The 57,671-nt window shown below is 35.0% G+C and carries 55 protein-coding genes, 1 pseudogene and 1 other annotated feature (2 of these 57 running past the window's edge); of the genes and pseudogenes, 4 read left to right on the forward strand and 52 right to left on the reverse strand.

What is annotated here, in order from left to right:
• The 35 genes and pseudogenes from SPD89_RS01135 to SPD89_RS01305 form a co-directional block, all read right to left on the reverse strand.
• Nucleotides 1-824, reverse strand: the 5' portion of a protein-coding gene (locus SPD89_RS01135; RefSeq protein ID WP_336260107.1) for a carbamoyl phosphate synthase small subunit. 280 nt of this gene lie to the left of the window's left edge; the window shows 824 of its 1,104 coding nt (coding positions 1-824); it begins with the start codon at nt 822-824; the stop codon falls past the left edge of the window.
• Nucleotides 811-2,100, reverse strand: coding sequence for a dihydroorotase (locus tag SPD89_RS01140; RefSeq protein WP_336260108.1), 1,290 nt, complete (start codon nt 2,098-2,100; stop codon nt 811-813). The genes SPD89_RS01135 and SPD89_RS01140 overlap by 14 nt, the downstream gene beginning before the upstream one ends.
• Nucleotides 2,027-2,983 (reverse strand): aspartate carbamoyltransferase catalytic subunit, encoded by a 957-nt coding sequence (locus SPD89_RS01145; protein ID WP_336260228.1) that lies wholly within the window; start codon nt 2,981-2,983, stop codon nt 2,027-2,029. Before SPD89_RS01145 ends, SPD89_RS01140 begins: the two co-directional genes overlap by 74 nt.
• 188 nt (nt 2,984-3,171) lie before the next feature.
• On the reverse strand, nt 3,172-3,711 hold the full coding sequence (gene pyrR / locus SPD89_RS01150) for a bifunctional pyr operon transcriptional regulator/uracil phosphoribosyltransferase PyrR (RefSeq protein WP_336260109.1): 540 nt from the start codon (nt 3,709-3,711) through the stop codon (nt 3,172-3,174).
• A 792-nt stretch (nt 3,712-4,503) separates the two neighbouring features.
• On the reverse strand, nt 4,504-5,412 hold the full coding sequence (locus SPD89_RS01155; protein ID WP_336260110.1) for an RluA family pseudouridine synthase: 909 nt from the start codon (nt 5,410-5,412) through the stop codon (nt 4,504-4,506).
• Nucleotides 5,409-5,885, reverse strand: coding sequence for a signal peptidase II (lspA, locus tag SPD89_RS01160; protein ID WP_336260111.1), 477 nt, complete (start codon nt 5,883-5,885; stop codon nt 5,409-5,411). Before lspA ends, SPD89_RS01155 begins: the two co-directional genes overlap by 4 nt.
• 226 nt (nt 5,886-6,111) lie before the next feature.
• Entirely contained in the window at nt 6,112-6,618 is a 507-nt protein-coding gene (locus SPD89_RS01165) for a methylated-DNA--[protein]-cysteine S-methyltransferase (protein WP_336260112.1), read from the reverse strand.
• A 516-nt stretch (nt 6,619-7,134) separates the two neighbouring features.
• Nucleotides 7,135-7,731 (reverse strand): bifunctional transcriptional activator/DNA repair enzyme AdaA, encoded by a 597-nt coding sequence (locus tag SPD89_RS01170; protein ID WP_336260113.1) that lies wholly within the window; start codon nt 7,729-7,731, stop codon nt 7,135-7,137.
• A pseudogene (locus SPD89_RS01175) lies at nt 7,715-8,999 on the reverse strand (APC family permease). Before SPD89_RS01175 ends, SPD89_RS01170 begins: the two are co-directional and overlap by 17 nt.
• Nucleotides 9,000-9,227: 228 nt before the next feature.
• Nucleotides 9,228-11,996 (reverse strand): isoleucine--tRNA ligase, encoded by a 2,769-nt coding sequence (gene ileS / locus SPD89_RS01180; RefSeq protein ID WP_336260114.1) that lies wholly within the window; start codon nt 11,994-11,996, stop codon nt 9,228-9,230.
• A gap of 73 nt (nt 11,997-12,069) precedes the next feature.
• Nucleotides 12,070-12,284, reverse strand: a binding site (T-box leader).
• 105 nt (nt 12,285-12,389) lie between these two features.
• Nucleotides 12,390-12,884 (reverse strand): DivIVA domain-containing protein, encoded by a 495-nt coding sequence (locus SPD89_RS01185; protein WP_336260115.1) that lies wholly within the window; start codon nt 12,882-12,884, stop codon nt 12,390-12,392.
• Nucleotides 12,885-13,039: 155 nt separating this feature from the next.
• Nucleotides 13,040-13,819 (reverse strand): YlmH family RNA-binding protein, encoded by a 780-nt coding sequence (locus SPD89_RS01190; RefSeq protein ID WP_336260116.1) that lies wholly within the window; start codon nt 13,817-13,819, stop codon nt 13,040-13,042.
• 6 nt (nt 13,820-13,825) lie between these two features.
• A complete protein-coding gene (locus tag SPD89_RS01195) occupies nt 13,826-14,092 on the reverse strand; it encodes a YggT family protein (protein ID WP_336260117.1) in 267 nt (88 codons plus the stop codon).
• Between the two features lie 17 nt (nt 14,093-14,109).
• The gene (locus tag SPD89_RS01200) at nt 14,110-14,526 is read right to left on the reverse strand and encodes a cell division protein SepF (RefSeq protein WP_336260118.1); all 417 of its coding nucleotides are present in this window, start codon (nt 14,524-14,526) and stop codon (nt 14,110-14,112) included.
• A gap of 21 nt (nt 14,527-14,547) precedes the next feature.
• On the reverse strand, nt 14,548-15,219 hold the full coding sequence (locus SPD89_RS01205; RefSeq protein ID WP_336260119.1) for a YggS family pyridoxal phosphate-dependent enzyme: 672 nt from the start codon (nt 15,217-15,219) through the stop codon (nt 14,548-14,550).
• Nucleotides 15,220-15,357: 138 nt separating this feature from the next.
• Nucleotides 15,358-15,594, reverse strand: coding sequence for a YlmC/YmxH family sporulation protein (locus SPD89_RS01210; protein ID WP_336260120.1), 237 nt, complete (start codon nt 15,592-15,594; stop codon nt 15,358-15,360).
• A gap of 1,691 nt (nt 15,595-17,285) precedes the next feature.
• Complete coding sequence (gene sigG, locus SPD89_RS01215) at nt 17,286-18,071, reverse strand: RNA polymerase sporulation sigma factor SigG (protein ID WP_336260121.1); 786 nt, start codon at nt 18,069-18,071, stop codon at nt 17,286-17,288.
• A gap of 141 nt (nt 18,072-18,212) precedes the next feature.
• Complete coding sequence (gene sigE, locus SPD89_RS01220) at nt 18,213-18,926, reverse strand: RNA polymerase sporulation sigma factor SigE (RefSeq protein ID WP_336260122.1); 714 nt, start codon at nt 18,924-18,926, stop codon at nt 18,213-18,215.
• A 24-nt stretch (nt 18,927-18,950) separates the two neighbouring features.
• The gene (spoIIGA, locus tag SPD89_RS01225; RefSeq protein ID WP_336260123.1) at nt 18,951-19,874 is read right to left on the reverse strand and encodes a sigma-E processing peptidase SpoIIGA; all 924 of its coding nucleotides are present in this window, start codon (nt 19,872-19,874) and stop codon (nt 18,951-18,953) included.
• A 970-nt stretch (nt 19,875-20,844) separates the two neighbouring features.
• Nucleotides 20,845-21,978: a cell division protein FtsZ gene (gene ftsZ / locus SPD89_RS01230; RefSeq protein ID WP_336260124.1), complete on the reverse strand. Its 1,134-nt coding sequence runs from the start codon at nt 21,976-21,978 to the stop codon at nt 20,845-20,847.
• A gap of 69 nt (nt 21,979-22,047) precedes the next feature.
• Nucleotides 22,048-23,316: a cell division protein FtsA gene (gene ftsA / locus SPD89_RS01235; RefSeq protein WP_336260125.1), complete on the reverse strand. Its 1,269-nt coding sequence runs from the start codon at nt 23,314-23,316 to the stop codon at nt 22,048-22,050.
• Between the two features lie 31 nt (nt 23,317-23,347).
• Complete coding sequence (locus tag SPD89_RS01240) at nt 23,348-24,091, reverse strand: cell division protein FtsQ/DivIB (protein ID WP_336260126.1); 744 nt, start codon at nt 24,089-24,091, stop codon at nt 23,348-23,350.
• A gap of 104 nt (nt 24,092-24,195) precedes the next feature.
• Nucleotides 24,196-25,296, reverse strand: coding sequence for a stage V sporulation protein E (gene spoVE, locus SPD89_RS01245; protein ID WP_336260229.1), 1,101 nt, complete (start codon nt 25,294-25,296; stop codon nt 24,196-24,198).
• A gap of 83 nt (nt 25,297-25,379) precedes the next feature.
• Nucleotides 25,380-26,732, reverse strand: a complete 1,353-nt coding sequence (gene murD, locus SPD89_RS01250) for a UDP-N-acetylmuramoyl-L-alanine--D-glutamate ligase (protein WP_336260127.1) — start codon at nt 26,730-26,732, stop codon at nt 25,380-25,382.
• Entirely contained in the window at nt 26,729-27,718 is a 990-nt protein-coding gene (mraY, locus tag SPD89_RS01255; RefSeq protein ID WP_336260128.1) for a phospho-N-acetylmuramoyl-pentapeptide-transferase, read from the reverse strand. Before mraY ends, murD begins: the two co-directional genes overlap by 4 nt.
• 39 nt (nt 27,719-27,757) lie before the next feature.
• Entirely contained in the window at nt 27,758-29,113 is a 1,356-nt protein-coding gene (locus SPD89_RS01260; protein WP_336260129.1) for a UDP-N-acetylmuramoyl-tripeptide--D-alanyl-D-alanine ligase, read from the reverse strand.
• A complete protein-coding gene (locus tag SPD89_RS01265) occupies nt 29,114-30,583 on the reverse strand; it encodes a UDP-N-acetylmuramoyl-L-alanyl-D-glutamate--2,6-diaminopimelate ligase (RefSeq protein WP_336260130.1) in 1,470 nt (489 codons plus the stop codon).
• Between the two features lie 71 nt (nt 30,584-30,654).
• Nucleotides 30,655-32,583: a stage V sporulation protein D gene (locus tag SPD89_RS01270; protein ID WP_336260131.1), complete on the reverse strand. Its 1,929-nt coding sequence runs from the start codon at nt 32,581-32,583 to the stop codon at nt 30,655-30,657.
• A 189-nt stretch (nt 32,584-32,772) separates the two neighbouring features.
• Complete coding sequence (locus tag SPD89_RS01275; protein WP_336260132.1) at nt 32,773-34,935, reverse strand: penicillin-binding transpeptidase domain-containing protein; 2,163 nt, start codon at nt 34,933-34,935, stop codon at nt 32,773-32,775.
• Nucleotides 34,936-34,966: 31 nt separating this feature from the next.
• On the reverse strand, nt 34,967-35,332 hold the full coding sequence (gene ftsL / locus SPD89_RS01280) for a cell division protein FtsL (RefSeq protein ID WP_336260133.1): 366 nt from the start codon (nt 35,330-35,332) through the stop codon (nt 34,967-34,969).
• Nucleotides 35,333-35,363: 31 nt separating this feature from the next.
• Nucleotides 35,364-36,302 (reverse strand): 16S rRNA (cytosine(1402)-N(4))-methyltransferase RsmH, encoded by a 939-nt coding sequence (gene rsmH / locus SPD89_RS01285; protein WP_336260134.1) that lies wholly within the window; start codon nt 36,300-36,302, stop codon nt 35,364-35,366.
• Nucleotides 36,303-36,317: 15 nt separating this feature from the next.
• Nucleotides 36,318-36,749: a division/cell wall cluster transcriptional repressor MraZ gene (gene mraZ, locus SPD89_RS01290; RefSeq protein WP_336260230.1), complete on the reverse strand. Its 432-nt coding sequence runs from the start codon at nt 36,747-36,749 to the stop codon at nt 36,318-36,320.
• A 143-nt stretch (nt 36,750-36,892) separates the two neighbouring features.
• Complete coding sequence (gene bshC, locus SPD89_RS01295; protein WP_336260135.1) at nt 36,893-38,548, reverse strand: bacillithiol biosynthesis cysteine-adding enzyme BshC; 1,656 nt, start codon at nt 38,546-38,548, stop codon at nt 36,893-36,895.
• A 75-nt stretch (nt 38,549-38,623) separates the two neighbouring features.
• Nucleotides 38,624-39,022 (reverse strand): DUF3397 family protein, encoded by a 399-nt coding sequence (locus tag SPD89_RS01300; RefSeq protein WP_336260136.1) that lies wholly within the window; start codon nt 39,020-39,022, stop codon nt 38,624-38,626.
• Nucleotides 39,022-39,909, reverse strand: a complete 888-nt coding sequence (locus SPD89_RS01305; protein ID WP_336260137.1) for a 2-dehydropantoate 2-reductase — start codon at nt 39,907-39,909, stop codon at nt 39,022-39,024. The genes SPD89_RS01300 and SPD89_RS01305 overlap by 1 nt, the downstream gene beginning before the upstream one ends.
• Before the next feature lie 172 nt (nt 39,910-40,081).
• Between SPD89_RS01305 and SPD89_RS01310 the strand changes: the two genes are divergently transcribed.
• Complete coding sequence (locus SPD89_RS01310; protein ID WP_336260138.1) at nt 40,082-40,615, forward strand: N-acetyltransferase; 534 nt, start codon at nt 40,082-40,084, stop codon at nt 40,613-40,615.
• Nucleotides 40,616-40,646: 31 nt separating this feature from the next.
• On the opposite strand, the gene SPD89_RS01315 is transcribed toward SPD89_RS01310, so the two are convergent.
• From SPD89_RS01315 to SPD89_RS01330, 4 genes are all read right to left on the reverse strand, one after another.
• Nucleotides 40,647-41,120 carry an RsfA family transcriptional regulator gene (locus tag SPD89_RS01315; protein WP_336260139.1) on the reverse strand — a complete coding sequence of 158 codons (474 nt, stop codon included), beginning with the start codon at nt 41,118-41,120 and terminating at the stop codon, nt 40,647-40,649.
• 118 nt (nt 41,121-41,238) lie between these two features.
• A complete protein-coding gene (locus SPD89_RS01320) occupies nt 41,239-41,991 on the reverse strand; it encodes an enoyl-CoA hydratase/isomerase family protein (RefSeq protein WP_336260140.1) in 753 nt (250 codons plus the stop codon).
• 1,106 nt (nt 41,992-43,097) lie between these two features.
• On the reverse strand, nt 43,098-43,271 hold the full coding sequence (gene rpmF, locus SPD89_RS01325; protein ID WP_336260141.1) for a 50S ribosomal protein L32: 174 nt from the start codon (nt 43,269-43,271) through the stop codon (nt 43,098-43,100).
• A gap of 39 nt (nt 43,272-43,310) precedes the next feature.
• Nucleotides 43,311-43,841 (reverse strand): YceD family protein, encoded by a 531-nt coding sequence (locus SPD89_RS01330; protein ID WP_336260142.1) that lies wholly within the window; start codon nt 43,839-43,841, stop codon nt 43,311-43,313.
• Between the two features lie 245 nt (nt 43,842-44,086).
• On the opposite strand from SPD89_RS01330, the gene SPD89_RS01335 reads away from it, so the two are divergent.
• Nucleotides 44,087-45,292, forward strand: a complete 1,206-nt coding sequence (locus SPD89_RS01335; RefSeq protein ID WP_336260143.1) for a nucleotidyltransferase — start codon at nt 44,087-44,089, stop codon at nt 45,290-45,292.
• Here the strand turns inward: SPD89_RS01335 and SPD89_RS01340 are convergent.
• Nucleotides 45,289-46,317, reverse strand: a complete 1,029-nt coding sequence (locus tag SPD89_RS01340; RefSeq protein WP_336260144.1) for a SepM family pheromone-processing serine protease — start codon at nt 46,315-46,317, stop codon at nt 45,289-45,291. The genes SPD89_RS01335 and SPD89_RS01340 overlap by 4 nt on opposite strands.
• 144 nt (nt 46,318-46,461) lie before the next feature.
• On the opposite strand from SPD89_RS01340, the gene ylbJ reads away from it, so the two are divergent.
• Complete coding sequence (gene ylbJ / locus SPD89_RS01345; RefSeq protein WP_336260145.1) at nt 46,462-47,658, forward strand: sporulation integral membrane protein YlbJ; 1,197 nt, start codon at nt 46,462-46,464, stop codon at nt 47,656-47,658.
• A gap of 15 nt (nt 47,659-47,673) precedes the next feature.
• Here ylbJ and coaD read toward each other — a convergent pair whose 3' ends face one another.
• The 5 genes from coaD to SPD89_RS01370 all read right to left on the reverse strand — a co-directional run bounded on the left by coaD (nt 47,674) and on the right by SPD89_RS01370 (nt 50,944).
• Nucleotides 47,674-48,156, reverse strand: coding sequence for a pantetheine-phosphate adenylyltransferase (gene coaD / locus SPD89_RS01350; RefSeq protein WP_336260146.1), 483 nt, complete (start codon nt 48,154-48,156; stop codon nt 47,674-47,676).
• 1 nt (nt 48,157) lies between these two features.
• Nucleotides 48,158-48,724, reverse strand: a complete 567-nt coding sequence (gene rsmD, locus SPD89_RS01355) for a 16S rRNA (guanine(966)-N(2))-methyltransferase RsmD (RefSeq protein WP_336260147.1) — start codon at nt 48,722-48,724, stop codon at nt 48,158-48,160.
• A gap of 330 nt (nt 48,725-49,054) precedes the next feature.
• Complete coding sequence (locus SPD89_RS01360; protein ID WP_336260148.1) at nt 49,055-49,330, reverse strand: YlbG family protein; 276 nt, start codon at nt 49,328-49,330, stop codon at nt 49,055-49,057.
• Between the two features lie 42 nt (nt 49,331-49,372).
• Entirely contained in the window at nt 49,373-49,822 is a 450-nt protein-coding gene (locus tag SPD89_RS01365; RefSeq protein ID WP_336260149.1) for a YlbF family regulator, read from the reverse strand.
• A 63-nt stretch (nt 49,823-49,885) separates the two neighbouring features.
• Nucleotides 49,886-50,944, reverse strand: coding sequence for a CAP domain-containing protein (locus SPD89_RS01370; RefSeq protein ID WP_336260150.1), 1,059 nt, complete (start codon nt 50,942-50,944; stop codon nt 49,886-49,888).
• A gap of 161 nt (nt 50,945-51,105) precedes the next feature.
• On the opposite strand from SPD89_RS01370, the gene SPD89_RS01375 reads away from it, so the two are divergent.
• Entirely contained in the window at nt 51,106-51,471 is a 366-nt protein-coding gene (locus SPD89_RS01375; protein WP_336260151.1) for a YugN family protein, read from the forward strand.
• 174 nt (nt 51,472-51,645) lie between these two features.
• Here SPD89_RS01375 and SPD89_RS01380 read toward each other — a convergent pair whose 3' ends face one another.
• The 7 genes from SPD89_RS01380 to cyoE all read right to left on the reverse strand — a co-directional run.
• Complete coding sequence (locus SPD89_RS01380; protein ID WP_336260152.1) at nt 51,646-52,101, reverse strand: DUF420 domain-containing protein; 456 nt, start codon at nt 52,099-52,101, stop codon at nt 51,646-51,648.
• 32 nt (nt 52,102-52,133) lie between these two features.
• The gene (gene ctaG / locus SPD89_RS01385; RefSeq protein WP_336260153.1) at nt 52,134-53,039 is read right to left on the reverse strand and encodes a cytochrome c oxidase assembly factor CtaG; all 906 of its coding nucleotides are present in this window, start codon (nt 53,037-53,039) and stop codon (nt 52,134-52,136) included.
• A 246-nt stretch (nt 53,040-53,285) separates the two neighbouring features.
• A complete protein-coding gene (ctaF, locus tag SPD89_RS01390; protein WP_336260154.1) occupies nt 53,286-53,615 on the reverse strand; it encodes a cytochrome c oxidase subunit IVB in 330 nt (109 codons plus the stop codon).
• Between the two features lie 3 nt (nt 53,616-53,618).
• The gene (locus SPD89_RS01395; RefSeq protein ID WP_336260155.1) at nt 53,619-54,245 is read right to left on the reverse strand and encodes a cytochrome (ubi)quinol oxidase subunit III; all 627 of its coding nucleotides are present in this window, start codon (nt 54,243-54,245) and stop codon (nt 53,619-53,621) included.
• A gap of 3 nt (nt 54,246-54,248) precedes the next feature.
• Nucleotides 54,249-56,114 (reverse strand): cytochrome c oxidase subunit I, encoded by a 1,866-nt coding sequence (gene ctaD, locus SPD89_RS01400; protein WP_336260156.1) that lies wholly within the window; start codon nt 56,112-56,114, stop codon nt 54,249-54,251.
• A 47-nt stretch (nt 56,115-56,161) separates the two neighbouring features.
• Complete coding sequence (coxB, locus tag SPD89_RS01405; RefSeq protein WP_336260157.1) at nt 56,162-57,235, reverse strand: cytochrome c oxidase subunit II; 1,074 nt, start codon at nt 57,233-57,235, stop codon at nt 56,162-56,164.
• 70 nt (nt 57,236-57,305) lie between these two features.
• On the reverse strand, nt 57,306-57,671 hold the end of the coding sequence (gene cyoE / locus SPD89_RS01410; protein ID WP_336260158.1) for a heme o synthase. 564 nt of this gene lie beyond the right edge of the window; 366 of the gene's 930 nt are visible here — the last part of the coding sequence; its start codon lies beyond the right edge, outside the window; it ends in the stop codon at nt 57,306-57,308.

Raw genomic sequence — 57,671 nt, forward strand, 5'->3', positions numbered from 1 at the left:
GGAAAATTGTTTCCAAAACTCCCTACTGGAAGCCTTTTTGTATTTGCTCCACAAGCTAGAGCTATTATTTGATGTCCTAATCCAATGCCAAGAATAGAAGTTTTTAAGACTAATGATTTAACCGTATGAATAGTAGTCGTAACTGCTTTAGGATTACCAGGGCCATTTGAAATGATAATCCCATCTGGTTTAAACTGCAAAATATCTTCTTCTGAATAATCATAAGGTACAACAGTAACATGGCAGTCACGTTCTGTTAATTCGTGAAGAATTTGATGCTTCATTCCCATATCTATGACAACAATTCTTTTTCCTCTTCCAGGAACGATATACGGTCTTGTTGTCGATACGTTTTGAACAACATCTTTCTCCTTTTCGTTTGTTAATTTAATTATGATTTCTTCACGGTCTACATCTAAATTAGAAATCATTCCTTTAACTGCACCTTTTTCACGTAAAATTCTTGTTAGCATTCTTGTATCGATCCCTGCAATTCCGGGAATATTATGTTTTAACAACAATTGATCAATTGTTTCCTCACTGCGAAAATTAGATGGCTCCGAACAAATCTCTTTTACAATAACTCCACTAACTTTTGCACTTAACGACTCAAAATCATCACGATTTACCCCATACGAACCAATCGACGGATACGTAAACAGTGTAATTAAGTCATAATAACTTGGATCTGAAATGATTTCTTGGTACCCAGTCATGCTCGTATTAAAGATTATTTCTCCACTAACGTTTGCACTTCCTCCAAATGCTTTCCCAATAAATGTTGTCCCATCTGCTAAAATAAGTTGTCGTTTAGTCATGGTCATGTAACCCTTCCTTATATACAATTTTTCCAGTCGCTATGGTAAGTACAGGATTTCCATACACTTGCCAGCCTTGAAAAGGGGTATTTTTTCCTTTTGAATAAAACTTGTTTTTATAAATTGTACATTCATTTTCAAGATCAACCAAAGTGATATCTGCGATTGCGTTTTCTTCCAATAAACCGTACGGTAATGTAAACACTTCTGCTGGTTTTCTCGTAAATGCATTCACTAATTGTTCTAATGTCATTTTATTCGTTTTAACTAGATGTGTATAAAGAAGCGGGAATGCTGTTTCTAAACCAACGATTCCAAAGGGTGCTTCAAGCATCCCTAAAGCTTTTTCTTCATCAGCATGTGGTGCATGGTCTGTTGCGACAAAGTCAATCGTTCCATCTAATAATCCTTCCAATAATGCATCACGGTCTGCTTTACTGCGAAGAGGTGGGTTCATCTTAAAGTCTGCATCATGATCCTTCACATCATCTTCAGTTAATAATAAATGATGTGGTGTTACTTCTGCTGTTACGTTAATTCCTGCTTTTTTCGCATCTCGAATAACTCGGACAGACTCTTTCGTACTAACATGACAGACGTGATAATGGCAATTCGCTTCTTCAGCAAGTAAAACATCGCGAGCAATTTGGACGGATTCGCAAGCACTTACTATACCAGGTAAATTTAACCGTTCACTTACATTTCCTTTATGAACTACTCCTCCATAAAGGATGGAATTATCTTCACAATGAGCAACGATCGCCATATCACTTGCAGCTGCTTCCTTCATTGCTTCAAGCATCTGCCCAGCGGTTTGAATCCCGACACCATCATCTGTAAATGCAAATACTCCTAATTTACTTAACTCTTTTATATTAGTTCTTTCCTCTCCTAGTAACCCTTTTGTTATTGCTGCATAAGGAAGAACTCTAATACGTGCGTCTTTTTTAATCCGGTTTAGAAGTTTTTCCACTTCTTCACTTGAATCTGGAACAGGATTCGTGTTTGGCATTGAGCAAACTGTTGTATACCCGCCACGTGCTGCAGCCATTGTTCCTGTAGCAATCGTTTCTTTATGTTCCCCTCCCGGTTCACGTAAATGAATATGAACATCGATGAATCCGGGTAACACTAATTTACCTTCACAGTCGATTACATTTTCTGCTTCAGTAGTAATTGAAGCTGCTATCTTTTTTATCCGATCCCCTTCAATTAACAGTTCGCACTTTTCTAATGTATTGTCTTTGCTCAAGCGAGTTGCATTTTTCAATTTTATTTTCATCGATAATCCCCCAATTTAATAATTGTTTTGTTAAAACGGCCATTCTAACATACACACCATTTTCCATTTGTTTAAAAATTTTGGATCGATTGCATTCGACAAGAGATGAGTCAATTTCAATTCCACGATTAACTGGTCCAGGATGCAAAATAATTGCATGTTTTTTCATTCGTTTTTCTCTTTCAATTGTTAGACCAAAATTTTCATGGTAATCCAATGTTGCTCCGACAAACTCATTATGTCTTTCATGTTGAATACGTAGTAGCATAAGTACGTCACAATTTTCGACTGCTTCATCAAATGATAAAACCGGGTAGCCAAGTGATTCATCCATAAATTCTGGAGCACCTGAAAAATATACTTGAGCGCCTAATTTACTTAACATTTCTGCATTTGAACGGGCAACTCTACTATGCTTAATATCGCCTGCTATCACAATCTTCAATCCACTAAATCGACCAAATTCTTGATAAATCGTATCTGCATCTAATAGACTTTGCGTTGGGTGATCTTTTTTACCAGCACCTGCATTAATGATTGGAATCGACAGCTTATCAGCTAGCTCTTTATCCCAGTCATCTGCTTCATGTCTGACGACAAGTACGTTTGCCCCGATAGCTTCAAACGTTTTTGCCGTATCATAAAGACTTTCTCCTTTTTTCATGCTTGACGTTTCTGCATGAAAATCTAGAGGTTCAATCCCTAACTTTTTCTCCGCAACAATAAAGCTTATTTTCGTTCTTGTACTAGGTTCAAAAAATAAATTTGCCGCAAATAATTGGGTTGATATTTTGTACTCATCTTCACGGAATCGATTTGCCATATCTAGAAGACAAACGATTTCCTTAGCTGATAAATCTCGAACTGAAATAAAATCATTCATATTGCGCACCCCATCTCCAATTTCTATTATCCCATTTTCCCGCGATTTGATACGATCCGTAATTTTCATAAAAAAACTCTTTGCAAAAAGGTCGCAAAGAGTTATACAAGTACTATACTCGTATGGTTTGTTGAATTCTCAGCTACCTTTTAAATCTCACGGGATTTATTTAAAGGGCCAATCTTTATTCAATTAATTTCATAAATACTTACTTCATCCAAATCATCTTGCTCAGTTACATTGACCACAATTAATTCTTCTTTTGATGTTGGAATATTTTTGCCAACGTAATCTGCTCGAATCGGTAATTCTCGATGTCCTCTATCTGTCAACACTGCTAATTGAATTTGATCAGGGCGCCCGATATCCATGACAGCATCCATTGCCGCTCGAACTGTTCTTCCTGTAAATAGAACATCATCTACTAAAATTACTGTCTTATTCGTAATATCAAGTTCAATTTTCGTCCCTAATATTTCAGGATCTGTAGATTTTTGTTGTAAGTCATCTCGATATAAAGTGATATCGAGTTCTCCTATTGGGACAGTGATATCTTCAATTTGCTCTATTTTTGCTTGGAGTCGTTTCGCTAGTGGAACACCTCTTGTTTTAATACCTACTAAAACGATAGTGTCTCCACCTTTGTTTCGTTCTAAAATCTCGTGAGCTATTCGCGTTAAAGCTCTATTTATTGCTGATTCATCGAGAATCGTTGTTTTCTTCTTCACTCTCCCACCTCCTATAAATATTTATGCATCAGTTCTATTCATAAAATTCATTACTATTAATCGTCACAGTTGAAGTATACTGTTGAGTAGTGAAAATTTGTAAATTAGTAACAGCTTCGTTGATTTTCGCTGCGAAAATGTAGACAAGTTGCAAAGTAAAATACCGCTACGGAAATACACTCCGCTTTCCGTGGGCGGCTGATGAGCCTCCTCGTCGCTACGCTCCTGCGTAGTCTCACCGAGGCCTTTCCTCCCACAGGAGTCTCCGTGTATTTCCTTCGCTGTAATGGTGAAGGTAACATCTACGCAGCTTGATACTGTCACAATAGTTGATTAGGGGCCGGAGGACAGTCGACTCCTAGAAGCAAAAAGCGGTCACGTCCTGGGACTGTAGCTACGTTTTCGTCCCACCATAAAGATTTGTGACCAACGCCGGCACTTGCACGTCCTGTGCAGCGAAGGCTGAAGCATGCACTAAGGATGTGCCACTGCCCAGAGGCGAAAATCAACGGTGCAGCATCTAGGTTGACCGATAAATTATCAACTTAAGTTACTGCTCGGTTTATGGATTTTATCAAGTAACACCTAATGTTTTTCGATATACGAGTGGTTTACAGTTCCAAACTTTTGGCTAACAATCTTGTTACATTAAAAAACCCTTATGCCAGTTATGAAGGCATAAGGATTTGGACATACGTATTCCTATGTTCCGTTTCCTTGTTAGCCTCTCTGGACTATGTTAAAGGATCTCTTATTTGACTATGTTTATTATTTCAAACCTGACCTCTAAAGTCAAGACATATTTTCTAATCTTTGTAACAAATTATTGAAATCCTCTGGCTGTTCGACAGTAAATGTTTTCTTTACACCTGTTTTTGGGTGGATAAAACCTAACTCTTTTGCGTAAAGTGCTTGGCCTTTTATTAGAGAAGATTTTTTACGGCAGTATACCTCGTCCCCGACAATAGGATGATTCATATATTTTAAATGAACTCTTATTTGATGAGTTCTTCCTGTCTTTAATTCGCATTCCACATACGTGTACTGCTGAAATCGTTTTAATACACGGAAATGAGTCTCGGCTTCTCTTCCGTTTTCCACTACAGCCATTTGTGATCTGTTTTTCGGATTACGGCCAATTGGGGCTTTAATAATACCTTTTGAATGAGATAATACCCCAAAGCAAACTGCTTCATAAATTCGAGTAACTGTTTGGTCCTGAAATTGTTTTTTCAAATCTTCATGTGTTTCATTATCTTTTGCAATTAGCAGTGCACCACTCGTATCCTTATCTAAGCGGTGAACAATTCCTGGACGGTCATCTCCACTCAAATTGGACAAATATTCACAATGGTGTAGTAAACCATTTACCAACGTATTTGTCATCACCGATTGTGTCGGATGAACAAGCATCCCTTTCGGTTTATTCACTACAAGTAAATATTCATCTTCATATAAAATATCTAAAGGAATAGGCTCCGCTTTGATCTCCATTGTTTGTGCTATCGGAATATCCCATTTAATTATATCTCCATACTTACATTTATAATTCGCTTTTTGCTTTTCGTTATTAACGGACACATAATCTCCTTTGATCCATTGTTGAATTTGTTGCCGGGAGTATTCCGTATTTATGTTGGTTAAAAGCTTATCAAGTCGAATACCTGCTTCTTCTTCCATTATATGATGGATAAAAGTCATGATAGCTGTTTTCCTTTCTTAGCCTTTTTTTCATCTAGGAAAGTAGCAATTAAAATAAGAAACACACCAATAGTAAGCGCAGAGTCAGCAACATTAAAAATTGGAAAATCATAATTGATAATAATAAAATCTAAAAAATCAACGACTTCTTTGCGAACAAGACGATCAATAAAGTTACCGATTGCGCCTCCCAATAGTAAACTTAATGAAATAGCGAGCAATTTATTATCCTTTGCATGTTTTTGCATATAATAAATAATACCGATAATAACGATAACTGTGATAATATAGAAAAAAGTCATATGTCCTTGCAAAATTCCCCAGGCAGCTCCCTTGTTCCTGTGAGAGGTAAGGTAAAAGAAATTTTCTATAATAGGAATACTTTCGTATAATTCCATTTTTTTATCAACGATCCATTTTGTGCCTTGATCCAAAATAATTACGATTATAGCTAGTATGTAATAACGCCCCATATCCATCCCTCCGAAATCGACCAATAAAACTAAACATATCTAATACAATATCACTATTATACGATTTCTTCACGAGATTTATCTATGTAAACTTAAAAAATTATACCGGACCGTCCAAAGTTTTAAAGAATGGCTCATTTCGTCAGTTTTATTGCCTTTCTCCCCCATAGTTCCATAGTTGATATACACAGCGTCAATAGTTCTATCTATTAATGATTCTCCACTATTATATGCTAATGGCTGCCTCATCAGAGATACTATTACCCTCGATTTCCAGCAACTGTTTCTTCATCTCCACCCCACCTGCATACCCCGTCAGCTTCTTGTTCCTACCAATAACACGATGGCAGGGGATTAAAATTGGCAGGGGATTAACTGCAATTGCTCGCCCTACCGCACGAATGGCATAAGGTCTTTCAATAAAAGCTGCTACATCGGTATAGGTCTTTATCTGTCCATAAGGAATTTGGAGCAAAGCATTCCATACTTGTTTTTGAAAGGGTGTCCCTTTCAGTTTAAATGGAATATCGAATTGACGAATGTTCCCTACAAAATATTGCCGGAATTGCTGGCAAACAGATTTTCCAAGTTCATGACTTCTTTTCGTCGTATGTTTTGCAGTGATAGTATGCCAGTGATCATCAGTTAAAACAATCCGTCTTAATTGATCGTTTTTATCAAAAGTAAATCGTAGATTGCCGATTTTTGTATGGCACGTATCATAAATAATCATATAATTAGTCTCCTTTGGCGTATTTTGAGTACTTTCCTCATATCAAAATTTTTTAGAAAACTTGTCATTCGTTAAAGAAAACATACCCCTTCAAAGTAGGTATGCCGACGTTAGGCGCAAAGCCTATTCTTAGTCTGCCTTCCTAAAGAATCCATAACTGGGGTGACTAGGTGATGTTGTACTTATGCTCTAGAGTGTAAGCCTTTACGGTGAGAGTACGAGTTGCATTTACGAGTGATTGACGTGCTAGTACTGGCGCCCGCAACAATGCTTTACGGTGGGACGAACGAAAGTGCACATTCTACTCGAAGGGACGAGTAAGCGCAGTCCTAGGATTCTCACTCTTAGCCAGTGTGCGAGTCAAGAAAGGATTTATACTTTTGTATGAAAATAAACCTTTTTCATGATAGATGGTGGCTTCCGCAAATGCAGGGCCATGCCGGTTTCTTTTCTGCCAAGAAATACGAGAAGTATAAAGCACCCTTGTTCATTCGTTCTTTTTTTAACGAACGTAAATTAGTCAAATTCTTGGTTGGCGTTATTTCCGTTATGGTAAGTACGAAATTGACTCGGTGAAAGTCCCGTATATCGTTTAAACGCATTATAAAAGCTAGAAACACTTTGATAACCTACTTGATAACCAACCTCCGTGCTATTAAGATTTGTCGTTAAAAGAAGTTCCTTCGCTTCATGCACTCTAATCTTTTCTAAATATATTCGTGGAGTATATCCAGTTCTTTCTTTGAAAATACGATTTAAATGAAAACGACTAACTCCGACCCTTGACGCAATTTCATGTAACGACATATTATGAAAATAATTATTTTTTATCAATCGCTTCGTATCTTCCATAAGGCTTTCGAATGGGTCATACGTTTTTATATTTAGATCTGGTCGGCATCTTTTGCATGGTCGATAGCCTGCATTTTGGGCTTCGTTCGCATTTGGAAAAAAGGAAACATTTTCGCAATTAGGCACCTTAGACTTACAAGAAGGACGGCAGAATATTCCTGTTGTCCTGACTGCGTAAAAAAATTTCCCATCATATGCTGGGTCACATGACACTGTCGCTTTCCACATAGTTTCTTTTGAAAGATTATTTTGATCCTTCATTAGATTTTATCCTCCCTTGTAGGAGAAAGTTTTCTTGCTAATATCATATAAATTGCATATAAAACGACGACAATTATCGGTACAACTATATACATTTGGAAAAATGGAAGAACCAATAAACATAAAATGAAAGAGGTTAACGATGCCCACCATGGCGATGTATTCTTCCTAAATAATTTAACGCCCGCTGCCATTGAAAGAATATAAACTAAAATGCCAAGAGAAGTCGGTATAAACAAAATATCATCAAACGTCAGCGATAAAGACTTCGTCACTAAAACACCTGCTACCGAAAAACAGATAATAAATAATACCATCCGTCTCGGAATTTGAGTGGTTACATGGCGTCTTGAAAAAAATTTTGGAAAAGCATTATCTCTGCTTAATGAATATCCTAATTGCGTTAAGCTAGCTACAAATGCGTTGGATGTTCCTGTACAAATAATGAACGCTAAAACAGCCGTGACTATTTTGGCACCTACGCCTACTGTATCCCCCATTATAACACCAATAGGAGACAGATTGCTTTCTTGACTGCCATACGTCGCCGTTCCAATAGTGACAAAACTTAACGCTAAAAATAATAATCCAATGACTATTGCACTAACAACTGCTCCTTTGACAATATCCTTTTCTGGTCTTTTAAAGTGCTCGGCTAGATTACAAATCGCCTCCCAACCGAAAAAAGACCAAAAGATAACCGTTATAGCGCTCCCGACAGAAAACCACCCATTCGGAACAAAGGGAGTAAAATTCCCCCATTGTATTCTTGGCAGTGACACAAATACTGTTATCAGTAAAAGTATCAATAATAAAGAACTTAAAAACAATGCAACTTTACCACTAACATTTACTCCGTAATAATTAGTAGCACCTGCAATTGCCAAAATAAAAATTGCAAGTACAGTTGTTTCAACATTTGAAAATCCAAATGCCTGACTAACATAATAAGCTCCGGTTAAAGACACAATTGTTTGACCAACTGCTGCTGTTACAAAGTAAAACCACCCAACGATATTGCCAAGATGATAACCAAAAGAATTTCTAACAAAGGTTGCTGCTCCACCAGCATCAGGGTATTTTCTTGCCAAACTAGCAAAAGAATAAGCAAGCGGAAAGCTAATTATTATAACGATAAGCCAAGATACAATAGATGAAGGCCCCGCCATTGAAGCTGTTACCCCCGATAAAAAAAGGACACCTGAGCCTAGAATAGCAGCAATGTATAATGCAATTCCTTGAAATAATCCAATTGATTTATTATTCATGGACTCACCTCCTGTAGCAATTAGTGTACAGAAAAGGGGTGAAAGATTCTTCCTTTTTTTTGCGCTTTCATTCGTTAATAAAGTTAATCAAAAATATTTTTATGAATCGCCCGTTTGCAAAAGACTGATTTTTTAGAACGATCACAAAACAAATTATTTACAAAATCAAAAAAGTAGAGGATGGATTAACCCTCTACTTTAGCGTTTCAATATTTAGATGAAATTCACTTAGTTTACTAAATGACGATAATGCTCTTCAACTACATCCGCACAACGAGTGCATAATTCCGGATGCTTATCGTTTTCGCCAACTGTATTAGATAACATCCAGCAACGTTCACATTTTTCTCCAGGATGCTTTTCAACGTAAATGCGAACATATCGGTAATCTTTTGCATTAGGATGTGATTCATTAATCACTGCTTCAGATACGATCAGTAACTGGTGAATGTTCGGAATCGACTCCAATACGTTTTTCGTTACATCATCTTTCGCTTCAATTGTAATTTTTGCTTCTAAAGGTTTACCGATAATTTTCTCGTTACGTGCTTCTTCAAGCGATTTTAGCACATCTGAACGAACCTTCATGAAGTGATCCCATTTTTCTTGAACTTCTTGATCAAAGCTTTCTACTTCACGTGCTTCCGGCATATCCGTAAGCTGAACGTACTCAGCATCTACCCCGTTAATATATTCCCATACTTCTTCTGTCGTATGAGGAATAATTGGAGTCAATAACTTAACAATAGACACTAAAGTCTCATAATAAACTGTTTGAATACTACGGCGTTTATGATTATTTTCCGCTTCAATATAAAGAATATCTTTAGCAAAGTCTAAATAGAAAGCACTTAAATCAATTGAAATATAATTATGAATATCATGGAAAACATCAGCAAAATCATAATTTTCATAATTATTTTTAGCATTGGATACTAAGGTTTGTAGACGATGTAACATATAGCGATCTACTTCCTCTAAATCCTTTTCTGCTACAGCATCTTTACTGGGATCAAAGTCAGCCAAATTAGCTAACATAAAACGAAATGTATTTCTGATTTTACGATAGTTTTCAGCAACCTGTTTTAAAATTTCTTGTGAAATTCTTACGTCTGCTTGATAATCAACCGAAGAAACCCATAATCTTAAAATATCTGCCCCTAGCTGTTTCAAAATTTTAGCAGGTGGGATGATATTTCCTAATGATTTACTCATTTTCCTTCCTTCACCATCTAAAACAAACCCATGACTTAGTATTCCTTTATATGGTGCTTTTCCTGTAACCGCAACTGCAGTAGAAAGTGAGGAGTTAAACCAACCACGATACTGGTCACTTCCTTCTAGATAAATATCAGCCGGACGCCGTAGTTCTTCCCGCTCTACTAACACAGCTTCATGCGAGGAGCCTGAATCGAACCAAACATCCATAATATCTGTTTCTTTCGTAAACTTGCCATTTGGGCTATGTTCAGAAGTAAATCCTTCAGGTAGTAAGTCTTCTGCTTCCCATTCGAACCAAATATTTGATCCATGTTTACGGAAAAGGTTAGAAATATGCTCAATTGTTTCATCCGTAATAATTGGCGTATTATCTTCTCCATAAAATACAGGAATCGGAACTCCCCATGTACGTTGTCTAGAAATACACCAATCTTCTCGATCACGAACCATATTGTAAAGTCGTGTCTCTCCCCAGTGTGGATGCCATTCTACTTCTTTAATCTCATCTAAAATATTTTGACGAAAATCTTTAATGGAAGCAAACCACTGAGATGTTGCTCTAAAGATCGTCGGTTTTTTTGTCCGCCAATCATGTGGATATGAGTGTGTAATAAACTTTAATGTTAATAAAGCATCTACTTCTTTCAGTTTCTCCGTAATTGCTTTATTAGCATCATCATAAAACATTCCTTCAAATCCAGGGGCTTCCTCTGTAAAATAACCCCGATCATCAACGGGACAAAACGCTTCTACATCATAATTTTTAGATACGTAAAAGTCATCTTCCCCGTGACCCGGTGCAGTATGAACACAACCAGTTCCTGACTCTGTTGTTACATGGGTTCCAAGCATGACAATAATATCTCGATCATAAAATGGATGTTTAGCAATTACTTTTTCCGCCTCGCGACCCATAAAGATTTTAACACGCTTATAGTTTTCCCATTCTAATTCTTCAGCTATTGGTTCCAGTAAGTCATGCGCAACTACATATTTTTCATTATTTACTTGTACAACTTCGTATTCAAGATCAGGATGTAAACTAATTCCTAAACTTGCCGGAATTGTCCATGGTGTTGTCGTCCAAATAATAATTTTTGTTCCTTCTTCTAATAAACCAAGTCCATCTGTCACTTCATACGATACATAAATAGATGGAGAGCGTTTATCTTTATACTCAATTTCTGCTTCAGCAAGAGCAGATTCCGAAGAAGGTGACCAATATACAGGCTTTAATCCTTTATAAATATATCCTTTTTTCGCCATTTCACCGAATACTTTAATTTGAGCAGCCTCATAATCTTTCGTTAATGTAATATATGGATTATCCCAGTCACCTGTAGCACCTAATTGTTTCCGTTGCTCACGCTGGCGATCTACTTGGTCAAGTGCATATTCAGCACATTTTTGACGAAATTCAGCTGTGCTCATCTTTTTACGATCTATTTTTTTGTTTTTAGTTAATGCTGTTTCAATCGGCAATCCGTGTGTATCCCAACCCGGAACATATGGCGCATGAAAACCTGACATCGATTTATACCGTACAATAAAGTCTTTTAAGATTTGGTTTAACGCATGCCCAATATGAAGATCCCCGTTTGCATATGGTGGACCGTCATGAAGCACAAATAACGGTCTTCCTTTTGTTCTATCTTGTACTTTTTCATAGACTTTATTATTATCCCATTCTTCTCTACGAATAGGCTCTTTATTTGGCAAATTACCTCGCATGGGGAATTTTGTTTTTGGCATTCGTAGTGTATCTTTATAGTCCATTAAATTAATCCTCCTTAAGAGATCGTGTCAAAATTCAAATTCATTTTAAATATAAAAAAATCCTCAAAATCCCTAAAGGGACGAGGAAACTCGCGGTACCACCCTTATAAATCTAATAAAATTACATTCACTTATTATTCGTAACGTGAATTTCCGTCCTATTCTACTTAAATTTCAAATGGCTACTCCAGAATGATTTTCTAAAAGAATAACTGTATTAGGCTTTCACCATCCCTAATTCGCTTTTACAGTTATTTTCTTTTATACTATTTCTTTCATCGTATTTAATTATAAGTATGAAATTTTCGTTAACATTTTAAGGTACTATTTATTATAGCACAATCAAACAGTAATCATACAATGATATCTACTACACTTTAATTAGAAGTATAACTATTCTGCAAGGATTTCAGACTCGTCCTCTGCAGTTTCCAAAAACTTTTCCCAATCTTCATTATCCACCATATCAAGTTGTGCTTCGATTAACATTTTAAGTCTAGTGCGAAACACTTTCGCCTGACGTTGTAATTCATCCGTTTCCATGGCAATTTTTCTTGACTTAGTCAAAGCTTCATTAATAATGCGATCGGCATTTTTTTCGGCCTCTTTAATAATTAATTTAGCCTCTTTACGTGCATTCGCTTTTACCTCTTCTGCTGTTTCTTGGGCAACGAGGATCGATTTATTTAACGTTTCCTCAATATTCATAAAATGACCGATCTTCTCATTTAGCTCTTCTACTTCTTGTTCTAAACCTTTCTTATCTCTTATCGTAATTTCATAATCCTTAATAATTTGATCTAAAAATTCATTCACTTCATCTTCATTATATCCACGAAATCCTCGTGTAAACTCTTTATTATGAATATCTAATGGTGAGAGTACCAAAACAACACCTCCAAAAATATTGCTAAATTTTTTCAAAAATACTTTACTAGTCTAGTTTTTAGAGCCAATACCAAATATGTAACATAAAAAACTGTCAATTTCTCTTTTCTATTATAGTACATAATCAGAAATTCAACATCTTTTTTCTATACATTTTAAGTTTTTAATCGTGCAGTTGTTACTCTAATTTTATCTTTTCTCGTTCGTCCATTTATTTCAACGATTTTACTTCTTCCATGACCACGAACAGAAATTAAATCATCTGCAATAACTTGTACAGATGGATCGTCAATATCTGTATGATTTACTTTAACACGATTTCCTTTTATGTAAGATACCGCATCTTTTCTAGAGATTCGATAAATTTCTTTCACCATTATATCGAGTCGTAAAGAAGAAACAGTTTGGCTTGCCGTTATCCACTGATCCAGTTTACGAATCAAGTTAGAAAACTCTCTTTCCTTCAAATCGATACGAGCATTTTTTATTTGTGTCAAATTCATCATGATATAAGAGGATAGTTCAGCAGTAACAATAATTTGAAAACGATCATCGGCTACAAAAATATCACCAACTTTTTTTCGATCGATTCCAAGTGACATAAATGCGCCCAAAATATCACGGTGCTCTAATCGATTAAATTTACTATCGAAAGTTCCTTCTAAAAGCGTTATTTCAAATTGCTTTTCTGTCATTTCTTCATAGTATGATGCAATGATCCCACGACGTCGTTCGGTTTCATCCCCACCTCCGAAGAATATACATTTTATTTCTTCATTAGCAGTGCCAATTATACTACTTACGATTTGTTGTTCTCTCGGATCAAGGAAATCAGACAAATAGGGAGTGTACGTTCTTTCTACTTGCTCTTTCCATGATAATACTTGGTCAACAAATGGGTGCTCATGTTTTCTAAAATGTTGATAAATATTCAAATTTTCTTACCAACCGATCATTCGAAATAATTCAAGAACTCCAATTCTAGCTAAATGTAAAACAAAGATTGCTGCAATTGGAGAAATATCAATCATACCGATTGGAGGAATTATCTTTCTGAATTGTTCCAAATATGGTTCACATATCCGACCAAGAAACATTCCAAATTGAGATTCACGAGCTCCCGGAAACCAAGACATTAAAATATAAACGATTAATGCATAACTGTAAATAGTAATTACTCCATTAATTAAGCCTAAAATTTGCCCCATATACTTACCATCCCTTTTTAAAGTTCATCCTCTTTAAACGCTAACGATGAGATTGTACCTGTTACATCAACGGTATCAGGCGTACATAAAAACGTTGCTATACCCAATTTTTGAATATCACCTTTTATTGCGTAAACGGTGCCACTTAAAAAATCAACAATTCTCTTCGCCTGCGCATGATCAACACGTTGTAAATTGATAACGACCGCACGTCTATTTAATAAATTATCAGCAATTTCTTGGACTTCATTATAAGATTTTGGTTCACACAAGATGACTTTAGAAGTTGGTTGTTGTATTGCCGATAAGCTTACTACATTATTCTCTTTATGCTTAGAATATGAGTTTTTTGGCTCGTCTACTTCAATTTCTTCTATATATTCATATTCATCATCTGTACTGAAAAAATTTCTAAACTTTTCTTTCAAACTCATTTGAAGTCCTCCTTATGGATTTTAAGATCCTACCAATTTTGACCCGATACGAATATGGGTTGCACCTTCTTCAATCGCAATTTCATAATCATTACTCATTCCCATTGATAAAAACTTACATGGTGCATGGGAGAAATTCTGGTTCATGACGTCATCACGTAGATTCCTTAGTTTGCGAAAAACAGTTCTAATTTCTGCTTTATTATCAACATGTGGCGCCATTGTCATAAGTCCAACAACTTTTACTCTATTATATTGTTCTAATTCTTTGATAAAAGACATTACTTCTTTAGGATTTAATCCATGCTTTGATTCTTCTCCACTGACATTAACTTGCACAAAACAATCAACCGGGTCATCTGAACGGTTGTTAATTTGTTTAGCAACTGAAAGACGATCTAAAGAATGAATTGCCGAAACTTTTCCAACCACATCTTTTACTTTTCTTGATTGTAATGTCCCAACAAAATGCCAATTAGCTCTATCTCCAATTTCTCCATATTTATGTAAAAATTCTTCTGTACGATTTTCGCCAAGATTCGTTATTCCAGCCGCAATTAATTCTTCTGTTCGTTCTATTGTAACATATTTTGTCACACCGATAACTGTAATTTCGTCAATTTTTCGATTCGCTTTTTCGCAAGCTTGTTCAATTTTTTCATTAATGTAAGCTAAATTTTCCGAAACACTCATTTTATGACATTCTCTCCTATTTTTTACGATTTTAAAGCGAAATTTCAATCATAAATGAAATTTCTAACCCTATTCTAGCATAATATAAAAAATCTTCATTAAAACCGTCTAATTTTGTCCTAAGGAAGTTGTATTATGCTACTTTTCTTCCGTAACAAGAATAATATCTGAGCCGATTGTAACAATTTGTTCCCAAGAAATCTGTCTTTCTTCTGGTTTATTGAAAAAAGAACCTTTCATTTGTTTATCTAAAATAATAAGTCCCGTAATTAAACCACTTTGTTCGTTGATCTCCAAATCATCAATAAACCCTAATCTTTTACCACTTTGCATTACTATTACTTCTTTCATTTGCAGTTCGGATAATGTAACCAAATTTATTCACCACCTTATTATATATGTATATGAAATTAGATTGAATTCATTATCAATAATTATCATCAAATGTTGTTATATCAATGTTTTAAAAATAACATTTAGTTAAACTGCAAGATAATAAAGTGAAGAAAAAAGAATGTAATTGGGACTAGTTTGCGGTTAAATCGGGGCTAAAAATGATATGTGGATAAATGTCATATAGAGACCGCTAATCACAGTCTTTCAATTGTTATCTTTATTCTTTTTTATACAATGGGCAAACGTTCAAATTAGAAGTAAGAAAATTGAATCATTATGGATATGACAATTAATAAAATCAATTCGTAGAGAAAAAGGTATTACTAAGGAAGGTATAATTCGTAAGATCGGTTTATCTGAAATTAATAAAGCCTGGACATAAAATAGGATAAAAATAAGCCGCATCCTACGATTATTGGGGCACTTTTAAAAAGTTAAGGTTTTTTAGACCTATTTTTAAAAATAATGTGATTTGAAAATTACTTGTTCACATTATTTGAAATAAAAAATCATCCAGAAAAAAATAGGGGGAAATAAAAAATGACGGATCAAGAAGAACCTTGAACCGTCTGATTCGGTGAATGCCGTGAGTCTATTGCTATTAGATGGAGGCTTCATATTTTTGACTGGACAAACAGTCTGATTAAAAAGTTATTTTTACCGGATTAAAATTACCACAAGCTGCCCGTAGCTCAATTATCATGAATATGTCTAAAACCGCTATTCTTTCAGTAGAAAACTAGGCTTATCATCCGAAAATGGCGAAAAACTTATTATATCAACAATGAGTAGAGGCTGAGGCGTAAAAATCGAATGATTGTATTTTAGAATGATACTATTTCTACTGTTTTATCTTAATACGTAGTTGAAGGATACTGTGACGTAACTATTTAATCACCCCTAGGAAAGAATGACTCGATCTCCAAGACGTTAAGTCGAGTCAGTTTCCATGATGTCGAGTCGTTTTCAAAGACGTCGAGTCGTTTTCCAAGATGTCGAGTCAATTTCAAACATGTCGAGTCGTTTTCGAACATGTCGAGTCAGTTTCCATGATGTCGAGTCAATTTCAAACATGTCGAGTCGATTTCGAACATGTCGAGTCAGTTTCCATGATGTCGAGTCAATTTCAAACATGTCGAGTCGATTTCCAAGACGTCGAGTCGTTTTCCAAGATGTCGAGTCAATTTCAAACATGTCGAGTCAGTTTCCATGATGTCGAGTCAATTTCAAACATGTCGAGTCGTTTTCCAAGACGTCGAGTCGATTTGCAAGACGTCGAGTCGTTTTCCAAGACGTCGAGTCGTTTTCCAAGATGTCGAGTCAGTTTCCAAGATGTCGAGTCAATTTCAAACATGTCGAGTCGATTTCCAAGATGTCGAGTCGTTTTCCAAGACGTCGAGTCGTTTTCCAAGACGTCGAGTCGTTTTCCAAGATGTCGAGTCAGTTTCCAAGATGTCGAGTCAATTTCAAACATGTCGAGTCGATTTCGAACATGTCGAGTCGATTCGCAATATATGAGTTCCCCCCTTAGATGTGGAGTTGACTATAACATAACATGTAGACTTTTATGTCGCAGTTTATAGTTAAAATACTATTGTCCCAGCTTCTATCAGCACAAAAGAGGAACGGCTGTTGTAACCTGTTCCTCTTTACAATAATAAATTAAATTATTATTCAAACATTTCCGAGTTCATTTGTTCGATAGCTGCTTTTTCAAGGCGTGAAACTTGTGCTTGGGATATCCCTATTTCTTCCGCAACTTCCATTTGTGTTTTTCCTTGAAAAAATCGCTTGTTTAATATTGATTTTTCCCTTTCATTTAATTGATGCATCCCTTCTTTTAATGATAAGTGATCATCCCATCTTTCATCTGATTCTGTATCATCGCTTATTTGATCCATGACATAGATTGGATCTCCACCATCATTATAAATAGGTTCAAACAAAGATAAAGGATCTTGAATCGCATCTATAGCAAATACAACATCTTCATGAGGAACACCCATTTCTTTGGCAATCTGAACTGGTGTAGGTTCCTCCTGTGTTTTATTAATTAGCTTTTCTCTTACTTGTAAGGCTTTGTAAGCAGTATCACGTAATGATCTTGAAACTCTAATTGGATTGTTATCTCGTAAGTATCGCTTAATTTCACCAATAATCATTGGAACGGCATATGTTGAAAAACGTACATTATGTTTAAGGTCAAAGTTATCAATCGATTTCATTAGCCCGATACATCCTACTTGGAATAAATCATCTACATTCTCCCCTCGGTTATTAAACCGTTTGATCACACTTAGCACTAATCTTAAATTACCATTAACTAGTGTCTCTCTTGCCTTTGCAACATCCTCTTCTCTTTCTATTTGCCTGAAGAGTTTTCGCATCTCTTCATTTTTAAGTACTGGAAGTTTAGATGTATCAACGCCACAAATTTCTACCTTATGTCTTAGCACTCTCTTTACCCTCCCGATATGTCTACTGCTCATCGTAAGTATCTCCGTAAGAGAGTTTTTTTATGCAAGACAAAAGGAGCATATTTTACATAATAATCTCTGAAGCGCTATACATTAAGTGTTTGTTAAAAATAACATAAATTAAACCATTTTTTTAAATTCCTTCTGCAGCCTTTTAATTATTTTCTTTTCCAGTCTGGAAATATAGGATTGCGATATGCCGAGCATATCTGCCACATCTTTTTGTGTTTTTTCTTCTTGACCAATAAGGCCAAATCTTAATTCCATGATCTTCTTTTCACGACCATTTAGCGTAGATAGAGCGTTAACTAATAACTGCTTATCAACTTTCATTTCTAGGTCTTTTGTAATTATGTCTTCTTCTGTTCCTAAAACATCTGATAGCAATAATTCATTTCCATCCCAATCAACATTTAAAGGCTCGTCGAAAGATACTTCTGTTTTTATTCGGTTATTTTTTCTTAAATACATTAAAATTTCATTTTCAATACAACGTGAAGCATATGTAGCGAGCTTGATTTTTTTCTCTGGGTCAAATGTATTAACTGCTTTTATAAGCCCAATTGATCCAATACTGATGAGATCTTCTATATTAATGCCAGTATTTTCAAATTTCCGGGCAATATAAACAACAAGTCGTAAATTATGTTCAATCAATGTTGCACGAGCAACTTTATCTCCCTTTGGTAATCGCTCAAGCAAATCCTTTTCTTCCGATTTTTCTAACGGTGCCGGAAGTGCTGTTTTCCCACCAATATAATAGATCTCATCTTTTTTAATTCCAAGCTTAATTAAAATTCGATTCCACCAAAGACGTAAACGAAATTTCCACACAGTAAATTCTCCCTCTCATAAATATTAGGCACTTCTCACTGTACTAAGATGAATAATTTGTGGATGTAATAAACAATGGTAACTATTATCAGCTGTTAAATTAGCTAATTGAATTCCTATCAGAACATCATTCGTTTCTATAACCTCATTCTCATAATCAATAGTTAGTTTGTCCGGGCGGATTGTGAATAAAAGGTCACTGTTTCCTCCTACCCCTTGATAAGGGACAATGGAAATTTGTTTTTGAATCGATGTTGGAATTTGTTCCATATCATGGTTAATTATTGAAGAACATAATAAATCCCAATCCTTGTCTGTAAAGAAATTTTTTAAAAAAATTTCATCGCAAATTACAACAGGTCGATTAGATAACGGGTCTACTAGATGATTCCCACTGTCAATATACCCAACTGTTTGATGGCTCACTCCATTAATTGTAAAGATACAATTGTACATTTGGTCATATTTAATCTTATCTTTTACATGCCTGTCCATACGTGTTTTCGTGAAAAACCAAATGATAGGAAATCCAATTAAAATAATTATTAGACTCATCTGATCACCATATAAGTTATTGACATAAAGAAGAAATTTATTTGTTTTGTTGCCAAGTGTATCTTGTACAAGAAAATGAAGACCGAATAAACCACCCCCTACTGAAAATGAAATAAAGTAAAAAATACACATATTCTTTATTATGTGAAAAATACTTTTAATTCCAAACGCTGCAATGACAATGAAAATTGAATATATTCCTTTTCCAAGCATAGAATTAAAATATGAATCAGGAAAATAAATAACGATTGGAACAAGTGATGTCGCAATCATTGTTCCAAATAGTAAACGATATATCGTTGTATGAACACGAGCCAAATATTTCGTTAGTGACAAGATCATCAAATTAAAGAGCAGATTGAGAATAATAATGATGTCCAAATATAAAATCATCGACTCTGTCCTTCCAGACTTTCTCTGTTTCTCTTTAGTACCATAAGTATAGTAGATTGGTAAAAAAAACATTGTCATTTCATGTATTAGTTAAAACGTTTTTTACGCCAAGATTTAAGAAAATTTGTCAAAAAAAACAGGATCCTTTCTAAAGCCTTATTGCTCTTAATCTTCGTAGTTGAAGGAAACTGTGGCGTAACGATTTATCAATGTTGGGGAAAAGTGACTCTACCTCTGCTGCGGAATGTGAGTCGATTAACAACATGCTGAGTCTAGATCTAAGATGTCGAGTCGATCTGCAAGACGAGTATGTTTCGATATTAATCGTGACCGTTTTGGGTGGGGATCATGGAAAACGGGCATGTTTTGATATTAATCGTGACCGTTTTGGGTGAGAGTCATGGAAAACGGGCATGTTTTGATCTTAATCGTGACCGTTTTGGGTGAGAGTCATGGAAAACGGGCATGTTTTGATCTTAATCGTGACCATTTTGGATAAGAGTTATGGAAAACGGGCATGTTTTGATATTAATCGTGACCATTTTGGATAAGAGTTATGGAAAACGGGCATGTTTTGATGTTAATCGTGACCGTTTTGGGTGAGAGTCATGGAAAACGGGCATGTTTTGATGTTAATCGTGACCGTTTTGGGTGGGGATCATGGAAAACGGGCATGTTTTGATATTAATCGTGACCGTTTTGGGTAGGGATCATGGAAAACGGCGAGTCTTTTTCCAACATGTCGAGTCCATTTGAAACATATCGAGTCTATTTCCAAGATGTCGAGTCATGTTGAGTCATTCTCCATGATCTCGAGTCGATCCTATCGATTTATTAATAAGCAGAGCCTTATGTCACAGTTTATAGATATTTGGTCATTAGAACAATGGATTTATTCGATAAGAGGGGGCAAGTACGGAGAATATAAAAAAAGCCTAAGCAGATTTTTGTTCTGCTTTAGGCTTTGTCGTTATCTTTTTCTATTTCTATTTCTTAAAAATGTTGGAATATCTAATGTATCTTCATCATTTTGGTATGTCTCTTCTTGTTGCGGTTCTCTTTCACGTTGATCCGGAACTCGTGTTGCTGCAGCATGCTGTTGATATGTTGCAGATGGGCGAGGAGTAGCCTGTTTTCTTTGCTGTTTCTTCGTTTCATCGAATCCTGTTGCAATTACGGTGACAATAACTTCCTCTTTTAAATTTTCGTTTATAACATTACCAAATATAACGTTCACTTCATCATCTGCAGCAGACGTTACCAAATCGGCTGCTTCTTGAACTTCAAATAGACTAAGACTTGGACCACCGGAAATATTCATTAAGACTCCCTGCGCTCCATCAATAGATGTTTCAAGTAAAGGAGAAGAAATTGCTTTTTTAGCGGCTTCCACTGCACGATTCTCTCCTGTAGCAACACCAATTCCCATAAGTGCTGAACCTTTATCATACATAATTGTTTTAACATCAGCAAAGTCAACGTTTATAAGTCCTGGTTTTGCAATTAAATCTGAAATGCCTTGCACACCTTGACGTAATACATTATCAGCTTCTCTAAAAGCTTCCAACATTGGAGTATTTTTATCTACAATTTCAAGTAAGCGATCATTTGGAATTACAATTAAAGTATCCACTGCTTCTTTTAATGAATCGATGCCTGCTTTCGCTTGTTTTTGTCTTCGAATGCCTTCAAAAGAAAATGGACGTGTAACAACACCAACCGTTAATGCACCTAGATCTTTTGCAATTTGAGCAATAACAGGTGCAGCCCCGGTTCCTGTTCCTCCACCTTTTCCTGCAGTTACAAAAATCATATCCGCACCTTGCAGCACTTCTTCAATTTGTTCTTTACTTTCTTCGGCAGCCTTCTTCCCAACTTCAGGGTTAGCACCTGCACCAAGACCTCGTGTTAATTTCTCACCAATTTGTAATTTTATCTCAGCTTTTGATAAATTCAATGCTTGTGCGTCTGTATTTACAGCAATAAACTCTACACCTTCTACCCCATGGTCTATCATTCGATTTACCGCATTGTTTCCACCACCGCCAACACCAATTACTTTTATCGTTGCAAGCTGATCCGTATTCGTATCAAATTCTAACATGGTTTGTCCTCCTATGAAAATCACTAGTTATAGAAGCGATTAGTTTTTATATTCGTTCAGTTGCGAGATTTATTCAAAAAATGATTTAAAGAAATTTGCTACTTTTGATTGTTTAGGTTCTTCCTCTTTAACTTTCTCGTTCGTATTTTTCCTTTGATTACTAGAGGGTTGATTTACATGTAACGATGGAGTTAAGTCTTTGCCTTGGATTTTTGCGTTCCGATAAGCAAATTGTATGGTTCCTACTCCTACTGTATACTGTGGTTCACGTACTCCGATATAATCTGGAATTGCAATCCGAGCATTAGCATTAAATACTTCCTGGGCCAATTCTAAAACACCTTGCATTTTCATTGTTCCACCAGTTAGCACATATCCGCCACGTAACTCATGAAAACCCATTCTTCTTATCTCTTTTTTAGAAAGCTCAAATATTTCTTCAAGTCTTGCTTCAATCATATCAGAAATTTGTAACTGATTGTATACTTCTTTTTGATTACTTCCAATAATTGTTGCTTCAAAGGTTTCTTCCTCTAAAGCAGTATCATAATAAGCATGTCCATAATTAATTTTAATATTTTCGGCTTCTTCAGTTGTAGTACGTAAACCGATAGATAAGTCTTTTGTAATATTATCTCCACCAAGAGGAATTACGGAAGTTGCTATAAGATGATCATTTTCGAAGATAGAAACAGTCGTACAACCTCCACCTACATCGATTAATGCTACTCCTAAATTGCGCTCATCTCTTGAAAGGGCAATTGAACCCGCTGCTATCGGCTGTAGGCAAATATCGGTGATATCCAAATTTGCTCTTTCGACGCATTTTAATATATTATGTAAAACTGTTTTAGAACTTGTTATTATAGTTCCTTCCATTTCTAACCGAACACCAATCATGCCTCTTGGATCAGTTATTTCATCCAATCCATCAACGATAAATTGTTTCGGTAAACAATCAATAATTTCTCTTTCAGGAGGTATTGATATTACTTGAGCACCGTCTATTACTCTCGTAACATCATCGTCACCGATTTCTCGGTTTTCGCTTTGGACTGCAACAACACCATGACAAGAATGCAATTCAATATGGTTACCGTTCACCGCAACTACTACTCTATCGATACGCATATCTACCATATGTTCCGCTTGTTCAATAGCGTTTTTTATGGAATGAACGGTTTCATCTATATCAACAATTGCACCTTTTCTCATTCCTTGCGATTTAGCGGTACCTACCCCAATAATATTTAATGAATCTTTTAGCACTTCTCCAATAATGACTTTTATTTCAGATGTTCCAATATCTAAACTGACTAATATTTCACCATTACTCAATGATAAGGCACCTCCACTACTAACAATTCAATTAATCAATCTTTTCAAAATAAGTTCCTACACCCATATGTACAATCCCTTTTTCATTAGGATTAAGTTGTGAAACAATCGATGGATAACTCTTCATTTTACTAGAAAAATTTCGTATCGTAGCATCGACAATAAATCCATCATTCATATACAAAAGTATTTTATATTTATTTTTCTCGGTTGGCTCCCATGATATTTCTGATATTAAATTAAAAATATCAACAGGTACTTTACTTAACTCGGTAGCCATCCGCTGTAAATATTGTTCATCACTAAAGTTGTTTAGTAAAGGACCATTACCCTTATTCTGCAAATTACTCGTTGTAACTATCATACCATTTTCTAGTACAGGATGAAATTCTAAATTTGATTTAACAAAGCCAATCACATTTTTCTCTTTCACCTTTAATTTAACTGTTTGGGGTAGTTTTCGTTCTACCTCAATACTACTTATCATTGGGTGATCTGTTATCGACTCAGTAACTGCTTGTTGATTAATCAACCATATATTTGATCCAGATTGAAGACCACTTAACGAAATAATATCTTGTTCAGGTACTATTTCATTTCCAATAACTTCAATGTTTTTAATATGACTTAAAGGTGATTGAAAGTATACTATCATTGAAATTAAGAAGAAAAAAATAGAGAGATAGAATAAAAGTCTACGATTCGCCTTCTTTTTTCTTGCTTCTTTTAATTGAGGAATACGATCTTCTATGGAAACAACATTCTTTTTTTCCATTTTCATTTCTTCCTTTATAATAAATACTAAAAATACTTATAATAAATGAATTATAGCATATTTCATAATAAACTTATACTAGAGTTGCACAATGTAATAAAAATTTAATTTTTCGTATACGTACTGATATTTAACAACACCCCAATTGAACATAAGGTAAGTGTCAGTGAAGAGCCTCCATAGCTTAGAAATGGTAATGTAATTCCAGTTACAGGTATTAATCCGATCACAACGCTAATATTTATCATTACTTGTATAGTGATCATCGTAATAATTCCAAAAGCTACATAACGTCCAAATGAATCGAGTGCCTCTATCGCAATTAGAATACCCCGCCAACATAATAATAGAAAAAGAATGATGACAATAGATGCACCAATAAAACCAAACTCTTCTCCTATAATAGCAAAAATAAAATCAGTTTGTGGCTCTGGTAGATAAAAAAACTTCTGTAAACTATTACCAAACCCTACACCCATTAATTTTCCTGGTCCAATCGCATACAGGGACTGAATAATTTGAAACCCATCACCTAATGGATCATCCCACGGATTTAGATAAGAAGTTATTCGACTTATTCGGTAAGGTGCAGACAAAATTAATAATATAAATCCGATAGTTCCGATGATTCCTAAAAAAATAAAATAAGATAATCTTGTTCCAGCGATAAAAATCATTAACACACAAGTTCCAACTAAAACAACACCAGTACCAAAGTCTGGCTGTAGCATAATGATAGCAAAGACGATAAAAATTATTGAAATTGGTAAAAAAAATCCTCTGCCAAAGGTTGTAATATATTTCTGATGTGTTGTTAAATAGCTTGCTAAATATAAAATCAGGCCGAGTTTCATGAACTCTGAAGGTTGAATACTAAATGCTCCTACTCCAATCCAGCTTTGAGCCCCTCCTCGAACAATCCCAATACCAGGGATCAACACGAGCAACAATAATAATAAGCATAAAACTAGAATGACCTTGACATATTTTTTCCATACTTGATAAGGAATTAAATAAATGACGAACATACCGATGACGCCTACACCGGCAAATAAAAGTTGACGTTTTACAAAAAAGAAGGCGTCACCATATTTATAGGTTGCCCAAACATGCGATGAGCTGTAGACCATAATGAGTCCAACAATAAGTAAAAGCATAACTAGTAATAAAAGAGTCAAGTCGGGCAATCGTTTTTGTTCGTTCATTAATTTATACATAAAAAAGCCCCCTCTAACTAAAGTGGGGGAAAATCATAATATGAAGTTTATTTGAAGAAAAAGTTGTCCCCCTATGCTAATATATGCACAGCTTGAATAAACATGTCCCCTCTTTCTTCAAACGTTTTGTATTGATCCCAGCTTGCACAAGCCGGTGATAGTAAAATAACATCTCCTTTTTCGGATACTTCAAAAGCCACCTTCGTAGCTTCAGTTACATCTTTTACTTTGACTACTATATTTATATTTGCTTTTTTTGCAAGTCCAACTAATTTAGGAGCAGTTTCTCCAAAGAGAATCATCGCCTTCACATGTTTCAAATCAGGTAACAAACTATCAAAAGAATTACCTCTATCCAAACCACCAGCTAAAAGAATTGTCGGTTGTGTAAAAGAGGTTAAAGCTTTTTGTGTAGCTAAAATATTCGTTGCTTTTGAATCATTATAAAAAAGACGCTCATTTATTTTGGCAACAAATTGTAGTCGATGTTTTACGCCACTAAAAGTCTTAAGTACAAACTGAATACCTTCTTTTGTAGCACCATTTAATATAGAAATACTAAGCGCTGCTAAGATATTTTCGACATTATGCTCACCTACAAGCACTACCTCAGTTAATGAAATAATCTTTTCGCCTTTAAAATATATTTCTCCATCAAGAACGTACGCTCCATCCGGCTGTACCGTTTTTGCGGAAAACGGTATAAGAGTCGATTTCGCTTCCTTGATAACCTCTCTTACGATCGGATCATCTGCATTATAAATTAAGAAATCTGACTCTGTCTGATTTTTAAATATATTCATTTTTGCTCGATTATAATTATCCACTGTGCCATGATAATCAAGATGAGCTTCAAATAAATTTAAAAGAGCGGCTACGTTTGGTCTAAATGTCTGGATTCCCATTAGTTGAAACGAGGATAACTCTAATACTAACTTCTCATTTCCCTCAAGATTTTGAGCAACTTCGATCGATGCAACCCCAATGTTCCCCGCAAGTTTCATTTTTTGCCCACTACGTTTTAACATTTCCGCAACGAGAGTTGTTGTTGTCGTTTTTCCATTTGAACCAGTAATTCCAATAATATCATGATTAGAAGCTAACATTGAGGTTAGTTCCACTTCTGTAATGATTGGTATCTTTCTATTAATTGCCTCTAAAACGATAATATTGTCATAATGTATTCCAGGGTTTTTTACTACGACATCTATGTCTTCTAAAATAGAAATAGGGTGCGAACCTACAATAACTTCTGCACCCTGACTTTTTAATTCTTCAACTATTTTTGAGTTCTCGCCAGTGTTATAATCATTCACTCGTACCTTTATGTTATTTTGTAACAATACTTTTGCAGCTGCAGTACCACTCTTTGCTAATCCTAAAACTAATACATGTTTATATGAGAAATTTTTCAGTTCATTCATGCTAGTGCCACCTCAATATAAATGCCAATTGTCGCAAAAATAATTGCGACAACCCAAAATATCATTACAACTCGCCATTCAGACCAACCTTTTAATTCATAATGGTGATGTAGGGGACTCATTTTAAAGACTCTTTTACCTGTCGTTTTAAAAGAGATTACTTGAATAATGACAGAAAGTGTCTCAATGACAAAAACCCCACCAATGATAACTAGGATAATTTCCATTTTTGTTAATATTGCAACCGCAGCGATTGCCCCACCTAAAGCAAGAGATCCTGTATCTCCCATAAAGACTTTGGCGGGATGTGCATTAAACACTAAAAATCCGATTAAAGCACCGACTACTGCCAGTGAAAAAATCGTGATAATTTCAAATTGGGGATAGTAATAAGATACAATTAAAGCAAACGCACCAAAAGATATTGTTGCTGTCCCTGCTAGAAGACCATCCAGTCCATCTGTTAAATTAACTGCATTTGAAGAACCAACTAACATAAAAAGAATTAGTAATGCATACATCCAGCCAAGATCCCACTGTAGTTCAGTCCCTGGTACTTTAATATAAGTAGGAAAATCATTTAACCATAATGTAAAATAAAAAATAATAGCAATAATCACTTGCCCAACTAACTTTTGCTTTGAAGTCAGTCCTAAATTCCGTTTTAAAGCAACTTTTATAAAATCATCTAAAAATCCTAATAAACCATAACCGACGAGTACAAATAAGAGCAACCAATATTCATAACTAACGGGAATTTCCACAAATTTATACATTAAAATGATTGTCGTTAACGTAATACTTAAAACAATCATTATGCCACCCATTGTCGGAGTACCGGATTTTTTCATATGCGATTCTGGGCCTTCTTCCCGAATGCTCTGTCCGAATTTTAGTCTACGTAAAAAAGGAATAAATATAGGACATAGTAGGACGGTTATTAAAAAGCTTATTGCAAGTGTCATAATAACAATGTATAGACTCATCAGTTACCTATTCCTCCTTAATTAGAAGCCGTCCCATTACTATTCCATAATTTTTTGGATTATTTCTTCAAATTTCATCCCTCTTGAAGCTTTAAATAATAGTAATGTTTCCTCTTGTAAGTAATTTTGTAATAAATCGATAACTTCCTTCTTTGTTGCACAATGGTGACTTATCACAGAAGTGTTTTTACTCTGCAGTCGTTTTGTAATCTCAATTGCGTGTTCTCCAAAAGTAATTACAAAATCGATTGGTTTTTCAATTGTATTTGCAACAGATTGATGCATCTGGTTTGAATAAGTTCCTAATTCTAGTATATCCCCTAGGACAAGTCCTTTATGTTTAAAACCTTCTAATTGTTTTACAACCTCTATAGCTGCCTTCATAGAAGTTGCTGAAGCATTATATGCATCGTTTATAATCGATACGCCATTTTTACCTTGAATCCTTTCAAAGCGCATCGTTGTATGTTCAAGCATATCCAAACCTTTTTGAATTGTTTTATGGTCTAGACCTAGCCGACTAGCAATCACTATCGCAAGCGTAGCATTTTTTGCATGATGTTTTCCTAATAAAGGAACCGAATAGTCTTCATCATTTATTTTAAATAAGGTTGACTGTTCACATATTTGTATATCTGAAATATTTACCACATTTGTTTTCGCAAATCCACAAGTGATGACATTTTTCTCATCCGAGACTGACTTTAATAAAGGTTCATCGCCATCTATAACCAAAAATCCATTTTGATTTAGTCCATTTCGTATTTCAAGTTTTGCTCTAGCAATCCCTTCTCTTGATTCAAGATGTTCAATATGGGATTCACCAATATTTGTAATGATGGCAAAATTGGGCTGAGCAATATTAGTAAGTAAGTCGATCTCACCAAAATCATTCATTCCCATTTCTACGACTAGAACTTCTGTGTCCCGAGGCATTTCTAGAATAGTGATCGGTAACCCAATATGATTATTAAAATTTCCTTTCGTTGCATGGGTTTTATGTTCTATTTTTAAAATAGATTTAACGAGATCCTTCGTAGTCGTTTTTCCATTTGAACCAGTTATTCCGATTACAATTGGATCTATATCATTTCGATAGCTATTAGCTAGATTTTGCATTGCTTTTAATGTGTCCGAAACGAAAAAAAAGATGAAGGATGCTGGCACATTGCTTGGTAGCTTTTCTTTTTCATCCCATAAAGCTGCAATAGCACCATGTTGAATAGCTTGATTGATAAAGTCATGCCCATTGAATGTGTCTCCAACAATTGGAATAAATAAAGCATGCTTTTTTTCGTCTCGACTATCTGTCATGATATCGTTTATTTTTAATTCTTTTTGAATTTGTCCTTGATAGGAAGGAAAAATATTTTGTAAAAATTCTAAAGTAAACACTTAATTGGTTCCCTTCTGTCTGATTGCTTCTTCTGCGACAATGCGGTCATCAAAATCGTAACGAACCCCGTTAATCTCTTGATATGTTTCATGACCCTTTCCAGCAATAAGTACAATATCGCCAGCTTCAGCCATGTTTATTCCATATTGAATTGCCTCTTTCCGATTTTCTATTACAGTATAATTTGTGTCCACTAATCCATTTGTCATATCTTGTAAAATGGCTCCCGGTTCTTCTGTACGTGGATTATCGGAAGTAAGTATGGCTAGATCACTATATTTGGTTGCAACTTTTGCCATTAATGGGCGTTTCGTCCGATCTCTGTCTCCGCCAGTACCCACAATTGTAAAGATCCTTTGTTTCGCAAACTCCTTGACCGTTTGTAAAACATTTTCTAAAGAATCAGGAGTATGTGCATAATCGACAATTACTGCAAAATTTTGTCCCGCAGTAACTTGTTCAAACCTTCCGTCTACTCCCCGGATTTTTTCTAACGCATATTTTATTGTCTCTAATGAAACTTTACGCAAAATAGCTACAGATGCAGCAGCTAACATATTATAAATATTAAATGTCCCGATCAGATTGCTTCGGATCGTCGTTTCGCCTACCGGTGTTTTTAATGTAAATGTCGTATTTTTTAATTGAAAAGAAATATTTGTTGCCATTACATCAGCGTTTGTTTGGATGCCATATGTTATTACAGGTTGTGCAGTGCTATTTTGTATTACTTTACTATGATCATCATCTACATTTAATACAGCAAATTTTTTATTTTTATATGAATTACCAAGTCCCGTAAACAGTAATGTTTTTGCACGTAAGTAATCATCCATATCTTTATGGTAATCGAGATGATCTTGACTTAAGTTCGTAAATACAGCAATATCAAAATCAGAACCGTATACACGCCCTAAATCAAGTGCATGGGAGGAAACTTCCATCATTACTATATCTACTTCTTCTCTCGCCATCTTATGAAAGTTATGTTGTAAATGAAGCGCATCCGGCGTAGTATTTGTTATTCCATACACTTTGTCACCAATTTTCATTTGAATCGTACCAATTAGCCCGGTTTTCTTACCGTGTGCTTTGAAAATTTCTTCCAATAAATATGTTGTTGTTGTTTTGCCATTGGTACCTGTTATCCCGATTAAAGGGAAGTTATGTGTCGGATGATGATAAAATTCAGTAGCCAAAATAGCAAGCGCTTTTGTTGTATCTGGTACGATAATTGTAATCGCAGGAGATACATCGAGTGGCTTTTCAGAAACGATAGCAACTGCCCCACTTTGGGCAGCTTGCTTGGCAAATGAATGCCCGTCTACTGTAAAACCTTTAATACAAACAAACATATCCCCTTTTTCAATTTCACGATTATCCATTTTGATTCCGTTAATATCTATATTCTTTATATCTTGATTTGTTGAATAAAACGGCAAAGCCGAAAGAAGTTTTTGTAACTGCATCGTAAATACCTTCTTTGCGTTATTTTTTCATAGCGATTTCTATTATAACAGAAATTAATTATTTTCACGATTTATTTATTAGATAAATAGACTCTTATTTTAGCGCCTTCTTCTACTTTCGTTCCAGCCTCTGGAGATTGGTCAAGTATTCGTTCACCTTCACCATGAACTTCAATGGTAAAGTTAGATAAATCTTGGATAAGATCGTCTTTCGTTAATCCAACTAAATCAGGTACCCGTACTTTCGGTTGTTCAGGCCACACATACTCCTTTTCAATTTCTTCTTTCCTAGGTGGAACATCAAGTGTACGCAAGCTATCACCAATAACTCTCCCGACAATTGGCGCTGCAACAACTCCACCAAATTGTATCGTATTTTTCGGGTTATCGATTGCTACTAAAACGACAATCTGTGGATCATCAGCAGGAGCAAAACCAATAAACGATACAATATGGTTATTAGACATATATCTACCGTCCGAACCGACTTTTTGGGCGGTTCCGGTTTTCCCCCCTACTCGGTATCCATCCACATAAGCAGGGCGACCCGTCCCTTTTGCTACTACACTTTCTAGTGCATTGCGCACCTGTTCGGATGTCGATTCAGAAATTACCTTTTCTTTTAAGATTGGTTCTGTTCTTTCAACTACCTCATTTGTAACAGGATCAATCCACTCTTTAGCAATAAAAGGTTCATATAAATATCCACCATTTATTGTTGCTGCAACTGCCATCACTTGTTGGATAGGGGTGACAGAAACTCCTTGTCCAAAAGATGTCGTTGCAAGTTCCACAGGACCAACTTGCTCAGGTTTAAACAAAATTCCTGTACCCTCACCTTGTAAATCAATTCCAGTTTTTGATCCAAAACCAAATTTACGAATATAGTTAAACAGTTTTTTATCTCCTAGTTTTGAGCCAATATGAACAAACCCAGGGTTACAGGAGTTTTGGACAACTTCAAGCATTGTTTGACTACCATGCCCCCCTGCTTTCCAACATCTAAGTCTAGCTCCTCCAACCATAACATGACCTCGATCATGAAATGAATCTTTTTCAAGATCAATAAGTTCTTCTTCTAGTGCAGCTGCAAGTGTTATAATCTTAAATGTCGAACCAGGCTCAAACGTACTCCAAATTGGTAAATTACGATCGAAAATATGTTGATCAACTTCTGTATATCTGGCTGGATGAAAATTAGGTCGAGTTGACATACCGAGCACTCCACCAGTTTTGGGATCGACAGCTATCGCTAGAGCCCCATCAGGATTGTATTTTAGTTCCGCAAGATCTAGTTCTCTTTCAATAATCGTCTGAACATTTAAATCTATCGTTGTCTTTAAGTGTAAACCGTCTTTTGGTGGCTTATACACATTCGCGGAATCTTTTATTTGCCCACCTTTTGCATCAGAATAATAGGACAAACTACCATTCGTCCCTTTTAGCTTTTCATCATATTCTAATTCAAGTCCCATTAATCCCTGATTATCAATTCCAGTAAATCCGAGCACATGGGATAAATAGTCATCATATGGATAATGTCTTTTTGAATCCTTCGCTAAATAAACTCCATCTAAATTTAATACTTCCAATTGTTCCTCTTGTTCTTCGGAAATTTTTCTACCTTTTGGATGAATTTCCACACTGGAAGCATTTTTTGTAACATACTCATATGCTTCTTTATCGGTTAAATCAAGTATTTCCGCTAAATGTTCTGCCGTTTTTTGCTTCTCAGTAATTTGTCTCGGGATTAGGATAACAGAAGGTGCGGAAATATTTTTTGTTAATTCATTGCCGTTCGCATCTAATATATTTCCACGATCAGCACGAAACGTAATATCTCTTAACCAAGATTCTGTCGCCTTGTCTGTTATTTCTTGTCCAATAACAAATTGGACATACCCTAAACGAATGAGAATGACAACAATAATAAAAGCAAAGAGCAAAAAAGTAAAAATGATTCTTTTTTTAACCATAAAAGTAGATACATGCTTCTTCATAAAAAAACTCCTTATGTTTATTAGCTTGTATCTACTATATGAATTTTTGATGTAATTAGAACGATTTTCATTGAGTAAATTGTTAGAGAACTTGGCTTCTCGCCAAGCCTTGTCGAGAACTAAAGTTGCACTTATGCAGTAGGAAAGTTTTATGCTTTCTTTTCTGCCTAGAAATTAACTAGCCAACATTTAGTCATCAATAGGAGGAGCAAGTTCTACTTTTAACGTCGTCTTGTCAGTAATTTTTTTATCCTCTTCTATTGACTGTTTTTTAACATATCCAACCCCAGATGTTTCGACGTTAATTCCTAATAAATTTGCTAAAGATAGAACATCACGATGTGACCATCCAATTATGTCGGGCATTGTAGGTTTATTTGTTAGCAACATTATTCTTTGTTTCGGAAAAAATTTATCTCCTTCATCAAAATTAGCTGCTACTATTTTTTCTCCATTACCAATAACCGTTATATTTGCACCTGTTTTCTCTAATTGCTTGGATACTGCCTTTACATCTTTATTAAGTACGGATGGAAATATCGCCATCTCAGCAGTCAATTGTTCTGTCTCTTTATCAGGTTCAATATTCAAGTAATGTAATCCATTTTCCATAACATTGTTAAATATAAATGAAACTGGATCTGAGCCTGATTCCCCTTCTTCTAATTTTGGCTGTTTTACAGATACGTGCATGATTAACTGCGGATCATCTTTTGGTGCCATGCCGAGAAATGAAAAAATATTATTGTCATCTCCTCTTAAATAACCTTTTCCATTTGAATTAGGAATTTGAGCTGTACCAGTTTTTCCTGCTACCGTATAGTCATCTAAACGGTAAGGTTTTCCAGTTCCATCTTTTGAATTAACAACTGATTCTAAGAGGTCTAACATCTGTGTTGCGGTCTCTTCCGATATTGGTTCACCGACGACAACGGGCTCTTTCTCCTCTATAACGTCTCCCGTATTTGAGTCGACAATTTTTTGAATGACGTAAGGTTTAACCATCTTGCCTTTATTTGCAATAGCTGAAGCTGCTTTTACTTGCTGAATTGGTGTAGTAGTGCTCCCTTGACCAAATGCAACTCTTAATTTTTCAGAGGGCCAGTTATATAAAATTTTCCCAGCTACCTCATTCGGTAAATCAATATCCGTTTTTTTATCAAAATCGAATCGTTCCAGATACTCTAAAAATGTTTCTGTACCCATTTTCTCCCAAACCAGTTTCGATGCAGCCACATTCGACGAACGACGAAATCCTTCATCAAACGAAATTGATCCCCAGCCAGCTCCTTGATTATGGTCATTGATCGGTTCAATTTTTTCATTTACAACGTATCGTCCTGACTGATAATATTCATCGCCATTATAATTTCCCGAATCAATTGCAGCAGCCCATGTGAACATCTTAGTCGTTGAACCCGGTTCAAACGGTGTTGAAATAACATCATTATACCAATTTTCCACATCTTCAGGGTTATTCGGATTAAAACTCGGCCTGTTTCCTAGCGCAAGAATAGCACCTGTTTTAGGATCCATTACCACAGCCGTTATCCGTTCTGGATCATATTTCTCATCAACTTGTGACAGAGCATCCTCTAAAAGAGTTTGAATTTTTTGATCGATCGTTAAATAAATATCATGTCCGTCTTCTGGCTTTCGAATGACCTCTTTTGGTTCTACCAACTTCTTATTATATCGATCTCGTTGATATTTTAAAAAACCATCTGTTCCACCTAATAGTTTGTTCTTTGCATTTTCAACCCCTGTAACGCCTATCAGCTCTTCTGTTTCCTCATCTTCCTGTGCAAATCCAATAATATGAGAAGCAAACATCCCATTTGGATAATAGCGAATTGCTTCTTCTAGAAAGTAAATTCCCGGTAAATGTAATGATTTAATTTCTTCCATCGTCTGTTGAGAAAGATTTTTACCAGTTTTACCAAACTCTACTTGGAACCTTTTTTCTTTGATACCTTTTTCAATTGTTTCCTGTATTTCTGTTTCCTTTAAATCTAAGAAAGGAGCCAGCTTCTCTGCAGTTTTTTGGGGATCAACTACATGCTTTGGCTCCTTTTGTTTTTTTGAATATTCAGGATCAAGTATAGCGTATATTCGATATGCAGGACGGTTATATGCTAGAGTCATCCCACTATGATCGTATATTTCTCCCCGTTCGGCAGGAAGGACAACGGAAGTTTCTCGTTTATCTTTTGCCCATTCTGTTAAAGATACATCGCTTACGACTCCAGTTGCCTGAATATAAATATATCTACCGGAAACAATAAGAAAAAGAAACATGAAAAAAATCATCAACAAGCTAGCAACTATATTTGTACTTTTATTTTTTTTCATTGTTTTCAACCTTACCTTACTGGATTAATTATTAATTGGAAGCCCGTTTGACTTTCGCATCCTGAATTTTTAAACCATTTTCTTTTGCAATCTGCGTAATTCTTTCAGGCTTACTTAACTCCTTTACTTCAAAATATAAACTTTCATTTTGTAGTTGTTGTTGGTTTACTTGATATTCTAACGTTTGTAATTCTCGATTCAACTTATCAGTTGATGAAGAAAAGGATACCATATAAATTCCAACGCAAAGTAGTAAAATCCCAAAGAAAGCATAAATAACCTTTTCCCCTTTTGTTATCCAAGCTTTTTTCTTAACTCGTACAACGATCTTTTTTTGTTGTTGTTTACTTGGCTGCTGAAAGTCATGCTGCCAATTTTTGGCATGATTCGAATTCATTATCCCTCATCCTTCCTCGAATTTTTATTAATCATTTTAAATCTTTAATTTTTTCTACTACTCTTAACTTTGCAGATCTAGCTCTGCGATTATGTTTTATTTCATCCTCAGTCGGTGTAATTGGCTTGCTCGTAATCCGTTTAAATGGCGCTTTAAATTCTTCCGGCATGATTGGTAAACCTCTAGGAACTTGTTTTTCTGTACTCAACTTTTTAAAAACTTGTTTGCAAATTCTATCTTCTAATGAGTGAAAAGTAATTACAGAAATTCTTCCCCCAATTGAAATAACTTCCGCAGCTTGATGTAGAGCATCGTTGAAACTTTCAAGTTCATCATTAACAGCAATTCTTATCGCTTGAAATACCCGCTTTGCTGGATGTCCTCCTGATCGTCTTGCAGGAGCCGGGATAGAATCTTTAATTATTTCAACTAGTTCATGCGTTGTTTCTATCGCTTTTCTCTCTCTTTGTCGTTCAATATTTCGGGCTATTTGTTTCGAAAACTTTTCTTCACCATATGTAAAAAAAATTTTGATTAATTGTTCATATGTCCATGTATTAACAACATCATATGCTGTTAAATCTGCTCTTTGATCCATTCGCATATCAAGTTTTGCATCATGTTGATAGCTGAATCCCCGTTCTCCTTGATCAAGTTGGGGAGAGGATACACCTAAATCGAATAAAATCCCATCTACATTATGTATCTGCTTTTTCGCAAGCTCCGCTTTTAAATGCCTGAAATTTGCATGAATTAATAATGTACGATCACCAGGCAATACTTCTTTCGCTGCCTTAATCGCCTCGATATCTTGATCAAAACCGATTAAGAGCCCGTCTTTATTTAGTTTCGATACAATTCCACTCGCATGCCCTGCCCGACCAAGTGTACAGTCAATATATGTTCCATTTTCCTTTATTTCTAGACTTTCAATCGCTTCCCTCTTTAAAACACTTTCATGTTTATTCATACATCCACCTACTTTTTATATATCAAAGTCCAGTAAATTTTCCGCAATTTCAGCAAATGATTCTTCCGACTCTGTGAAGTAATCTTCCCAAATTTCTTTAGCCCATACTTCTACACGTCCGGAAACTCCGATTACGACACATTCCTTTTCTAATTTAGAATAATTTCTAAGTGTTTGCGGTATATTTATTCTCCCTTGCTTGTCCACTTCACATTCAACGGCACCAGAAAAGAAAAAACGTGTGAAGCTTCGTGCATCTTTTTTAGTAAGTGGTAGTTTTTTTAATTTTCCCTCTAATATTTTCCATTCTTCCATTGGATAAGCAAATAAACATTTATCAAGCCCACGAGTTAATACAAAGCTCTCACCGAGCCCTTCGCGAAACTTTGCAGGGACAATCATACGTCCTTTCATATCAATGTTATGTTGATATTCTCCCATAAACATGTTCATTCACCACTTCCATGTCCCTATTTTACCACAATCCCCCACAATCTACCACTTATTTTTTATGGAAATTTTTACTTTTTAGATTAATAGGTCTATTGGACTATTTTGCAATCAAAAAAACTCTCACTAATAACTGAGGACTAGTGAGAGTGAAGACTATTAAAATATGAATTTAAATACACAAGATTGTGGTTTTCATGAAAAGACAATTCTTTTTCCAATAGTTTATTAATAAATCCAATTCCATATTCATTTATAAATGGGAGCGGACTCCATACTCGTTCTTGAAGAAGCTGATTTGGTTTTAATTGATTACCAATTTCAGTATATTGTTCTAGTTCTAGTTCATATCTTTCTTCTAACTTTAACTTTGTTTTATTTTCTAAATAAGCTAATTGGTTTTGAATAAGACGAATATTTTTCCGAGCTTCATTAGCTAGATCCGGACTAATGGTTTCAGCTAATTGTTGCAGTGGGAAATGTAGTTTATCAACTTTTTCTTTGACACCATCAAATACTGTTTCAATTGGCGGTGTTTCTTGGGTCATCAACCAATTTATTTTAACATCATCCACTCCATGTTCGAGTACGTGCTCAGGTTCTAATACCCTTGTCGTTAAAAGCTTCTCAATTCTATTTGTAATATATGTGAATTTCAACCTTGGAAAAACTGGAGGGACATGAAGATTTTCGTCATACGCTCGGAATGCACCCCTCAATGCCGCCCAATAACTAATTTCTCCATCTCCACCAACAAAGGCCAGTGTTGGAAATAATGTTTCTTGCATAATTGGTCGAGTCACAACATTATTACTAAGCCTCTCTGGTTCTTCTTCTGCCGTTTGGATTAATTGATCGGTAGTTAATACTAACTCCTCGTTTTTTCCGACCCAAAGATCGCCCTCTCGTTTAAGTAGGATTCTTTCATTATTCGCATCATGATAAAAAAGGTGGGCATCATCTATCTCAGCCTCTAAAGATGGTGCATATCCTTTTTGGTGTAGCTTTTGAACTGCATTATATACGGAACTAGAAATATCAGGTTGACGGTAAATTAATTGTTTAAACGCTTTTCTTTCTAATTTCCTCACATCGGGATGGGCTGAATCTATCAACACAATACCTTGATTTGGGAATAACATGAAAATAAGTCGTGCAAAGAAATCGACATAAGACGTTGACTTTTGTAAGCACAATTGGATACATTCATATAAAGATTTTGTATGTTCTGTTTCCCTTAAATCACGAAAAGCATGCTTAATCCATTCTGCCGTTTTTTCTTTTTCTATCCTAACAGAAGAAATCGATTTTTTAAAGTATAACTGTTGAGGAGAAGTATGCTTATAAAGCTTTGTATCTTTGCTTGAATAAATATGATTAATTTCATCATAATCATGGTCTTCACCTGCAATCCAAAATACAGGAATAACCGGTATGTTTAATTGTTTTTCCTTTTGTTTTGCAAGTGTAAGAATTGAAATAACTTTGTTCAATGTATACATTGGCCCTGTCATTAAACCCGCCTGCTGTCCACCAATAACAACCACACTATTCGCATTTTTCAATCGTTCAATTTGCTCAAATACTTCTTGTGGTGCATCCCAATTTGCGTTCAGTTTATGTAATGTTTCCACTAATGCTTCTCGCTGAAAAGAACGTTTCCGCAAATCAGCTAGTCGCTCTTTACCAGCTTCAAATGGAGGATAATCAAAATAGGCTTGAATATTGTTATCTTGGTTTAAGTAATCTTGAACTAATTGATTTGTTAATTGTAATTGGATGGGCTTGATCCGCATGAACGCATACTCCTTTAATTTAATTTATCCATCTGTATTGTATCGGAAAAGAGGTATCATTGCATGTAATCTGTTTCAATGAAAATATTTTATATACATTCCTTGAATAATTTCATATGAAATTAATATTGAGTAAATAATTCCAAAGACTAAAAAGCTAATGCGTGTCAATACTTTTAAACCATTTCTTAAATTAACTTCCGTATGACGTTTCCACTGAAAAATTAATATGATAGATAATACAATAATTAAGAGGATTAACATGATTCCTACAACTGTTTGATTTAACAGTTTTTCTAATAAGAGAACAACTGCAATAATATAAAATATAGCTGTCCATTGCACCGTAAAATGAATCGCTTTCCACTTATGTTTCAATATAAAATTACTCATATAAAATACTATGATCGTGGAAATGACTGGAAATACGAGTAAAAAAATATATACATGATTATGTATAAGCTGTTGAACCATCAACGATTTTCTCCTTCTTTCTCTAAAGCTAAAATACTATAATATACAAATGTTGTGTAAGGCAACATTTTTCTTTTATCTACGTTTAAAATGTATCCGGAGATAGCTTCAATTTCTGTTTTTCTATTATTTATAATATCAGCTCGCATGGAGGAGGTGTTTTCTCCTGTATTTGTCGCCGTTTGTACGATTCGCTCCCAAGACGATTCCTCATCCAAGTTTAATACACTCACTGCTTCTTTGCATAATCTTTTGGCTAAATTGCGGATAGATTCGTTGTGAATAATTGAACCATTGGGTACATTAAATAATGCTGTTAAAGGGTTAATAACGGCATTAATAATTAATTTTTCTTTCAATAACATTTCCCAATTGTTCTTAGCTTCAAATGGGAATTCTTCCATATGTAATTGATTAACTAGATATTGAAGTTCTTTATGTTCACCTTTATAGGTGGCTATCTTTATATTTCCTCTACCTAAATGATCTACTCGATGATCATCTAGTCGACTTGCACCATGGTCAATTACACCAACATAAATTGAATTTAAAATATGATTCACTTTCTCAAGATGCCCCATTCCATTTTGTAAAAAGATAATTGGAATAGGCCTATTTATTTTTTCAATCATGGGTATCAGTTGATTTATTTCAGACTGTTTAACACAAATAAGGTAACAATCTTCTTTTTCTGCCTCTGACACAAGTTTTACTGAAATAGAAGTTTGCTTATAAGGAATTGAAGCTTTTAATACATGTAATTTCTGAGATTCAATTCGTTCTTTTTGTTGCTTCCTTTTTACATATAATGTTACTTGATGAATGTCAGCCAAATAACCACTCAATAGTAAACCAATGGATCCTCCACCGATAATTCCAATTTTCATTTTATCCTCACCTTATCGGAAATGTTCGATCAACACTTATAAAAAAATTATATACATTCATATAGAAAAAATGTATCAGTTGAATTTTTCGATATATTACATTATACAATTATTTATACTATAATAAATAAAAGAGATAAACAACATGTATTTGGAAAGGATAGGATCTTATATGGCAGGTGTAAAAGTAGAAAGACTTTTAGTCAACTATAAGACTTTAGAAGATTTTAAGCGATTTCAAGCATACGGAAACCAAGAATTGTCCATGTTAGAAGATCTGCAAAATGAAATTGTTGAAAACGATACTAAATCACCGTTTTATGGAATTTACTATGGTAATAATCTAGTAGCAAGAATGAGTCTTTATGAAAGATCAAAAGAGTACGATCACTATTTTAATCCACCTCAAGATTATTTAGTTTTATTTAAACTTGAAGTTTTACCTGATTATCGAAATAGAGGCTACGGTAAAATGCTAGTAGATTATGCAAAAAGTCTCCAATTACCTATTAAAACCAATCCAATTATTAATTCTCATAATTTCTGGGAAAAAATGGGTTTTGAAATGGCTTCCTACAATTTAGAAAGAGACTTAGGAGAAAACCCTTATATATGGATGCCGGAGGGTGTGAAAGAAGCAATTCAAGCTCCTCATAAAACTCCAAAAGATAAACACTCTTCTGGGGAAGCTGACATTTCAAACTAAATATCGAAAATAAAAATGAACATTAAGCAAATTAATGTTCATTTTTATTTTCAATCCATTCCCATAAACTTTTCATTTCTGTCCATGCTTCACGATACCGTTTTATTTCCTCTTCTAGTCGCTTATTTTCCTCTTGAAGCTGAAGAATAACTTGATGTTGCTCTTCTAAAAAACTTTCCTGGGATTTTCCAACATGATTTTTCACTCTTTCCAACATCGAGATTGCCGATTCTATCGTATGCCTCTCATCTAAATTTATTATTGTCGCTTTTTCATATAAAGACTGCTTGCGGTTATTTTTTGCTAAGTTAATCGCTTCAGTATGTTGTTTTCTTAGTGAAGCATTCCATCTGAATCCGCATGCAGCAGGGGTTCGTGATAAAGCTTCCCCAGCCTTTTTAAATGCCTCTAATTGGGTCTTACCACTACGTATATGACGAAGTACGATTTCTGCAAGCAGAATGTCCTCATCTTTTGTCCATGCATCTTGCCTAGGCCTGTTCATGATTCTCCTCCTCCACTATTTCTATCAATGTATGCAAGTATTTTGACTGATAGAATAGAAGGAGCGATTTTTAAAAAAATATCTAATAATAAATAGTAAATTCTCGCATGAAATCTTATTATTTGTTTTGAAATTGTTGAACTGCCTGTTTATGTTCCGCCGATGTCCAAAGACTAGCACATCTGGCAGATTCTTTTTCCATTTTTTCCATTAACGTTGGCACTGATAATGATTCTATATATTGACTTTTTAGATACGCCATTTGCTCAACCGTCTTACTTAAATATTCACGTAATAACTCCATTTCGTTTTCCCATTCGTTGGCTTGTACGATCTTATGAATCCAGCCTTTTTGCTTAAGTAACGTTGTATCATACATTCTACCTTCCGTTAACCATTGAAAAGCAAAACTAGGATGAACCTTCTCATAAAGTAATGCTCCTCCGCCCCATCCAGGTAATATTCCTAAGTTGGATTGGATAAAGCCAAATTTGGAGCCTTCTTTAGCTATTCGAATATCACAAGCAGTTGCAAGTTCACAACCCCCACCTAATGCGTTTCCTTGTAACAAACTTATTGTCGGAACAGGAAATGTTATCATTTGGAACAATACTTGCTTCATAGTATGTAATGTCCGATAAGCTTTCTCTTCATCGAGATCACCGTGGAAATCAGTTAAGTCACCTCCAGCACAAAACACGGAATCTCCTGCACTTTTAATTACTAAAAACTTAATTTGCCGTTCTTTTATTTCTTCTAAAACCTTTGATAATTCTTTCGCCATTTCCACCGAAATCGCATTTCTTTTTTCTGGTCGATTTAGCAATATAATACCGTATTCTTTTTCTTCATATGTAATTAACTTATTCAATTAAATCTCCTCTTTACTTCTAAATAATTCAACTTTCGCATCTCTTAGATCAGACCAAGCAGGAAATAAGATAAAACTTAGAATTCTTGCAAATAATAGCTCATCTTACACAATAGAAGGATACTGTGCAGTAGTGAAAATTTTTACTACTAACGAAATGTAGACAAGTTACAAAGTAAAATGCCGCTACGGAAATACACTCCGCTTTCCGTGGGCGGCTGATGAGCCCCTTCGTGCTACGCACTCGTGTCTCACCTAGGCCTATCCTCCCACAGGAGTCTCCGTGTATTTCCTTCGCTGGAAGGATACATGTTTTTCCAACTAGCGTAGGCAGAATACGTAGACTCCTGCGGGAACAGCAAACGGTTTTCGATGGGACGAACGATAGTGGCAGTCCCACGTGTCCGAAGACCCCGCAAAGGTAATTTAATGATGGCCGACTAAAAGCGTCCTTTGCGGACAACGTCGGCATACCCCTTGTCGGGGCAAGGAGGCTGAGGCCGTGCCCGCGGAAAGCGAAGTATTCTGCCGAAGCGGTATTTCATCACCAATTTAGCAAGGAAGTGAGCAAACACTTATTGTATTTCCGTAGCGGTATTTACATCGCAACTTTGTTTGATATTTACAAAGAAAATTACTCAGTTACTGCACAGTTTACGGAAAATGCTTAACTTAAATACAACGTAAATAACGAAAGTGCCTTGTATTATAGTTGTAACCAAATTGGCAGCGCAAAGTCAATTTGGAAAAATACATTTTCACCGTGCTTAATAAACCAATCCAAACCCTTATTGTAACGATACGAAAGTTCGATTCATTATATTTTATACATAATCATAACATATCTAATAGTGCGTGTTCAAAAAGGAGGATAAAAAGGACCAAGAAGTTCGAGGCGGCGCAGCTCCCGGCAGCGGAATGTATGCTTTTAAATACATGAGCAAAGATCTTGCACGCAGAAAAAGTGCTTTCCTTTTTCAAGGAGCGGAAAAGCAAGCATTCGTGCGAAATTCGCAGTGTCATTTTTACCGGACTTTTTGAACGTCCTCTAATACGTTTATTGAAGAATCAAAAAAACAGACCACAGCAATTGTGATCTGTTTTTCTTAGTTTTCTACTACTTCTTTTCCATCGTAATGCCCACAAGCTTTACATACATGGTGAGGTTTTGTTAATTCACCACAGTTTGAACATTCAATTAAACCAGGTACATGTAATTTTTTATGAGTACGACGTTGTTTCGTTACTTTTTTGGAAGTTCTTCTTTTAGGCACAGCCATGACGGTACACCCCCTTCAAACTTAAACTAAATCAAACGATTATTCTTGTCTTCGCTTATTATTATCCAATAAATTTTGTAATTTCGCTAAACGAGGATCAATCGTGTTTTCTTTTTCGGCTTCATATTTCTCTTGTTCATAAAACGTCCAGCCTTCTCCTTCTTCCAGTGCTTTTTCATCGGAAAAAACACGATAAGGAGTTTCCAGAATAATATTTTCCTTTATATAAGGTGTCAAGTCAATCGTTTCTTCAGTTAGTGGATGTACACCATCCTCTTCGTCCTTTTCATCAAGATTATTAGATGTAGAAAAAATTTCTGTCGCCTCAAATTCAAAAGGATAGGTTACATCTACTAAAGTACGTGCACAAGGTAAAATCATCTTACCTTTTATTGAAAAAGAAAAAATGAATTCATCCTTATCTATTGTACACATTCCTCTGACTCTGACAGGATCGATTTGTTTAATGTCGTTGTTTAACGTTTCTAATTCCGATACGTCGACAATTTCATCAAACATAAAAGGTCCATCAAATGCATTATTCCTTATTTCCATTGTCGAAAACTTCATTATTATCACCTCTAGGCAACAAGAGTTATTTTAAAAGGAATTTCACTTTTTGTCAACCATTTTGAAACAATCTTTTAATATAGTTCCTTTTTAATTTGCAAGTTAACATAAATATATTACTTAACCAATTTTCTCATGTTACTTCAACTAATATAATGCACGAGATATAGTGGGAACTAAGATATTTGTCTGTTTCCCTTGTGCTTTGCTACAATGATGTTAATAACTGATGAGGAGCTGTTTTTATGAAAGCATGTGGTGTAATCGTTGAATATAATCCCTTTCATAATGGCCATCTGTATCATTTAAAACAAGCCAAAAAAGTATCAAATGCAAATTGTATTATCGCAATAATGAGTGGTTCTTTTTTACAACGCGGGGAACCAGCAATCATCGATAAATTTCACCGTACAAAAGCAGCTCTTTCTGCTGGAGCAGATATGGTAATTGAATTACCCTATCCATTTGCTGTTCAAAGTAGTGCGCTTTTTGCTAAAGGGGCATTGTATACGCTAAATGAACTGCATGTTTCCTCGATTTGTTTTGGAAGTGAATCCGGCACGATAGAACCTTTTATAAATAGTGTCACCAAATTACGGGAAAACAAATCGCTTTATGACGAAACATTGCGCTCCTTCTTAGAACAAGGTTTTGCATTTCCAGAAGCAAGCAGTAAAGCTTATTATGCTATTGGAATGAATAGTATGGATATGATCCAACCAAACAACATCCTTGGACTTAGTTATGTTAAAACGATTATAGAAAATAATCTTCCAATTAAACCACTTACGACGAAACGAATTAATAACCATTATCATGACGAAAAAATCACCAACGAGATTGCCAGTGCAACTAGTATTCGTAAAGAGTTAAGTAAGACTGGAATATCGTCTAAAATAACCGAAACCTTGCCTACTGAAAGCTTGAATCAATTGCAAACATATATAGACAAATCTACTCTTTGGCATTCATGGGAACATTATTTTCCATTACTTCATTATCGTGTAATGACGATGACAAAAGAGGAACTAAGTAATATTCACGGTGTTACAGAAGGGTTAGAACACCGGATTAGAAAAACAGCTGAAAAAGCAATTTCGTTTTATGACTGGCTAGAAAAAATAAAAACGAAACGATATACAAAAGTTCGCTTGCAACGAATATTTGTACATATCTTAACAAATACGACGAAAAAAGCCATTTCTTCAATTGTTCAAACAGAGAAAATACCATATATTCGGCTTTTAGGGATGTCAAAAAAAGGACAAGCTTATTTACATGCCAATAAGAAAAACATCGACGTGCCAATTATTACAAATTTAAATAAACAAACTCGTAAGCTTCTTTATTTAGATGAAAAAGCAACGCATGTTTATTACAGTGTTCTTCCCGCCAAATTTAGAAGTCAATTACGAACTCAAGAATTTAAATTACCTATTTTTTATGACTAATGCTCTTTAGGATCAAGCTGTTTCAAAAAGTTAAGGGCATCGTCAAACGTATCGACTGGAACAATTTTCATAGATGTATTTATTTTTTTTGCTGTTTCTCTGGCTACTTCGTAATTGGAATCTTTTTCCCCTTGTTCATTTGGTGCGAAAAAGATTTCAATCCCTTCTCGATCAGCTGCAACCACTTTTTTATCAATTCCACCGATTCGAATTACTTTACCCTCAAAATCAATTTCTCCAGTGCCTGCAATGTGGTACCCTTTTGTAATATCTTCTTCTGTTAATTGATTATATATTTCAAGTGCAAACATCAAACCAGCACTAGGGCCACCGATATTACCGCTTTTAATATGTACTGGTGGATCCACTGTTACTTTCTGTTCCGTAACCAACTGAATGCCTATCCCAACCTTGTCGTTGTCATCAGGAAATGATACTACTTCAATAAATTCGGTCATATGTTTACCATCCCTATCGATATCAAGTTTGATCTTTTCTCCGGCCTTTTTTAAAAGTACATATTCCACTAAATCATTTGCTTCTTTCATTTCTTGATCGTCGACTTTGTTAATTCTATCGCCTGGTTGCAAAATGCCGTCTGCAGGCATATTTTCAACAACACCAACAATATATATACCTTTTTGTTCAATTGTATATTCTGCACCCGCAGCCCGGTATGCAACTACGGTTGAAGATTGTTGAGAATTCTCCATCAGCATCATTTGATGTCGCATATATTCTTCATCTGAAATCCCTTCTGGCCTTGCTTCTTCAATAGGAATAATCTCATGGAAGGCACGGAGTTTCGCAAGTAAAAACCCAATTGGCGTTGCTTGTCCTCCACTTACAGTTACTAAATGTAGGTCTCCCTTCGCTTCCACACCATTATCAACTTCCACTATATTTTCTAAACTATCTACATGTCCTGGTTTATATATATAATAGGGGAGATCGTAAGTAATTAATAAGAAAAAAATTAAACTTATCATCAAAGAATAAATTACCGCTCTTTTTGAAATCCTCATCATCGTCACCTTCCACTATTTAAAACTCAAAAAAAGCCTAATACAAATATATATCATAAACAAGTATAGTATTCGCGTATAGTAGAAAAGACAAGTATATTTCTCTTACCAGCGTTTTCTTCCTATTTCGAAGGAGGTAATTCATTGGGTCAACAGCTTAAAACTATTTTTCTAGCACTTTCTACTCTGTTATTAACTTTATCATTAATTCTATACCCTGAAGAGTCCCTTCATGCAAGTATTCGAGGACTTCACACATGGGGAGAAGTAGTATTTCCATCCTTACTACCATTTTTTATTATGGCTGAATTATTAATTAGTTTCGGTATCGTGCAATTTGTTGGTGTACTCTTTGAACCAATCATGCGTCCCATTTTTAATGTACCAGGTGTTGGCAGTTTTGCTTGGATGGTTGGAATGGCTAGTGGGTATCCATCCGGAGCAAAAATAAGCGCTTCTTTAAGGGAAAAAGAAGAAATTTCCCGAATCGAAGCGGAAAGACTCGTATCATTTTCCAATGCATCAAGTCCATTATTCATCTTTGGTGCGATTGCAGTCGGATTTTTGCATAATGCTGAACTTGGCCTGTTAATTGCAGTTTGCCATTATGTTAGTAATACGATTGTAGGAATTTGTATGCGATTTTATGGTAAAAAACGAGACAAGCAAAAGAAAAAAAATACATCCCATAAAAACTTATTACTTAGAGCATTTCGAATAATGCATGATACAAGATTAAAAGACGATCGACCAATTGGTCAAGTTCTCGGGGATGCAGTTATTTCATCCATTCAAACATTAATAATGGTTGGTGGTTTCATTATGCTTTTTTCTGTAATAACAACTTTGCTTCATATTATCCATGTTACCGATTTAATCTCAACAATTATAAATCCTATACTTCAACTATTACAAGTTCCTGTCGAAATAACAGTACCTATAATTACAGGGATCTTTGAAGTGACCATGGGAATTGAGATGATTTCAAAATTAACAGGCACCCCGTTAGTTATGCAGCTTGCAGTAATCAGTTTTATTTTGGGTTTTAACGGATTTTCTATTCAAGCACAAGTTGCAAGCATTCTTGCAAAAACAGATATACGCTTTTTACCTTATTTTTTTGCAAGGCTTCTCCATGCAACAATCGCTTGTTTATTTACAATAATCTTATATAAAACACACTTTGAAAATAAATTAATCATTGAAGACGCAATTGCCATAGAAAAAAGTAACCATTCTTACCAGCTACTTGAACATCTAGCCAATATAGGACCATTAATAACAATCGGAAGTACTTTTCTTGCTATATGTATATTGGGTAAACGATTAATAAAAAATTAATCTTTCTAAATACTATTATTTAAATTTTTCAGTTAATGCCTCCATCACAATTTTCGGAACTAAGTCACTAATATTACCATGGTATTTCGCAACTTCTTTCACGATACTAGAGCTTAAAAATGAATATTGATTATTCGTCATCATAAAAAATGTATCAATTTCAGGTTCAAGTCTTTTATTCATCGATGTAATTTGCATTTCAAATTCAAAATCACTAACAGCTCGTAAACCTCGTAAAACAGCATGGGCTTTCTGTTCACGTGCATAATCAACTAAAAGTCCATCTGAGACATCAACTGTAACATTAGGGATGTCTTTTGTTGATTCTTCAATTAGATAAATACGTTCTTCAACTGAAAAAAGTGGTGTTTTAGATTGATTGTTAAAAATAGTTACGATAACCTCATCAAAAACTTTTGCTCCCCTTTGGATAATATCCAAATGACCGTTAGTAATTGGATCAAAACTTCCCGGACAAATTGCTAATTTCTTTTCCATTTTACTTCCCCCTTGACTTTTTTTGTAAAATCGTGATGCTTGTCGTTTCATTGTATTTTTTTTCAGAAAGTCGTTCAAATGTTTCGATGTTATGAGAAATTTTTTGTTCTGGCCGATGTTCTATATACATTTTTCCTTTTGATTGTAACAGATCATTATCCGCTATGTAATCGATTACTTTTTGATAAAAACCTTTATCATACGGTGGATCAAGAATAATTAAATCAAACTGGAGATTTTTTTTCGATAAAATTTGGAGTGCTCGATAAGCATCATTACGATAAATCTCACATTGGGACTCTATGTTCAGCAGCTCCACATTTTTATGTATAATTCGGATAGCAGTAGCGGATTTTTCGATAAAAATAACCTTGTCCATTCCCCTACTAATCGCTTCAATTCCTAAAGATCCACTACCAGCAAACAAGTCAAGACAAAGTCCTCCTTCAAAAAAAGGACCTAACATATGAAAGATGGATTCTTTTACCTTATCACTTGTCGGTCTCGTGTTTGAACCGGAGACGGCCTTCAGATGTCGACCTTTAAATTCACCTGCTATTACACGCATTTGTACACCTCGCCTAAAGCTAACAAGATATTATCTATTTTAGAAAAGAAATAGACAATTATCAATGGTTAACTAAAAGTGCGTGTTCAAAAAGGAGGATAAAAAGGACCAAGAAGTTCGAGGCGGCGCAGCTCCCGTCAGCGGAATGTATGCTTTTAAATACATGAGCAAAGATCTGGCACGCAGAAAAAGTGCTTTCCTTTTTCAAGGAGCGGAAAAGCAAGCATTCGTGAGAAATTCGCAGTGTCAGTTTTACCGGACTTTTTGAACATCCTCTAAAAGAGTAACCGAACAATAATTAGAAAAACCTTTGTAGAATTTCTACAAAGGTTAAATACCCATTTTATAATCGTATAATTTAGCTTTATCTGGACGAGCGTTTTCAAAATCTGTTTTGAGAAACGGTTTATATGATCTATCAACTTTTGAAATAAAAGGTAATTTTATTAAATCTTCTTCCTTTTTGTCAATCTCGTCTTGGTTTACGTATAAAACCGCATAACGCATCTTTTTCGATACATAAATAACATTCCCGTACTTTTTTATATGCTTCAAATTTCTACGGTGTGCGAACCACACGATTATCCCTTGTCGACTCTTTTGCATCTGTATACTCCCAATCAAGTAATATTTTTCATAGAACATGTATTAGGATGCTTGACACCCACAAGAACCACCGCTGCCGCATCCTCCTGAAGAGCAACCACTATCAGTCAATGCTAACCCATCCTTAGGAACGATAATATGCTCGCTAACACTATGTGCAATTTGTTCACTGATTTCATCCAAGAAACTCTGTAAATTCCGTTCCGCTATCTTAAACGCAGCGACACTAGAATTCATATCCATTTTTCTTTTTGCGCTACGGACATTTTTCATTATTTCATTATAATCAGGATGATATCTTCCAAAACGCTGCACATCTTCGTAATGTTCTTTCATACGATTAAAAGCTCGTATTAGTTGCTGTGCCTCTTTATCATTCTGTAATGTATCGTAAGCATTTTGGTACTCATTCATTATATCAGAGGCTATTATCATTTTTGATAAACCTTCCGTTTTTTCAAGGATATCTATATACTCTAAAGTTGCTATCATTTTTCGTACCCCCATAGCACTATCTTACCACGCTTTACATATAAAGTGAACTGTACTGCGTGCTTATGGTTTTAACAAAAAGTTTTGTGTATAGTAGTATCGGTGAACTCCTACGCCAAGATGTGTATAATCATCATTAAGCAATGCCTCTCTATGTCCCTCACTATTAAGCCAACCCTCTACAGCAGCAGGTGCATCAGTATGTTGAGCGGCAATGTTTTCACCAGCAGATAAATAGTATACTTCCTTCTCTTCCAATCGTTCTTTTAAACCACTGCCATCTTGACTATAATGTGAGAAATAATTTTCTTCAAACATATCTTTACTATGCAAATAAGCTACTTCTGCAACCTGCTCATCTTTAATTAATGGTGATCCACCGTGTTGATACCTATAAATATTCGTTAAATCAAAAATTTGTTGCTCCATGCCTTGTTCAATTTCCTTCCAATCTGCTTCTGATAAGTAAGGTTCTTCTGGTAAGTTTCCTCGGTACTCCATTTCATAAAAACGCTGTGTTATAAGTGTTTCTCCTGTTAAAACCCGAATAGAGGAAAGTTGGTTCGTAAACGTATCAAAATATAATTGAACAAAAGTATCCTCAGATAGTTTCACCAGAGGAGTCATCTTCAAATCTGTCTCATTTAACAAAAATGTATAAAAAGTCAGACCTGGTTGATAAGTCACTTTATTTTTGAATTCGAAGTTTTCTCCTATTTCTTCATAATCTGCTCCAATTTTAAAAGGATCACTTTGAACCCCCTCACCTGTAGCAAAGATCGTTTGAACAGTATCATCTTCATCAGCTATACCAAATTGAATCAAATTTGTTTGCTCATCTGTATAAACCCACCACGTATAACCATAAGGGGTTAAATCCTTCCGAAATGGTTCTCCTAGTTGTTTTTCAATCTCATTGCTTGTCTTATTCATGAAACCAAACAGATCACCTTTTAACAGTTGTTTCGTTTCTTTTGTAGTTTGATTGGACTTTAATTTTGGCAGCTCCTCATATGTATCAAAAATAGCAATTTCTTTTGATAAAATATCATCATCTAGGATAAAATAAGCTCCAATAATAAGTAATAAAAATATTGATACAAAAATAAATAGTTTTCTCATAATAACCTCCATACATCATTGTATTCCCAACGATAAGTTTTATTAACCCTTCGTTTTGTTACAAATTTCGTCAACATCTTGAACTGTTGATATATTTTATTGCAAGTTATGTTTTTTTCAACTATCATTATTATAATGAGACTAAACAAGAGGTGTATAAAATGAAAATAGAAAACACAGGAATAGACAATAAAGTAATTGATATCGTACCTTTAAATCATATTATGGGTAAGCATGCTTTTATTCTTGGTGAAAGTTGGGATTATGAACGCGTTACATATGATTATAAAATTAATTCTCAAGAAAAAAACGTTACGTACTATATCCGTATTCAAGGTGAAGCGATCGAAGGTGACGTCGATAAAAAGGACGCAGTAATTAAACTAAAAACACCACTTTTGGGTAAGCACTACTACCCACATGGTATCGAATATGGTGAAGACGAAAACTTCCCTAAGAATTTAATAGAACGTGCAAATAAAATAGTCACTGGTGTAAATGAAGAGTTAGAAAGCTTTTTAAAGTAAGCTCTTCAAATTAACACAATTTTACCATAAAAGCACGTCATTATTTGTAGTTATTTGTTTACAAAATTATTAAACAGTAAAAGATTCTAATATCATTTAAAAAACTGTCCTCATGCTAGGACAGTTTTTTAAAACGCTTTTTATTGAAAACCAACGACATACGAATTTAGTTAATTAATACCCTAATATGGCTCGAATCATACTTGTAGTTTCTCCACCCTCATATATAATGTATAAGAATAAATATACCATAATTCCGGTAATTGCTGTAAAAAACCATATAATACTTGTAACTGGACCAATTTTTTTATGTTTTTTGAAATTACCTTTAAAAGCAAGTCGTAATGTAACTATACCAAAGATTGCGCCTGTCATCGACAAAATGATGTGGAATACTAAAAAGATCGTATAATAAATTTTAATATTATCGGGTCCACCAAAACTAGTATTACCAATAAAAATGGTTCTCGATACATAAATGATTAAAAACAGTAAGGCGCTTATTGCAGCTGCAACCATTGTTTTTTTATGTTGTTCTTTTTCTCCTTTAATAATAAATCTCCAACCAATTGCTACTAAAATTGCACTTAAAGCAATTAATAATGTACTAATAAAAGGCAAAATTTCCATTTAATAATTCCTTTCTTATCGTGTCGAACGTTTTACTTTGAATAAGGCAACGAATCTGGCATTGGATCGACACCCATATTCTTTTTGGAAAACCAACCAAAAAAGATCCATGCAATAACAAATCCATAAATTATTTGTTGTAAAAACATCATTATTATACCACCTAATTGCTGATCTTCTTGAGCACTTAAAGGTGAAAACATCTCGGCTCCTGACAACGTTCCAGATAAACCTATTAACACATCACTTGGCACACATAAACTAAGTGCTTGAATCCAAGCTCCTTGTGATGTATAAGCAGCATATAATGACTTTGATGAAAAAATCATTAAAGCACAGGCAATAGAAATAATTAGAATACTGCCTAGTAAATAACCCATTTTTATTAGTGGATTAAGTGTATTATAAGACTTAAGTGGTGTTACAATCGGCCACCACATACAAAAAGATAGAATAAATAAGATTATTGTTATTCCAAAGTGAGCAACAGGTGAACCTTTTGAAAAATCAAAGATAGCAGGTAAATGATATAATGAAAATAGACTATTAAATAAAGCTAAAGCGATTAAAGGATGTGTAAAAAACCTAAATAGAGGCTTAATAACTGGTAACTCTATAAATCGTTCGATAAACCATGTCGGTAAACCACGAATAAAGAAAATCGGTACAACAAAATACAAAATAGACATCTGGATCATGTGTGCACTCATCATGATATGAGATAATAAATCAACCGGCGCACCCTTAACAAGATAGAGTAAAATCAATCCAGTATAGAAAAATAACTGTTGATTAATGGTAGGTTTAGATACTTCACCAAATATTGATCGTTTTGGTCCAGTAATAATAAAATAGACTAACCCCAACATTATTATAAATGTTAGAAAATAAGGACTCCATAATGCCCGAAATCCAAATATTTGTATCTCTAACCACATTTTTAAAATCCACCTCTTTAACAATCTCTGCCAACTAAAAATAATTCCCACATTTATTATATTATATCGCATCTGGATTATTTTTCACACTTCACATGTGACAATTTACTAACGTTATTGGAATAATAAAAGTATAATTCACTATTTAATAATATTTTTTGTTTACGTATCTTATCATAGTAATTCAATTACATATCATTAAATGAATAAAAAAAACTGGAGAAAATTCTCCAGTTTTTTAAAAGTTTACCACCAAGTTATAACCATTAATCCTGCTAACGTTAAAAATGCAGCCCAGACACCACCATAAATTAATGTGGCAGGCATCGCATGACCTTTATCTTTCAAATGCATGAAATAATAGAACTGAAAACCAGCCTGCACAATCGCCATGATGAAAATAATAGGCACTACATACATGCTTGGTAAAGTGCCTGTTGCAACAATAGCAAAAGCGATGAGTGTAAAGATTATCATTAAAGCGAAGGAAATGAGCTGTTTTTGCATTTCTTCTTTGTTTTTCTGTCTATTAAACGATTCAGATTGGTTTAAATTTGTATTTTGCTCGTTTGTCATCGATTAACCCACCTTTCCCATTAAGTAAACTACTGTAAAGATGAATACCCAGACGACATCAATAAAGTGCCAGAATAAACTAAAGGTATTAAATTTTGGTGCGTTAAAAAGGTTTAAACCTCTTTTAGCATTTCGAATCAACAATGTAATTAACCAACAAATTCCAAATAAAACGTGTCCTCCATGAAATCCAACTAACGCATAAAATGCTGATCCAAAAGCAGAAGAACGGAAAGTAAATCCATAATCAGTAATGTAATGCGCAAACTCATAGACTTCACATGCTAAGAATCCAATACCGAGTAAACCGGTAATTCCTAACCATAAATACATCTTTTTAAAATCGTTATTACGCATATGATACATTGCATAAACGCTTGTAAGTGAACTTGTTAATAGCAACATTGTCATTACAAATACTAAACCTAAACCAAATAGTTCATCAGAGGAAGGACCCCCCGCAGTTGAATTTTTCAATGCGAGGTAAGTCCCAAATAAAGTTGCAAACAATACTGTTTCTCCACCAAGGAAAAACCACTGTCCAAAGAATTTATTTTTTCCTTCTAATGTAGCTTTTTCTGGTTCTGCTGGCATAACTTCTGGAAATAAGCTGCTATGATTATGACTCATCTTTTATTTAGCCTCCCCTTCTAATGCCTTTTGAAGTTCTTCTTTAGGGATATAGTAGCCATAATCATCTTTAAGTGATCGAACAACCATACAGCCTATTGAGAAGGCCATACCACCGTAAAGTGCTATATACCATAAGCTATGGTCTACTTGATATATAAATCCTATTCCTGCAACGAAGAATCCTAATCCCATTAAGAATGGTATGAATGAACCATTTGGCATATGAACATCATCTAATGGCTCTCCCGGAGGAATTTTTCCGTCTCCTTCCATCTTCTCAATCCATAATGGATCAAGTCCACGAACAAGTGGAAGTTGTTCAAAATTGTAGTACGGAGGTGGAGATGAAACAGACCATTCAAGTGTACGTCCATCCCATGGGTCAGCAGCTGCTTTTTCACCTTTGGCTGCTGTGTAAATAATATTGATAATAAATACTATTGATCCAACCCCCATTAAAAAGGCACCGATCGTACTTATAAAGTTACCCAATTCAAGTCCTTGGTCATGTAAAAATACCCAGTAACGGCGTGGCATTCCCATTAGACCTAAAAAGTGCTGGATAAAGAATGTTAAGTGGAATCCAATAAAGAATACCCAAAACGAAAATTTACCCATACCTTCATGCAAAATACGTCCGAACATTTTTGGCCACCAGTAGTGTAATCCACAGAAGATACCAAAAATAGTCCCTCCAACGATTACATAGTGGAAGTGTGCAACAACAAAGTACGTATCATGGTACTGATAGTCAGCAACGTTTGATCCTAACATAACCCCTGTCATTCCACCAATTGTAAAAGTTGGAATAAATCCAAGTGCCCAAAGCATCGCTGAATTAATGGTGACTTGACCGCCCCACATTGTGAGCAACCAGTTAAAAATCTTAATACCTGTTGGAACTGCTATCGCCATTGTACCAACAGCGAAGATCGAGTTAGCAACCGGTCCTAAACCTACTGTAAACATGTGGTGAGCCCAAACCATAAATCCTAAAAATGCAATTAGCATTGTTGCGAAAACCATTGCTGTATATCCAAACAATCTCTTTCTTGAGAAAGTTGCAAATATATCACTAAAGATACCGAATAACGGTAATATTAAAATATAAACTTCGGGGTGTCCGAATATCCAGAAGATATGCTGGTAAATAATCGTATTTCCACCCAAGGCAACATTAAAGAATGCAGTTCCAAACATACGATCAAACAGTAATAAGAATAAGTTAATAGTAAGTGGTGGGAACGCAAATAAGATTAAAACACTTGTAATAAATGTTGCCCACGTGAATAAAGGCATACGCATGTAAGTCATACCAGGTGCTCTCATTGTAACGATGGTAGCAATAAAGTTAATACCTCCCATTAATGTACCGGCACCGGCAATTTGTAGACCTAATATATAATAGTCAACACCATGACCTGGTGACTGCATGGCAAGTGATGCGTAAGATGTCCATCCTGCATCTGGTGCTCCACCAGTTAAGAAACTTACGTGTAGTAATAATCCTCCAAATAAGAATAACCAAAAACTAAGTGCGTTTAAAAATGGAAACGCAACATCTCGTGCTCCGATCTGTAACGGCATGGCAGCGTTCATCAACCCTATTAGTATGGGCATCCCTGCCAAAAATATCATTGTCGTACCGTGCATTGTAATCATTTCATTGTAGAAACCGGCACTTACAAAGTCATTTTCTGGTTTGATTAACTGCATACGAATAACGAGCGCTTCAAGTCCACCAAATATGAAAAACAAACCTCCACCCGCCAAGTACAAGTGAGCAATTTTCTTATGGTCTACCGTTGTAAGATAGTCCCACAAGAAAGCACCAAAGCTTCGTTTACCAGTAGCTGCAATACTCAAATTAACTACCTCCTATAGTGATAAATCTTTAAACTTTTATAAAGTTATTAGGATTGATCTTCCTTACTTTCAGCAGTAACACTAGATGGTTTTAACTGCAGTAAATACTCTGCAATCTTATCCGCCTCATCATCTGAAAGTTTAGGGTAAGCTCCAGTCATTAAGTTACCAGGTTTTAATGACTCCGGATTTTGAATCCATTTTACCAAGTTTTCCTTTGTTGGATCTAGAAATCCTGCAAATCTTGAACGGTCACCGAACTGAGTTAGGTCTGGACCGATCGGTACACTTCCAGCAGAATAGTTTTGTGTATCTGTTGCGTGACAACTTATGCACGCTTTCTCCTCGAATAGCTCTTTACCCTCTTGAGCAACTGGATCTAAATCAAGTTCTTCTGAATTAAAGTTTTGCATATCTGCAACCCATTGATCGTATTCTTCTTCACTTACAACGACAATTTTAAAGTCCATCAATGAGTGTGAAGGACCACAGAGTTCAGCACATTTTCCAAAATATACTCCCTCCTCGTAAGCTTCAATATACAATGTATTTTCGTTTTCCGGGTTAGCGTCTAGTTTTCCTGAAAGACTAGGTACCCAGAAAGAGTGAAGAACATCATTTGTAATTAAATGAATATAAACTTTAGTATTTACAGGAATATATAAGTCTTGGCTCGTTGCAATTTCTTCATTTTGATAGTCATAATGCCACCAGTATTGATTACCCGTAACATTAATATTAATATGGTCTGCTGCATCTGAATCATCTGCTAAATGAAACGTAGCAAACACAGTAGGAACCGCCATGATCACTACAAGAATAATCGGAATGATCGTCCAAACGGCTTCGAGCGTTTTATTTCCTTCTACCTGTTCAGGAGTAATAACAGGATCTCCCTTTTTCTTACGAAAACGCGTTAATACAATTACATACAAAACAATTACAACTAAAAATACAAACGTCATTACCACCGTTGTTAATATTATTAGTTGCATTGAAATATGTGCTCCATACCCTTTCGGTACAAGCGCTGTCAGATTGTCTCTACCACATCCTGATAGTACAAAGGCTAAAGAACCTAATAAAATAAAGGCTCTAAGTTTTCCCATCCAACCTTTCATGTATGCATACCTCTCTTTCTCATTTAATACTACATTGATTTTCATATAGGGCTGGTTTTTTTATTCTATATTATATAGTTACTATAATCATCGAAGAAAAAATAATGATGAGATAGCCTAATGAATAGAAAAAAACGATATTAGCCCACTTCATTACATTCCTCATGAAGAATCCACTAAGTCCTATTATTAGCCAAGCGAGATTTAAGATTGTTGCACTAATTAGGAATGTTATCCCTAATTCACCTAAGAAAAAAGGTAAAGGAAGTAAACATGCAATGTAAACGACAATTTGTCGTTTTGTAAATTCAAATCCATGTACTACAGGGAGCATAGGGATTCCAGCTGCTTTATATTCTTTACAGTTTTTCATCGCTAATGCAAGAAAGTGAGGCGTTTGCCATATAAACATAATTACAAATAGTACAATCGGTAC

Source organism: Pseudogracilibacillus sp. SO30301A, from assembly GCF_037072025.1.
Taxonomy (GTDB): domain Bacteria; phylum Bacillota; class Bacilli; order Bacillales; family Amphibacillaceae; genus Pseudogracilibacillus.

What these genes read in the sequence shown, in the direction of transcription:
- SPD89_RS01140 (WP_336260108.1), bottom strand. Translation starts at nt 2,100, where the DNA reads ATGAAAATAAAATTGAAAAATGCAACTCGCTTGAGCAAAGACAATACA.
- SPD89_RS01145 (WP_336260228.1), bottom strand. Translation starts at nt 2,983, where the DNA reads ATGAATGATTTTATTTCAGTTCGAGATTTATCAGCTAAGGAAATCGTT.
- SPD89_RS01155 (WP_336260110.1), bottom strand. Translation starts at nt 5,412, where the DNA reads ATGACTTTTATCCATCATATAATGGAAGAAGAAGCAGGTATTCGACTT.
- lspA (WP_336260111.1), bottom strand. Translation starts at nt 5,885, where the DNA reads ATGGGGCGTTATTACATACTAGCTATAATCGTAATTATTTTGGATCAA.
- SPD89_RS01165 (WP_336260112.1), bottom strand. Translation starts at nt 6,618, where the DNA reads ATGATTATTTATGATACGTGCCATACAAAAATCGGCAATCTACGATTT.
- SPD89_RS01170 (WP_336260113.1), bottom strand. Translation starts at nt 7,731, where the DNA reads ATGAAGGATCAAAATAATCTTTCAAAAGAAACTATGTGGAAAGCGACA.
- ileS (WP_336260114.1), bottom strand. Translation starts at nt 11,996, where the DNA reads ATGGACTATAAAGATACACTACGAATGCCAAAAACAAAATTCCCCATG.
- SPD89_RS01195 (WP_336260117.1), bottom strand. Translation starts at nt 14,092, where the DNA reads ATGGGGCAAATTTTAGGCTTAATTAATGGAGTAATTACTATTTACAGT.
- SPD89_RS01200 (WP_336260118.1), bottom strand. Translation starts at nt 14,526, where the DNA reads ATGAGTTTGAAAGAAAAGTTTAGAAATTTTTTCAGTACAGATGATGAA.
- SPD89_RS01205 (WP_336260119.1), bottom strand. Translation starts at nt 15,219, where the DNA reads ATGAGTGTTTCGGAAAATTTAGCTTACATTAATGAAAAAATTGAACAA.
- spoIIGA (WP_336260123.1), bottom strand. Translation starts at nt 19,874, where the DNA reads ATGATTTTATATTTGGACATCATTATTATTCTCAATCTGCTCTTTAAT.
- ftsZ (WP_336260124.1), bottom strand. Translation starts at nt 21,978, where the DNA reads ATGTTAGAATTTGATACGAATACGGATCAGCTTGCAACGATAAAAGTA.
- SPD89_RS01240 (WP_336260126.1), bottom strand. Translation starts at nt 24,091, where the DNA reads ATGGAAAAAAAGAATGTTGTTTCCATAGAAGATCGTATTCCTCAATTA.
- spoVE (WP_336260229.1), bottom strand. Translation starts at nt 25,296, where the DNA reads ATGAACGAACAAAAACGATTGCCCGACTTGACTCTTTTATTACTAGTT.
- murD (WP_336260127.1), bottom strand. Translation starts at nt 26,732, where the DNA reads ATGAATGAACTGAAAAATTTCTCATATAAACATGTATTAGTTTTAGGA.
- mraY (WP_336260128.1), bottom strand. Translation starts at nt 27,718, where the DNA reads ATGAGTCTATACATTGTTATTATGACACTTGCAATAAGCTTTTTAATA.
- SPD89_RS01265 (WP_336260130.1), bottom strand. Translation starts at nt 30,583, where the DNA reads ATGCAGTTACAAAAACTTCTTTCGGCTTTGCCGTTTTATTCAACAAAT.
- SPD89_RS01270 (WP_336260131.1), bottom strand. Translation starts at nt 32,583, where the DNA reads ATGAAGAAGCATGTATCTACTTTTATGGTTAAAAAAAGAATCATTTTT.
- SPD89_RS01275 (WP_336260132.1), bottom strand. Translation starts at nt 34,935, where the DNA reads ATGAAAAAAAATAAAAGTACAAATATAGTTGCTAGCTTGTTGATGATT.
- ftsL (WP_336260133.1), bottom strand. Translation starts at nt 35,332, where the DNA reads ATGAATTCGAATCATGCCAAAAATTGGCAGCATGACTTTCAGCAGCCA.
- rsmH (WP_336260134.1), bottom strand. Translation starts at nt 36,302, where the DNA reads ATGAATAAACATGAAAGTGTTTTAAAGAGGGAAGCGATTGAAAGTCTA.
- mraZ (WP_336260230.1), bottom strand. Translation starts at nt 36,749, where the DNA reads ATGTTTATGGGAGAATATCAACATAACATTGATATGAAAGGACGTATG.
- bshC (WP_336260135.1), bottom strand. Translation starts at nt 38,548, where the DNA reads ATGCGGATCAAGCCCATCCAATTACAATTAACAAATCAATTAGTTCAA.
- SPD89_RS01300 (WP_336260136.1), bottom strand. Translation starts at nt 39,022, where the DNA reads ATGGTTCAACAGCTTATACATAATCATGTATATATTTTTTTACTCGTA.
- SPD89_RS01305 (WP_336260137.1), bottom strand. Translation starts at nt 39,909, where the DNA reads ATGAAAATTGGAATTATCGGTGGAGGATCCATTGGTTTACTATTGAGT.
- SPD89_RS01310 (WP_336260138.1), top strand. Translation starts at nt 40,082, where the DNA reads ATGGCAGGTGTAAAAGTAGAAAGACTTTTAGTCAACTATAAGACTTTA.
- SPD89_RS01315 (WP_336260139.1), bottom strand. Translation starts at nt 41,120, where the DNA reads ATGAACAGGCCTAGGCAAGATGCATGGACAAAAGATGAGGACATTCTG.
- rpmF (WP_336260141.1), bottom strand. Translation starts at nt 43,271, where the DNA reads ATGGCTGTGCCTAAAAGAAGAACTTCCAAAAAAGTAACGAAACAACGT.
- SPD89_RS01330 (WP_336260142.1), bottom strand. Translation starts at nt 43,841, where the DNA reads ATGAAGTTTTCGACAATGGAAATAAGGAATAATGCATTTGATGGACCT.
- SPD89_RS01335 (WP_336260143.1), top strand. Translation starts at nt 44,087, where the DNA reads ATGAAAGCATGTGGTGTAATCGTTGAATATAATCCCTTTCATAATGGC.
- SPD89_RS01340 (WP_336260144.1), bottom strand. Translation starts at nt 46,317, where the DNA reads ATGAGGATTTCAAAAAGAGCGGTAATTTATTCTTTGATGATAAGTTTA.
- coaD (WP_336260146.1), bottom strand. Translation starts at nt 48,156, where the DNA reads ATGGAAAAGAAATTAGCAATTTGTCCGGGAAGTTTTGATCCAATTACT.
- rsmD (WP_336260147.1), bottom strand. Translation starts at nt 48,724, where the DNA reads ATGCGTGTAATAGCAGGTGAATTTAAAGGTCGACATCTGAAGGCCGTC.
- SPD89_RS01360 (WP_336260148.1), bottom strand. Translation starts at nt 49,330, where the DNA reads ATGCAAAAGAGTCGACAAGGGATAATCGTGTGGTTCGCACACCGTAGA.
- SPD89_RS01365 (WP_336260149.1), bottom strand. Translation starts at nt 49,822, where the DNA reads ATGATAGCAACTTTAGAGTATATAGATATCCTTGAAAAAACGGAAGGT.
- SPD89_RS01370 (WP_336260150.1), bottom strand. Translation starts at nt 50,944, where the DNA reads ATGAGAAAACTATTTATTTTTGTATCAATATTTTTATTACTTATTATT.
- SPD89_RS01375 (WP_336260151.1), top strand. Translation starts at nt 51,106, where the DNA reads ATGAAAATAGAAAACACAGGAATAGACAATAAAGTAATTGATATCGTA.
- SPD89_RS01380 (WP_336260152.1), bottom strand. Translation starts at nt 52,101, where the DNA reads ATGGAAATTTTGCCTTTTATTAGTACATTATTAATTGCTTTAAGTGCA.
- ctaG (WP_336260153.1), bottom strand. Translation starts at nt 53,039, where the DNA reads ATGTGGTTAGAGATACAAATATTTGGATTTCGGGCATTATGGAGTCCT.
- ctaF (WP_336260154.1), bottom strand. Translation starts at nt 53,615, where the DNA reads ATGACAAACGAGCAAAATACAAATTTAAACCAATCTGAATCGTTTAAT.
- SPD89_RS01395 (WP_336260155.1), bottom strand. Translation starts at nt 54,245, where the DNA reads ATGAGTCATAATCATAGCAGCTTATTTCCAGAAGTTATGCCAGCAGAA.
- coxB (WP_336260157.1), bottom strand. Translation starts at nt 57,235, where the DNA reads ATGAAAGGTTGGATGGGAAAACTTAGAGCCTTTATTTTATTAGGTTCT.